This is a genomic window from Fusobacterium sp. SYSU M8D902, from assembly GCF_040199715.1.
Taxonomy (GTDB): Bacteria; Fusobacteriota; Fusobacteriia; order Fusobacteriales; family Fusobacteriaceae; genus Fusobacterium_A.
Window position 1 is genome coordinate 149,927 of sequence record NZ_JBEFNA010000002.1, and the last position, 57,671, is coordinate 207,597.

The following is a 57,671-nucleotide window of genomic DNA, read 5'->3' on the forward strand; positions in this document are numbered from 1 at the left end:
TGTTCACAACAGATCTCCCTATACTGCTCTGATCCAATGAAGTTCCATATTTATCTTTTGCTCTTTTAAAATTTTGGTTATTTGGATTTGGCACATATGAACTTGTACTTGCTAGTTCTCTTCCCATACCCTTTTGATCAACTACAAATTTTTCTAACTCATTTATCTTATCCAAAGCTTTCTGGAATCTAAAAACTCTCTTTCTTACAAGATTTGCTGAGATATACCCTGTTTTTCCTTTAGAATCTTCTACAAAAAACCAGTAGTTTCCATAGTACAATACTTTTTTTAGAGCTTTTAATTTAGTATCATAACCATATTTTCCAATTACCTTTCCTTTAGTTGAAGGTAGATCTCTTAAATTAGCTACTCTTCCTCTTACGAATACATAGTCTAATACTTCAGGATGACCACCTTTGTACTTTTCATTGACCTTTATATTCTCTGGAATACTGTTGTCATAAGTAGCTACTGTGGACCACTCCTCCTGCCCCGAAAAAGCAAACAAAGCTGTTCCTAAAATAAATTGACAGATAAAAAACTTTAAATATTTCATACACTCACCCATTGTTTTATAATTTTTCACAGTATAATTGTAACATCTTAATGACTACTATTCAAGTAAAATAAAATAAAAAAGGATTTTTCTTGTTTTATACGAATAATATTAAAAGAAAGGGGAGAAAATGATAGAAAAAATTAATTTAGCAACAAATAATATTGCCATCTTAGGAGCTTTAACTCAGAATGAAATTGAGTATTTACTTAAATTTCTTAATAGAAAGGATTATTCAAAGGGAGAGATTGTTTACTGTCAAAACTCATCTCCTGAAAATATCTATATAGTTGAAGTTGGTACTGTTCAAATGAGAATTAATACAGATTTTAAAAATAATTTCTCAAAAACATATAATATTGGAGATTGTTTTGGGCAGACTGCTCTTTTAGGAATTATCCCTAATATAGGGGAGTGTATAGCTTTAAGTGATGTTACTCTTTTAGAACTCTCTAAATTTTCATTTCATAAACTATCAAAAGAAAATAATCAAATTTTTGTTAAATTACTACTCAATTTAACAAGAGAGATCTGTAGATATAATCATTACATTATAAATAAATCATTGGAAAATAGATAGTATTAGTGTATAATAGATATAGGAATTAAAGTATTAGGAGGTCTATTGATGAAAAAATACGTATGTGAAGTTTGTGGATATGTTTATGATCCTGCTATTGGAGATGTAGAGCATGGTATCCCTGCTGGTACACCTTTTGAAAGTTTACCAGAAGATTGGTCTTGCCCACCTTGTGGAGTTTCAAAAGATCATTTTTCAGCTGTAATTGAGCATAACACTTCAGATAAAGATCTATATATGTGTGAAGTTTGTGGATATGTTTATGATCCTGCTGTTGGAGATGTGGAGCACGGTATCCCTGCTGGTACACCTTTTGCTGAAGTATCTGAAGATTGGGTATGTCCACCTTGTGGAGCTGGAAAAAACCATTTTTCTAAAATGAAATTCTAGAACTAAAGCAACAAAGGAGAAAATCTTACTTCACAAGTAAAATTTTCTCCTTTTTTCTATATTAATATCTTATTTTATAATAGGTATTTCCCACTGTTTCCCATAACCAAAGTTGAAATTTTAAAAAATTATAGTATTTTGGTATATAATAAAAATTATTCTCTTTTTCTTGTGAAGCTAAGAAATTACATGGTGCTGGATAGATATTAACCCCGTCTAACTTCTTTTGAAAAATAAACATACTTCTTTTCATATGAGTTGCTGAAGTTATCAATACTACATTTTTTACTCCATCTTGTTCTAATTTTTCCTTTATTAATAGAGCATTTTCATTTGTATTCTTACTACTTTCTTCTATTATAATATCCTCTTCTTTAACTCCAAGTTCCTTAAGCTCTCTAGCATACACTGAACTCTCACTCTCTTGATTTTGTAGAGGTGTTCCTCCTGAAATATATATTTTTTTAGGATATTTTCTATAATACTCTGCTGTCTTTAAAATTCTTGTTGTTGCCAGTACTCCAGGAATATTCCCCTCTACAGTTGTAGTTATTATTCCACCACCGAGTAATATATATGCCTCCCCTTTTGATAGTTCCTCTTCTGATACAACTGGATAACTACTTTCTAATTTATATATCTTTTTATCTATTATCCAATCTGTAGAAGCACAATATAGTATCACACTTATAATTATTAGCACTAATCCAGATTTTTTTCTTCTATTGAAGATGTTTCCCACCCCAATAATTAACAATAGTATAATTATTAATAGTGGTGATATTAATGTCATTGATATTATTTTCTCTATTAAAAACATATAACCTCCTCTAATAGTATTTAGAAAAAAAGCTACCTCTGTAAGGTAGCCTATGATCTTTATACTTCGATTATATATTAACAAATATTAAAAGTCAAGTTTTATACTATATTTCGTCCCAACCTTCAATAGAAGAGCTCATATTATAACTTGTAACAGTTCCTTCAAAAAAATTAGCCTTTACATTTCCATCTCCCTCTGTATCAGCAAATCTCTCTAAATGTTTGTATGGATTTTTACTGTATCCTTCATATATTGGTGCTAATCCAATCCCCTTAAGTCTTTCATTAGCCAACCATTTAGTATAATCCTCTGTACTCTTTTCTGTTATTCCCAAAATATTTGCTCCAATTATGTGATTTGTCCAGATGATCTCCTGTTCAACAGCTTTTTTAAACATCTCATAAATGCTATCCTCTTGGAAAAAATTAGGATTTTCATTTTTTATCTCTTTTATCATCTGTTGAAATATAACTACATGAGAAAGTTCATCTCTATTTATCAGTCTTATTATGTCAGATGTTCCCATCATCTTATTTCTACTTGCTAGTAGGTAGAAAAAATTAAATCCATTATAGAAGTACAGTGATTCCAATAGGTAATCTGCTATCATAACCTTTGCAAAATTCTCATCACTTGGACTCTCTATAAATTTTTGGTATATTTCAGCTATATAGCTATTTCTCTCAAATAATACCTTATCATCTCTCCATTTATCATATATATAGTTTCTTGTTTCTTTAGGTAGAATAGATTCTATTATATACTGATATGACTGTGAATGTATAGCCTCTTGGAATGTTTGAATTGATAAAATCAAATTTATCTCAGGAGCTGTAATATAATCTGAAACATTTGGTATATTATTTGTTTGTATACTATCTAAAAAGATTAAAAAAGATAGTATTCCATCATATGCCTCTTTTTCATATGATGTCAAGTTATTATAATCAACTCTATCCTGTGTTAAATCTATCTTCTCTGGTATCCAAAAGTTTCCCATCATCGTTCTATAAAGATGATTAGCCCAACCATATTTTACATTATTTAAATTAAATATGTTTGTACTATTTCCCTTTATAATCTTTCTTTCAGTTAGTGTGTCCACTCCCATAGGATTAAATAGTTTTTTCCTATCCACTACAACTTTCACACTCCTCTTTCTCATTAACTATATTGGTATTTTTTTGAATCGTTCTAATATAATAAACTGATTTGCACCCCTCTTTCCAAGCTGTCAAAAAAGTTTCAAATATATCTTTAGCTCTTATATTTTTATTCAAGTCAAAAAGAAGTTCCATAGATACACCTTGAGTTGTCCATTTTCCTATTCTGCTCATCATTTTTACATAGATTTTTGGATCTACATTTTTAAATTCTGGATAGAACCAAGCTCTCTCCTTTAGATATTTTACAACTCTTGGTACAGCTCCCTTTTGATTTTTCTCTATAAAAAATCTTGAAAAAGTTGGATTTACAGATGCTGTTGCTCCCATCAATAAAGAAGTTGATGTATTTGGAGCCACTGCTGATAACTCTCCATTACGAATACCATATCTCTTAACCAACTCAAATACTTCCTGCCACTCTTTAGAGTATTGAGAATTATTTTCATACCATTTTTGATCTTTTTGAAAAAATACTCCTCTGTTCCACATAGATCCTTCAAAGTATCTGTATGCACCTCTCTCCTTAGCTAAAAGTGCTGAAGCTTTTACTGTATAAAGAGCTATCTTCTCATATAGAGCATCTATATCTTCCAAAGATTCTTCATATATCATAAACTCTTTAGCCATATAGTCAGCAAGTCCCATTGTTCCTACACCGATTGTTCTATAGTGAGAATTGTGTCTATCTGACTCTAAAATCGGAGTCTCTGTTAGATCTATTGTATTGTCTAAGATTCTAACTGCTATTTTTGTAATCTCCTCTAACTCCTCTTTCTCTATTTCAGCCAAATTCATAGAAACTAAGTTGCAAGTATGTACCATTCCTAGATCTACACTTCTCACTCCTTGCTCCTCTTTCTCTGATCTCTCTCTATAATTTTTGCTTGGAGAAAAATTAGAAAAGCTCTCCATACATAGATTTCCATTTCCAATCATACCCATATGTTGGTTATGATTCATTCTGTTTGCACTATCTTTAAAGAAAATATATGGCATTCCTGTCTCTATCTGTACCTTCATAATCTCTTTAAAGAGCTCTCTTGCTTTTATACTCTTCTTTAATTGAAGAGTAGTATCTCCTTCTATCTCAGTGTAGACTCTCTCAAATTCCTCTCCATATAGTTCACACAATTCAATACCAAACTTCATTCTTATCTCATATGGATCAATCAATGTCCAGCTCTCATTATTTTCTACTCTTTTCATAAATAGATCTGAAACAACAACTTGTGGATATATATCATAAGCTTTCGTTCTTTGATCTCCATTTTCTGTCTGTAGTTCTAAAAACTTTTCAATATCCAAATGCCAAGTATCTAAGGCTACTGTAACAGCTCCAGCACGTCTCCCTTGCTGATTCACTGCAACTGCTGTATCATTTACTATTCTTATCCAAGGAACTACTCCACCACTAGCATTATAGTAACCATTTACCATTGAGTTTTTTGCTCTTATTCTAGAGATATTTACTCCTACCCCTCCACCATTTTTACTGATCTTAGCAATTGTATCTATGTTATAAAAAATAGACTCTATATTGTCATCAATGGCTGTTATAAAGCATGAAGATAAATTTCCTTGAGGTATTCTCAAGTTAGCTAAAATCGGAGTAGCTAATGATATCTTTTTCAAAGATAGAGCATTATAAAATTGTTTTGCTACTTCAACTCTATTCTCCTCGTTTAAAGCTAGCAACATTGCTATACACATAAATACTTCTTGAGGTAACTCACAAATATCTCCTCTATATTTCATCAAGTATCTATTTACCAACATATTAGCACCAGCATAATCATACAACATATCCCTCTCTGGAGCTATATAGTTTCCTAATATATCTATCTCTTCTTTAGAAAATTCCATCAATCTACTATCATAAACACCTTTTTTTGTAAGTATCTCTATAGTTTGATAAAACTTTCCATATGAAAATCCTCTTTTATGAAAGACCTCTCTTTCTGTTTCCATCATCAAAAGTCTTCCAGCTACATATGTCCAATCTGGCTCTTCAAAACTGACCATACTAACAGCTTGATTTATTAATGTCTCCTGTATCTTTTTTGTCTTTATTCCCTCTTGATATATAGCATCTATATGGCTCTCTAACTCCACCATATTGATCTCTAATCCATCACAGGCTTTTATTAACTTCTCTCTTATTTTTTTTATATCTAATTCCTCTTTTATCCCTGCTCTATTCACAACCCATTTCATTACATTGCCTCTAAAAACTGTTCCATTGTGTAATACTGGCCATCTTTTTCTACAACAGGTGCTGACATTATTCTAGCTTTACTAGCTACAGTCATAAGAGTTTTTAAATCATCACTATATTCATAAGCTACTTTTTTCTCATCTAATATCCCTTTTATTGTTTGACATCTGCTACAATTCTCTTTTCCATATATTTTTATCATTTTTTCCTCCTAATACAATATATATTGTTTTTCTTTTTAAGTTTTTACTATATGTAGTATTATGACATAAAAGATATACTTTTTCAAGTAGTTTTTAAATTATTTTTTTATCTCTACAACTCCCCATAAAAAAAGAGCTACCATAACAATGGTAACTCTAAAAATATTTTTTTATCTCATGTTCTCTTTATTGAATTTTTTTACAACTTCTAAAACTTCATCTGGTGTTTTTTGTGACATTACTTCTTCTACTAAAGCCTCACATTTAGCTTTATCTAAAGACATTATATTCTTCTTAATTCTAGGTATTGAAATAGCTGACATTGAGAATGCATCTAGCCCCATTCCAAATAGGATAGCTGTTGCATTTTCATCTCCAGCAAACTCTCCACACATAGATATTGTTATTCCAGCCTCATGTGCTCCTTTTATTGCCATTCTTATTGCTTCTAAAACAGCTGGATTATATGTGTTGTATAGGTGAGAAATATTTTCATTTCCTCTATCTACTGCTAATGTATATTGTGTTAAGTCATTTGTTCCTATTGAGAAGAAATCTACCTCTTCAGCAAAACTTCTAGCTCTGAAAGCAACTGCTGGAGTTTCTACCATTATTCCTAAAGCTATATTTTCATCAAACTTAGCTCCCTCTTCTCTTAATTCAGCTTTACACTCTTCTAGTATAGCTCTAGCTCTTCTTATCTCTGTAATATCCATAATCATAGGAAGCATTATTTTAATATATCCGAAAGCTGAAGCTCTTAATAAAGCTCTAAATTGAGTTTTTAAGATCTCTGTTCTATCTAGACATACTCTGATTGCTCTCCATCCAAGGAATGGGTTCTCCTCTTTTGGTAATTGCATATATGGAAGAGACTTATCTCCACCTATATCCATAGTTCTTATAGTTACTGGCTTTCCTTCCATCTTTTCAGCAACTATCTTATAAGCTTCAAATTGCTCATCTTCAGTTGGGAATCTATCATTATTCATGAAAAGGAATTCAGTTCTATATAATCCTATTCCCTTTGCTCCATTTCTTAATAATCCCTCTATATCTTTTGGAGAACCTATATTTCCCCAAGCTCCAACTTTTATTCCATCTTTTGATACAGCTTCTTTATCTTTTAATTGCTTTAAAAGCTCTTTTTCAGCAAAGAAGTTTTCTCTCTTCTCTTGATATTTTGCAATCTCTTCCTCAGTTGGATTTATTACTATATCACCTTTTAAAGCATCTACTATAACAGTATCTCCACTGTTAACTAATGAACAAATATTTCCAGTTCCTACTACTGCAGGTAACTCTAATGATCTAGCCATAATTGAAGAGTGGGCAGTTTTTCCTCCAATTTCAGTTATGAAAGCTACTACATTTTGTAGATCAATTTGAGCAGTATCTGAAGGTGTTAAATCTTTTGCTGCTATTACTGTATTAGGTGGTAGTGATCCTAAATCTAATATCTCTACACCTGCTACGTTGTATATCCATCTCTTACCGATATCTCTTAAGTCTGCAGCTCTCTCTCTTAGGTACTCATCTTCTAAGTTAGCAAGCATTTCACAATACTCATCTATTCCTCTTTGTAATGCTGCTTCAGCACTTATCTCTTCATCATCTATGATCTCTACTACTTCATCAAATAGATCCTCATCTTCTAATAAAGTTATATGTCCATCAAATATTGCAGCTTTATCCTCACCTAATTTTTGAGCTGTTTTTTCTCTGATTTTTAGTAATTGCTCTTTTGATTTTTCTCTACCGTTTAATAATCTCTCTTTTTCACAATCAGAATCGCATTTTCTCTTATCATCAATAGTTACTTCTGCTTCTTTATATAGAAATATCTTTCCAATTGCTATTCCAGGAGATGCTTCAATACCCTTAACTATTTTACTCATATTTTTTCCCTCACAATCATTGTCAATTATTTTTTCATAAAAAAGAAGGTACTTATAAAAAGTACCTTCTGTAGTGAAATTAGTCTTTTAAGTTTGCTAGAAGGTCTCCTAATTTTTCAACTGCCTCAGCTTCGTCGGCTCCTTCAGCATATACAGTCACTTTAGTTCCTTTTTTAATTCCTAATGAAAGTAATTTTAAAAGAGAAGTCCCTTTTACTTTCTTTCCAGCTTCATTTTCAACTTCTATTTGAGAAGAAAAAGTTTTTGCTAAGCTTACAAACTCGTTTCCTGGTCTAGTATGTAATCCAGTTTCATTTGTGATTTCAACAGTTTTACTTGTCATGTTTCTTCCACCCTCTCTTAATTTGTATTAAAAAAAATTCTCTTATTATCCATAGATTACTTTATTTTACATTTTTTGTCAATATTTTTTAAATTTCTATATCAACTTTTTATTAATTTGTTCTATTTCAATTGACATTGTAATTATAATGATATATCATAAATTTAGAGAATTAATAACAAAATGGTGGTGAATTCAATTGGAATTAAATACTTTAAAAGAAAACGCTAAAGAGAAAATGAAAGGATTTTGTAACTTGTGTAAGGTATGTGATGGGGTATGGTGTGCTGGAAAAGTTCCTGGAATGGGTGGAACAGGAAGTGCATCATCTTTCAAAAGAAACTACACTAAACTAAAAGAGATCAACTTAATTCTAAAGACAATTCATAATGCTAAGGATCCTATTTTAAAAACTACCCTTTGGGGAAAAGAGATTGATTTCCCAGTATTAGGTGCTCCAATTACAGGTACTAAATTTAATATGGGTGGTGGAGTTACTGAAGAAGAATACTGTGAAGATGTAATTCTTGGATGTTTAGAAGCTGGTACTATCGGTATGATTGGAGATACTGGAGATCCAACTTGCTTTGAATTTGGATTAAAAGCTATAAAAAAAGCTAATGGTTATGGAGTAGCAATTATCAAACCTAGAAGTAATGAGGAGATAATAAAGAGAATAAGAATGGCTGAGGAAGCTGGTGCTATTGCTGTAGGAGTTGACTTGGATGGTGCTGGTTTAGTTACAATGAAACTATTTGGACAACCTGTTGGTCCTAAATCTATCTCTGAACTAAAAGAGCTAGTAAACTCTACAAAACTTCCATTTATTGCTAAAGGTATTATGTGTGTAGAGGATGCACTTGCTTGTGCTGAAGCTGGAGTTGACACTATTGTTGTCTCTAATCATGGTGGAAGAGTTTTAGACTATTGTCAAAGTAGTTGTGAAGTTTTAGAAGATATTGTTAAAGCAGTTGGGGATAAACTAACTATTTTAGCTGATGGTTCAGTTAGAGAGGGAGTTGACATTCTAAAATACCTTGCCTTAGGTGCTAAAGGTGTTCTAGTGGGAAGACCTCTTATCTGGGGATCTATTGGGGGAAGAAAAGAGGGAGTTACAACAATAGTAAACACTTTAAAAAATCAACTTGTTCAAGCTATGATACTAACAGGTTGTGAAGATGTTAACTCTGTCTCAAATAAAATAATAATAAGATAATGGAGGAGTTATGTTAGATAAAATAATGATAATTAACACTGGAGGAACTATAGGAATGGTCCATAGTGATGAAAATGATAGTAGTAGTCCTCTTCGTCCTGCCAATGATTGGAATGAGATTACTAAAGAGCATCCTATTTTGAATAGATATTCTACTGATTACTATCAATTTGATCCTCTTATAGATTCTTCAGATATGTCTCCTGATATCTGGGTGGATCTAGCTAAATTCATAGGTAAACACTATGATGAATATCGTGGATTCGTTATTTTACACGGTACTGATACTATGGCTTTTACTGCATCAGCCCTGTCTTTCATGCTAAAAAATCTAAATAAACCTGTTGTCTTAACAGGATCTCAAGTACCACTTCAATTCTCTAGGAGTGATGCTTTACAAAATCTGATAACTGCTATACATATTGCTGGAAATGAGATCTATGGAGTAAAACTTGTTCCAGAAGTTTGTATATTTTTTAGGGATACACTCTTGAGAGGAAATAGATCTAGAAAGATTGATGCTACTAATTACTTTGGTTTTGCCTCTCCTAACTATCCTGCTATTGCAGAGGTAGGGGCAGATATTAGAGTTATAAAAGATAGAATCTTACCTCTATCTTCTGAAAAATTTTATATAGATCCTGTCATAAATAATGAAGTAGTCATTCTTGAATTATTTCCAGGGTTAAATCCAAGCTATTTAAAAAGTATATTTGAAACAATCAATATAAAGGGAGTTATATTAAAAACTTTTGGAAATGGAAATGCACCTACAAACAAAGAGTTTTTAGATGTTTTAAAATATATCTCCTCAAAAGGAATAGTCATTGTAGATATTACACAATGTAGTAGAGGTTTTGTTAAAATGGGACTCTATGAAGCTAGTGCTAAACTTACTGATGCTGGTGTAATAAGTGGTGTAGATCTAACACCTGAGGCTGCTGTTACAAAACTGATGTATCTTTTAGGAAAAAAACTTCCTGTAGAAGAGATTAAAAAACTTATGCAAATAGATATTTGTGGAGAGCAAACTATCAATCAATACAATTTTATATGTGATAAATTTAGAACTAATGACTATAGAACTTATGAAACAGAGGTTACTATTCCAAACTCCTTAAAAAAAGAGGATTTGATAGAAGTTGTTATAAGAGTTAAAAACATCACTAGAAAAGATCCTAATAGAGAAGGAAATATATCTGTCACTATTACTGGAGATAACTGTGTGGCTATTGAGCAACTTAAGATAGATAACTATGTCAATAAGATTTTACCAGTTGGTAAAAGAAACTTCCACGCTATATTCAATCACACTATTAAATCTCTAATTGATAAGAACGATATCTTGAAAATTAAAATTACAAGTAATATTGATATTTCAATTGAAGCAATTAAATTTTCTATATTTTCAGAATATCTAAACTAAATTTAAAACATAATTTTGGTAATTTTTATCCAAAATTATGTTTTTTTTATCTTCTCACATAAAATTTTGGTTATTATTTGATCTTTATTTTCGTTGAAATTATATTTGAAAATATTTTTTCACTATTTATAATTTTTATAATTCAATACTATTTTCTTTGAAAAAAGTTTTTTATTTTTCCCTTATTTGAAACAATATAAGCTATTTTTCAAACATTTTTTAAAAAATTTTTTTGATAATTTATTTTTATTTTATTGAAATTTTTCATTTTTATTTTTAAAATTATTAATTTTATATATTATTATTTAATGAATATATCCAACAATAATATTTTAATATATTTTTTGAAACTAAAATCATATTTTTCGGTTGAAAAAAGATCAAAATGAAAGTATGATAATAATATATAGGAAATTTTCTAAAAGTTGGAGGAGATTAGAATGGAAAAATATAGATTAGAAAGCGACTCAATTGGTACACTACAAGTTCCTGTTGATGCTTACTACGGAGTACAATCACTAAGAGGAAAAAATAATTTTCATATTACAGGGTATGGATTAAATGATACATTTATCACTGCACTTGCTTATGTTAAAAAAGCTACATCAAGAGCAAACTTTGAAGCTGGAGTTATCTCTGAAGATGTAGAAAGAGCAATGATACAAGCTGCTGAAGAGATTATTAGTGGAAAATTTAGAGATCAATTTATTACTGATGTTATCCAAGGTGGAGCTGGAACATCAATGAATATGAATATGAACGAAGTTATAGCTAATAGAGCTAATGAAATTTTAGGTGGAGAGTTAGGAAAATATGATAAATGTCACCCTAATGATCATGTTAACTATGGACAATCTACTAATGACGTTGTTCCTACTGCTGGTAAATTAACTGTTCAGCTTTTAATAAAAGATCTACTTGTTGATTTACAATATCTATATGATACTTTACAAGCTAAGGGAGATGAGTTTGATCATGTTATAAAAATGGGAAGAACACACCTTCAAGATGCTGTACCTATAAGACTAGGACAAGAGTTTAGAGCTTTCTCTCAACCTGTTCTTAGAGATATTAAAAGAATATCTGCTGCAGTTGAGGAGCTTACTTATGTTAATATGGGAGCTACTGCTGTTGGTACTGGTATCAATGCTGATGTGGAGTATGTTAAAAATGTTGTTAGAATACTTTCAGAAGTTACTGGATTTGATTTCAAACAATCTGCTGATCTTGTAGACGGAACTAGAAACCTTGATAGTTTTGTTTGGTTATCATCAGCACTAAAAACTTGTGCTGTTAACCTATCTAAAACAGCTAACGACATAAGACTTATGGCATCTGGACCAAAAGCTGGTCTTGCTGAGATACTACTTCCACAACAACAACCTGGTTCATCTATTATGCCTGGTAAGGTAAACCCTGTTATTCCAGAAGTTTTAAACCAAGTTTGTTTCCAAATTTTTGGTAATGACATCACTATTACAAAAGCTGCTGAAGCTGGACAATTAGAATTAAACGTTTTTGAACCTGTTTTATTCTTCAATATATTCCAATCAATAGAGATCCTAAAAAATGGTATAGTTACATTTATAGAAAACTGTTTAAAAGGTATATCAGCACAAGAAACTAACTGTAAATATTGGGTAGATAGAAGTGTTGGTATAATTACAGCATTAAACCCACATATTGGTTATAAAAATGCTGCTGAAATAGCTAAAGAATCTATAAAAACTGGTGTACCTGTTGCTGAGATTGTTTTACAGAGAGGATTATTATCAAAAGAGGATTTGGATATTATCTTAAATCCATTTGAGATGACAAAACCTGGAATACCTGGTAAATCTTTATTAAAGAAAAGATAATTTATAAAATAGTTAAGATATAGAAATAAGCTGTTGCAACTGGTGCAACAGCTTATTTTGAGTTATACACTCCCCTGCCAAGGAACTATATTATATTCCTTTTCTATTAAATAGTAAAGGCAAAATTTCCATCTTTCATTATTGTGATCTCATTTCCTTGAGAATCTACACCTATTATCTCCATATCCTCTGTTCCTATCATAAAGTCTTCGTGAACTAAAGAGATATTCATTCCTCTCTCTTTTAACTCCTCCTCAGAAAGATTTTCACTTCCCTCTATACACACTGGGTATGCACCACCTAAAGCTAAGTGACTTGAAGCATTTTCATCATATAAAGTATTATAGAAAATTTTTCTTGAATTAGATATTGGTGAGTTATACTCTACTAAGGCTACCTCTCCTAGATAACTCGAACTTTCATCTGTGTTTAATAATTTTCCTAAGATCTCCTCTCCCACTTCAGCTGAATACTCCACTACTTTTCCGTTTACAAATTTTAATCTAAATTGATTAATTGTATTGCCACCATAGATTAGAGGTTTACTACTAACCACTATACCATTTACTTTATCTCTATGTGGCATTGTAAATATCTCCTCAGTTGGAATATTCGCTACAAAATAAACTCCAGATTTCGACTCCTCTCCTCCACTTATCCATCTATGGTTCTCTGGCAATTCTATCTCTAAGTTTGTTCCCTTTGAATTTTTATAGATTAACTTTTTAAATTTTTTATCATTTAAAAATGCTGTTCTCTCTTTCAAGTTATTGAGATGTTTTTCCCACTCTAGTATTGGATTTTCTTTATCAGCTCTAACTATATTCAATATTAATTTCCATAGTTCTGACATTGCATACTCATCTTTTAACTCTGGGAAAACTCTATTTGCCCAAGCTTGTGTTGGTACAGAAACAACTGACCATTGATTACTATTTCCCATAACATTTTCATAATACTCTTTAAGAGCTATACTCTTAGCTTTTTGCTGTCTTGCTACTCTATCAGCATCAACATCTTTTAAAATATCTGGATCATTTGCATAGATACTTAGAAAGGCAGCCCCTTTTTTTCTATAGTACTCCAATGACTCCTTTTGCCAATCTGGAAAAATATCAAAAATTTCATCATCTCCATATAGATATCTATACTTTCCACATACCTCATCATTCCAATGCACAACAACTTCACCAGCACCCTGTTTATAGGCTTCATTTACAACCTGTCTAGTAAAATCATAAGTCTCAACTGGAGAGTTAACTACTAAAATCTGTCCTTTTTGTATATTTATCCCTTTTCTTATAATCAGTTCAACATAATTTTTAATCTCTTTTTCCATAATTAATCCCTCCTATTCAGTTCTAAAAACACCTTTTGAAATAAAATTATTTACATATCTTGCTGTTCCCATTTTTTTATGTATCTCTTTATGAATCAATGGGATTTTTAAAACTTCTTTGGCTTTTCCATACAGACACTCTTTATAATTTACTACTCCATCACTATACTCTCCTAACCATCTAGAGAATATTCCATATGGCTCTGTCCCAATTATTACTCCTACTTGTATTGACTCATCTAATTCAATACTATTCTTTTTATTTAAAAGTGCCAAGGGTTTAAATATTTTATCTAATAGTGGAAAAACTCTCTTCATTCTTCTGTGTATCACAGAATCCCTCAAAGGTGCTGCTATAAGTATTATCTTATCCACTATTCCTTTAACCTTCTCATCTTTTAAAGTACTAGCTATTAGTTTTCCCCCAAGATCATATCCCACTAAAACAATCTCCTCTTTTTCACTAAGCCCACTATATTTTAAATCTAATAAAAAGTTTTTTAACATCTCTTGAGAAAACTTTATATCTGGAAATGTCAATGGAAAATTTAGATTTTCAACTCTATATCCCAATAATTCAAGGTGTTCTTGAAGAGGTATCATATCTCTATAACTTTGATTAAATCCGTGTATTAAAACAACTCTAAAATTCATCTTCTCTCCCTTCAAAATATATATTCTTCATTCTAATTATATCATTTTTATAAAAATATCTCTAGAAATTTTATTCTATAATCTGCATATAGTTTACTTTGGAATATCTTAATAGCTTTCTATTTTAAAATATGTTAAAATATTTTAGAAATAAATACTACAACAAATTAGGAGGAAGCTATGAAATTTTTAAGAAATTTTATAATTTTTATTTTATTTTTAAGTTTTTCTTTACTCAGTTTTGCTATACAATTAGAAGATAGTAAAAACTTAGTTTCAGGAAAATTAGAAAATGGTATACACTACTATATCTATAAAAATAGCAAACCAGAGAACAAAGCACTATTAAATTTAGTTGTTAAAACAGGTTCATTAATGGAAGAGGACAACGAACAGGGAATAGCACACTTCATGGAGCATATGGCATTTAATGGTACTAATAAATTTGAAAAAAATGAATTGATTAAATATCTACAATCTATTGGTTTGAGCTTTGGTGGAGATTTGAATGCCTATACATCTTTTGATAGAACAGTCTATAAACTTCTTGTTCCCACTACTCCTAAAGAGTTGGAAAATGGTTTTGAAGTACTAAGAGAGTGGGCAAGTGAAGCTACTTTAGACTCTCAAGAGGTAGAAAATGAGAAAAAAATTGTAATTGAGGAATGGAGATTGAGTCAAGGCTTGGAGCAACGTCTTGGAGATGTCCAAAAAAAAGCTATTTTTGAAGGCTCAAGATACTATGACAGATTCCCAATTGGTCTACCTAAAATAATCAATGGAGCTAACAGAGAGCTACTTAAAGGTTTTTATCAAAAATGGTATCAGCCTGAGAATATATCTGTTGTAGCAGTTGGTGATTTTGATGTAAAAAAGGTAGAAGAGTACATAAAAAAATATTTTAACTACAATAGTATGGTTAAAGGTTCTATTCCTAAAGAGTATGAGATTAAAGATTTAAAAAATAAATTCATAACTTTCTCTGATGATGAGATAAGATATAATTCATTCTCTATTACAAAAATTTTAGATAGAGATGTCATCAATAGTGAAGAATCAATGAAAAAATTTATTGTTGATCAACTTCTTTTTAATATTATTAACACAAGATTATCCAATCTTCAAAAAAATAGTAATACTCCACTTTTGGAATCTATAGTCTACAAATATGATATTAGTAACTCTAGAGATATTTTTACCTCTGCCACTGTGATAAAAAATGATAGACTTGAAGAGGGAATTACACTATTTAATCAGTTTTTCAAATCTATCTCTAAAAATGGTGTCACTGAATATGAGCTTCAGTTAGAAAAAGAAAATCTTTTAAATAACTATAAAAATATCTTAGCCAATAAAGATAGTATCACTCATGATAACTACGCTGACTCTTTAGTTGAGCATATTATGTCTGATGAAAGTTTTTTAGATATTGATCAAGAGTTTGCTATCTACTCTAAATTACTTGACTCAATTAATATCTCTGAATTAAATAGTAGAGCAAGTGAGATTTTTCAAAAAGATTCTCTTTACTTTTTAACAACTAGTACTGAGCAGGGAAAAATTGATGATATAGCCCTAAAAAATATTATAAATAGTAGTAAGTCATCTAAAGAAAACTTTGATTTTTCCATACAACCAGTTAAACTTCTACCAATAGAAACAACTGCTGGAACAATAACTAAACAAAATAGTGGGGAGTATACTCTTTCAAATGGTATCAAAGTCTATAGTAAAAAAACTGACTTTGATAAGGACAAAATTTTAATTAAACTATTTAAAAAAGAGGGGAGCTCTAATGAGGATTACTCTGGATTTATAAACTCTCTTATTGCACCTATGGTAATTGAAAGATCTGGAGTAGGAAATCTTAATCCTAAAGATATTGAGACTTTTATGAAAGGAAAAAATTTCTCTATCTCCTCTTATATCAACGACTATGAACAAGGATTTTTAATTACAACAGATAGAGCTAATCTTGAAACAGCACTTGAATATATGAACTACTTAATATACCAACCTAAGGTTGATGACACAATCTATAGTAACTCTCTTGAAGAGCTAAAAGAGAGTATTTTAAGTAGAAATAACTCGCCAAGAGCTGTATATAGAGATGAGATTAATAAACTTTACAGTGGTAATAACCCTAGAAGAGCACCTTTAACTCTTAAAGATCTCAATTATCTAAGCAAGGATAATCTTTTAAAAGAGTACAAGAAAAAATTTAGTAATTTTTCTGATTATAATCTAATTGTGGTAGGTTCATTTGATACATTAACTTTAGAAGATAATCTGAAAAAATTTGTTGCCTCTCTTCCTAGTAAAAAGGAGTCTAACACTGTAAAACCATTGGATTTAAATATTCCTAAGGACATTGTAAAAAAAGATATTATTAAAGGTGTAGATAAAAAAGCAACTGTCACTCTGATCTTTCCATATAACTCTCAATATGGTTATTTTGAAAAGACTCTTTACAATGGATTTTCACAGATCTTGGATATAGCTCTTATTGAGGAGATCAGAGAAAAAATTGGTGGTGTTTACTCTATCTCATCAAAAACTCTACTATCACCTAATTACTATGGAGAAAACAAGATGATTATTGCATATAGTTGTGACACCTCAAGAGTTGATGAGATAAAAGATGCTGTTTTTAAAACTTTAAATAATCTACTATACAAAGATATTGATAATAAAAAGATTAATAGTGTTGTAAAAAACTATGAATTATCGTATAATACAGAGGTAAAAGAGAATTATTTCTGGTTTAACTATCTATATCAAGATATAACTGTTCCAAATTATAAGATTGCTACTCCAACTGAGTATAAAACTCTTATGAATAGAGAGAATCTATGGAAAGTCAATAGAGAAGCAATCAATTTAAACAACTATATTGATGTAACTTTAATTCCTGAAAAGGAAAATTTATAAATATTATTAGGAGGATATATGCCACATTTAAAAATTAGAGGTATGGCTAAAGAGCCAATTATTGAAAACAGCAAGGAGCTTATAGATGGACTTACTGACATAGTAAAATGCGATAGAACTTGGTTCACTATTGAGCATATTGACACTGAATATATTTTTGATGGAAAGATTGTTGAAGGATATACTTTTGTTGAACTTTTCTGGTTTGAAAGAACACCAGAAGTTAAAAAACAGGTTGCTGATTTTATAACTAAATTCATCAAAAAAATCAATGGAAATAAGGATTGTTGTGTAATTTTCTTCCCATTACAAGGAGAAAACTACTGTGACAATGGAGAGTTCTTCTAAGAGCAATACAAAATTATTTACACTCTCTAGATTATAAAAAGAAGTTGATTAGCTTTTCTGTTAATCAACTTCTTAATTTTATACACTCTTTTGATATCTCACCTATATATCTCTATCTCTTCTCATAAGTTAATTTACCATCTAAAGAGTAAGCTCTAGCCTCAATCTCTTTTCCGTTTTTATACAGATACTCTTCACTAACTTTTCCATTTGTATAGTAATATCTCTGTAATCCATCTCTTTTTCCATCTAGATAGTTCTCCTCTGAAACTATCATTCCATCAACATAATTTACCCATTTTCCATCTTTTTCATTATTTTTATAGAAACCTTTTTCAGAAACCCTATTCTTTGTATCATACATTATATAATTTCCATCTAAAATACCATTTTTAAACTCTGTTTCCTTTTTAAAATATGATTTTCTTGAAAAATCTGTTGGAATATAGTTGATTATTTTTCCGTCTAACTCTCCATTTTCATTATAGCTATAGATATCTACATTTTTTCCAACTTCATCATATCTCCTCCACTCACCACTTCTAAATCCATTTACATAGATACCCAGTGTCACTATCTTACCATCTCTACTGTACTCTTTATACTCACCATTAAGTAGATTGTTTCTATAATTTTCCTCACTTAAAATTTTTCCATCTGAATAGTAATTTTCAACTTTTCCCTCTTTTTGACCTCTGATATAATTAATTTTTCTTAAAAGTTCTCCATTCTCATTATAAATATTGACATATCCATCTAGATATCCATCTCTATAATTTCCATTTTCTTTTATATTTCCATTCTCATAGTAATTTGAGTAGACTCCATTCAAAACTCCCTCTTGGTAGTTTTCCTCTGAAATCAACTTTCTAGCTCTATTGTATCTTTTCCATACCCCTGCTTTCTTATTATTTACAAAGTTTCCCTCTAGCTCCAAACCACCATTATAGTTGTTTAAATAGTAATATCCCTCTCTCATATCATTTTTATACTCCACCTCGGATAATACTCTTCCACCTATATACTCTATACTTTTCCCCTCTTTTTTCCCTAAATTATAGTTTATTTCAACCTCTTTTTGTCCACTACTATTATATCTTATAAATTTTTTATCCAACTTATCTGAATTATACTCTCCAGCTATCTTTACATTTCCGTTCTCATAGTTTTCATAAAACTTTCCATTCTTTATTCCACTGTCATAATTTATCTCTTTAGCTATAATTCCATTTGGATAATATTGAGCTTCCTTTCCATTTTTTAATCCATTTATATAGTTTATCTCTCTCTTTATCTTTCCATTACTATAGTACTCTATCTCTCGCCCATCTTTTAATCCATCTATATAATTTTTTTCACTTTTTACAGTTCCATCACTATAGTATTCATACTCCACTCCATTTTTTTTATATGCCTTCACTACTTTCTTTGGCTTAGTAACATTATTCTCTCTTTGAGCCTCTTTTTTCATCTCCAGTATTTTTTTATGTTTTTCTGGAATAACATCACCATTACTTATCTTATCTAACTTTTTATTAAGTTCGGCTACAACTCCACCTACTTCTTTCCTTATTTTTAAAATTTCACTACTTTTTTCCTCAACTTTTATCTTCCCACCCATTGATTTTATTCCAAAGTATACGATTCCTGATACAAATACCACTATTAACACTATTATTATAATTGCTAACCCAAAATCTTTTTTTCTATCTCTCATACTGCTTCTCCCTTAATATGTTATATTTAATTATACAACACTATATTTAAATAAGAAAAGAAAATTTTTATATAATTTATATAAAAAAAGAGATACTATTTTCTAAAATTTAGAAAAATAGTATCTCTCAATTCAACCTTTTATAACTATTTTGCTTCTGCTATTTCACAAGCTTCACAAGTAGCTCCATTTAATTCTCTTTCAGCTAATATATCTTCAATATGCTCTTTTGTTTCTGTTAAAGCTTCTACAGACATATCCTCATAGTTTACAGTATCACAAGTTTTGATATTGATTCCTTGAGTTCTTAAGAAAGCATCTACCTTTGCTTTATTTTTTTTGTATAGGTAGTATCCTGCTACTGTTACTCCTATTCCTACTGCTGCTCCCACTACATGAGCTTTTGTTACATTTCCATTTCCACCAAATCCAAATCCGAACATGGCTATACCTCCTATTATTTATTTATTGTTATATACTTTTCTGTACTTTTTGATGTATTTTTATGTTTTCTAAAAAATATGTGATAAATTAAATCTCCTATATTATCTATACTATTGTCTTCAGATACATTGGCTATATAGTAGTCTTTATCTTCCTGTTTATTTTTTATTCTAAAAAATTTAACCTCTTTAGCTTCATTATTTGTCGAGATTAGGTGTCTACCAAATGTTGTTAACCAAATCATAGCTACTATTGAAAGTTTTGGAGTATTTAAAAATGATTTTATCAAATACATAGCTGGTAAAATCTCTAAATCAAATACACCTTTTCTATTTGTCTCAATACAAGCATGTTCTAATATTGCTGCTGAAGTTAAAGATATAGAAAACCAGTTCATTATATTCTGTAATCTATTATCTCCCTTATTCCATAACATATTGATTCCTGACATTACAATAGATGCTCCTGAATAGATTGCAAAACTCTCTATGGCTTTTTGCTCCACTCCATCTAATAGTTTTATTGGCATCATTCCATTTTCAATGGAAAAAGCTGTCAATATCTTATAGATAATCTCCTGCAAATTTATTTTTTCAGGATTAAAAGTTGCTACTACACTCTTAGTAACTGGACTGTATCTTAATTCTATACATTCGTTATCCTTAGTAACATTATATTTAAATGTCTCAAAACATTTAATTGGTTCAGATAATTTTAATCTGACTCTGTTAGGTAACTTATGTATCAATGTTACATTGAGTTTTTTCATCAATCTCTCCTTAATTTTTTAATTTATATTTTAAAAGTTTTAAAGAATTTCCTACAACTAATATTGTTGTCATATTGTGCATAACAGAACTATATATTGCTGGTAATATTCCTGTAGCACCTAATACTAATGCAAATGAGTTAATACCAATTGCCATTGCAAAGTTTTCTTTTATTGTTTTTACAGTTTTTTTAGATAGTCCAATTACCTCTGGTACCAATAGTGGATCATCTTTTGTAATTGTTATATCTGCTGCCTCCATAGCCACATCAGTTCTAGTACTTCCCAATGCCACTCCTATATTTGCATATGAAAGAGCTGGTGCATCATTTATTCCATCTCCTATCATTATTACATTGCTTCCTCTAGATTGAAGTGCCAATATGTTCTTAGCCTTATCCTCTGGTAATAACTCTGACTCATAACTATCTATTGACATTCTTGATGCTATTGTTTGAGCTTGTTGTTCCAAGTCTCCAGTCAATAATACTATCTCGTCAATTCCCTGTCCTCTAAGTCTATTAATTGTCTTCTTAATATTCTCTCTAGGTGGGTCAGTAACACCTATAAGTCCTATTAATTTGCTATCTTTTGCTATATAGATAAGAATTTCTCCTCTACCTAAAATTACCTTTACCTCATCGTTAAACTCTTCAGTAGAGATTCCATTCTCCTCCATAAATTTCTTACTACCAACTCTAACTATACTCTCTTCAATTGTAGTCTCTATTCCTCTAGCAACAATAACTTTATTCTCACTATGAGTAGGTATCTCAAGTCCTCTATCCTTTATCTCATTTAAAATTGCTACTGCCAATGGATGTGTTGAAGTCTCTTCTGCTGCTGCTGCATAAGTTAACATTCTATTTTCAGTTAACTCTTTATCTAAAACTTTTATTGTCTGTACACTAGGTCTACCCTCTGTTATTGTTCCAGTCTTATCAAAAATTATTGTATCTGCTTTAGATATCTCTTCAATATAGTTACTTCCCTTGATTAAGATTCCATTTTTTGCCGCTGTATTTATTGCTGCAGAAAAAGCTGCTGCTGTTGATAATCTTATTCCACAAGAGTAATCTATCACAAGCATACTCATTGCTTTTTGAATATTTTTAGTTGTTCCATAAACTATTGCAGCCAACAAGAAGTTTAATGGTATTAGTTGTGCCGAAAAATTATCAGCATAGTTTTGTATCTGTGCCTTATTAAAATTAGCATCTTCAACTAATTTTATAATTCTCGAAACTGTTCTTTCATCTCCTACTTTTTCAGCTTCTATTGTTATATTTCCATTTTTTATAATAGTTCCAGCAAATACATTTTCTCCAACCTTTTTAGTTATAGGCATATATTCACCTGTTATAGAAGACTGATCTATATAAGCTTCACCTTTTATAATAGTTCCATCAACACTTATCTTTTCTCCTGTTTGAACTACTATCTTATCTCCCTTATCAATCTCTTCTATTGCTACTTTTTGGATACTACCATTTTCCATTACCTTCCATACATAGTTTTCTCCAACACTTAGCATATCTTTTATAGCCCCTCTTGTTTTCTTCATTGTATAAACAGTCAGAAGCTCTGCAAACTCTTCCATTATCATAATTGTTAAAGCTGTTTTCTCTTTTCCTAAAAGTAAGCTACTTATTATAGCACTTGAACTCAGTGTATCTGCATTTGGTCTCTTATTTTTTATTAAGCTTCCCAATCCATTAGATATTACTGGAGCTGCTAGTGACATCACTCCAAGAGTATTAGGATTTAAAAATCTTCTTATTCCAGCTACTGGTGTTAGAGGTGCTTTCTTAAAAAAGTTATAAACTAACATTACACTGGCAGCACCTATTTTTTTGATAATCTCCTCTGGCGACTCCTCTTGTAATTTTCTCTCAATTACAATATTTTTACTGCTCTCTGTTCTCTCATTTCTATAAATCTCAACAAGATATACATTCAAAGTATTTTGGATAAGAGATATTAAGTTGTCATCAGTGACACTTATGTCATCAAAATATATTACTACTGTTCCTGTCACTGCACTTATTTTTGCACTCTCTATATATCTTACCTGCTCTAGCTGTTTCTCTATTTCATTTTTTAATCTTCCCAAGAATTTTAAAGCTCTAGATTTTATACGAACCCTTCCTCTTATCTTATGTATTACTTCACAATATAAAAGATGACTATTAGTTCTTCCTTTCATACTATCTTCCTTTCTTTAATTCTTTATAAAGAATCTCATAAAATTTATCTAGATTTTCCTCTATCTCTTTCACAGACATATTTTTGTACACATCTTCATTATCAACTATTTTCTTCCATACAAAATTTAACCACTCAACTATCTTCTTTTCATTAGTCAGTTGTGGATTATATTTTACAAGAATCTTACTTGTAACATATGAGTAAGTTATCTCCTCAATTCCATTTTCTAACTTTATTATACTAGTTGTATAGTGTTCATATTTTTTCATATCCTCAGGTACCTTATCCAATCCTGGAATCTGTAGTCTCAGTCTTCCTGGTATGCTATGTACAACCTTTATCTTATTAAAATATAGAAATGCTGTTTTTAAAAGACCGTTCACTATTTTCCTCCTCCTTTAGATACTATATTAAATCCCCACCATAGTAGATTAACTCCATTAGGCATTATTGGATTTTGTCTTACTTTTTTTATTCCATTAATTATAAATAAAAGAGCGATTACACTTTTTAGATCCAATATTCCTTTTGTTTTATTGTAGATTGCAAAATCTACACTTTCAACAATCTCCTTCATTCCAGAAAATATTTTTCCCTCTCTTTTAGTGAATACTTCCTCTTCTAAATCTAAAATATTTAAGATTGCTCCAATCAAAGTTAATGGTTCAACTAGATTCTCGTCAAACTTTACAAGAATACTCCCCACCAAAGGATTTACAGATAGACTTTCAATCCCATTCAGTCCTACTAATCTGTTTTTTAACTCTTGACTCTTCTCTTCATCTCCTATCAGAGAGTTTACTTTAAGTCTTATCCTTCCCTTGATATAGTGCTGTATTTCCAGTATTCCATAGAAATCTGGGAGCATTTTTTTATTCATTTAATCACCCTCTATTTATAATTTATACCCATTTGATTTATTTTTTTAGTATACACCTTTTTTTATAATAATTCAAGATTTTTCAAAAAAATTATTTTGAATAATATTTAATTGTTTTGTAATCTTTATATATATTTTGACTATCAAAAAAATAAAGCAGTGTTCAACTGCTTTATTTTTTAACTCACTTTTTTTCTATTAATATATCTTTTACACTGCTGTTGTACATTATATCCTAACAAAACCCCAAGTATAAAGTCTTCCTCTGGTGAAAAATCTCTTAAAGAGTTCTTCTTAAATCTCTTTAAAACATCTATACACTCCTTTGTTCCGAAAAAGACATTCACATATCCAGATTTTAAATTCTCAAGGATATATTCATAGTTGCACTTACTTAACCTATCTTTTATCAATTCAAAATTTTCTGTAGTAGTTGTTAAAAGAGCTAAACTTCTAAGTCCTTTATTCAGTTCATACATCATATGAAAAAATACCCCAAGTTCATTTCTCTTTTGTTCACTCATTTTATTTTACCTTCTCAACCCAAGCATTTATTCTCTCATCTGTTAGATCGCTCTGATTGTTATCATCTATTACAAGACCTACAAACTCATCATCTACTACTGCTTTTGAACCACCAAAAGAATATCCATCAGTTGATGTTTTTCCTACTAAATTAATTCCCATATCTTTTATCTCTTCATAAATAGTTCCTATTCCATCTACGAATGTATCTCCAAATCCCTCTTGGTCTCCTACTCCGATAAGTGCTACTTTTTTACCTGTTAAATTTTTAGTTTTTAATTTATCTAAAGCATCAAACCACTCATCTTGTAGATCTCCCATTCCCCAAGTAGATGTTGCAAAAATAACAAATTCAAATTCTTCAACTTTATCAATCTCACTAGCTGGAAAAACCTCTGCTCCTAATAATTCTCCTACTTTTCCTGCTACCATTTCAGTTGTTCCTGTTGTACTTCCAAAGAAAATTGCTGTTTTCATCCTATTCCTCCTTGTATTATCTTGTTGAATTAATTATACTCTCTTTTATTTTGTTTGTCAAATTATTTTTATAAAAAATATTAATTAAATCTTATAAACTAGGATTTATAAATAAAAAAGCTATACCTCCATTGAAGGTATAGCTCATAACCTACTCTATCACTTAGTTACTCTCTTTTATTAATTTTATAGCTTGTGATAAAACTTTTTTACCATCCATTGTTCCATAATCTTTAGTATCAATTACAGCTATTTTCTTTCCATATTGATCTGCTATTTTTTGAAAGTCATTTAATTTGAACTTAACTTGTGGTCCTAATAAAACTACATCATAATTTTGTATCTCAACTTCAAATCTATCTATTCCTGTAGCATTTATCTCCACTGGAACATTATGCTCTTCAGCCACTTTTCTCATCTTATTTACCATTAAACTTGTTGACATCCCTGCAGAACAACACAATAAAATTCTTTTCATCTCTGTACTCCTCCATTAACTTTAAATTATAATTCTAAATCTAAATCTTCCTCTTGTGGTTTTGCTTCCATCTCTAAAGCTTTTCTATCTAATACCTTTAAGAATGGTAACCAGATAATAAATACTATAAAACAGTTTACAATTTGTAACACTCCACCCATAACTGAGTTTGTTGCTAATACTCCACTAAAGAATACTGGTACTGTCCAAGGAACTATTACTCCTGTTGGTATTGGTGCTAATCCAACTGCCATCATTATATATGTGAATATCACAACAACTATTGGAGCTAATAACCAAGGTACAAATACTAGTGGATTCATTACTATAGGTAATCCAAATGTAATTGGTTCATTTACGTTAAATATTGCTGAAGGTCCTGCTAATTTACCTAATTCCTTCAATTGTCTACTCTTTACAACAAATAATAGTGCAAATACAACTGCGATTGTCATTCCTGTTCCACCTAATCCAACTGTATATGTCTCTATAAATTGCTTAGTTATAATGTTTGGTAACTCTTTTCCTGCTTGATATGCCTCAAGGTTTTGTAGTGATAATGTATTCCAAACAGGGTCTAGTACTGAGTTAACTATTGTCTGTCCATGTAATCCAAAGAACCAAAGTAATTGTATTAAAATTATTGCAATTACTGTTGCTATTAATCCTCCACCTAACTTAACCATTGGAGTTTGAATTACTACAAATATAAAGTCATGTATATTTTCAAATGGTGTTAATGAGAATATTATTCTAACTATTAAGAATACTGCCAATGTCACAAATCCTGGAACTAAAGCTGAGAATGATTTTGCTACTGCTGGTGGAACACTATCTGGCATCTTTATTGTCCAACCTTTTTGTACAGCTCTTCTATATATCTCTGCTGAAGCAAATCCTACTAACATACCTACGAACATCCCTTTAGCTCCCAATCTATCTAATGAGATTCCTCCATTTTGTAGTGGAGTAACTAAAAAGAAAGCTGAAACTCCAATTGCTGATCCAAATATTCCCTCTATATTGTAAGATGATGTCAAATAATATCCAATACCCATTACTACAAAGACTGTCATCATTAACATACTACTCTCTGCTGCTGGTGCTAATGCTCCCTTTAAAATTGCAAGTTTATCATCACTCATTAATAAGTTTAAAAATGGTAAGTTCGCAATTACTATAAATATTGATCCAAATATTGTCAAAGGAAATGATAACATAAATGAATCTCTTAACACATTTAAATATTTACTCTGTCCTAACTTTTCTGCTATTGGTAGCAAGTATTTCTCTAAAAAATACATAACTTTATCCATATAAACTTCCTCCTAAAAATATTATTTGTTTCTTCACAACCTATTATTACATTTTTTTGTAAATGTGTCAAATTTTAATATTTTTAGTTTTGTTTTCGTTGATTTTAACTTTTTTACTTGCTTTTACACTGTAAATATAGTATTATTAATTAGATATTGAAAATATTTTTTTCTAATTTTCGTCTAATTTAATAAAAAATATATAAAAAAAATTTAATTTTTTTGGAGAGAGCTATGAATATTAATTTTGAAATTATACCTAAATATATAAAGTCTGAATATTTTATTATAAATTTAATTATTGATGATCTTTTAAAAAATAAAAATCTACTCTATACTTTTGATGAACTTAATATTCCTGAACTAAAAGGTAGCCATTTCCTATTTTTAGAGAGATTTATAAAGAAGGGATTTTCATACTCATTCAAAGAGGAAGCTGGAGTATTTATGCCTATCGAATCCTTCTCTTTAAAAGATAACCATATTGAGTTTAATCTAACTAAAATATTTAAAGAAGCTATTCTTGAACAAAACAGTTTAAGAGTATTGGACTTAAAATATATTTTAAAATTTGAAGAGAGTTTCTCCAAATACTTTTACTATAATTTTGTAATCAATACTGAAAATGAAAAAAATATTGTTATACCATTGGAGGAGTTAAAAAAAATATTGGGTTTGAAGGAGTATGAACGTTTTTATGATTTTGAATTAAATATCCTTAAAAAATTAAAGAAAGAGATTGATCTAAAAACAAACTATCTATTGGAGTACAATAAGATAAAGAGTGGAGAGTTTAAAAATAATAAGGTAATTGCTATTGAATTTTTTATAAATACTAAAAGATCTAAAGCTAAACTTGAAGAGACTAATGAACTGATGTCTATATTGGCTACTCATATTAAAGATTTTAAGATGTGCTATGATCTTCTCTATAACTCTCTTAATTATATTGATTTTAAAGAGTTAAAGTCTTCAATACAATATATTTTAAAAAATCATAATAAAGAGAGTAGTATTGAAGATGAGTTAAAAATCTTTATTGAGAATAAATCTAAGTTAAGTCAGTATGAAAAAATTGATAGTTTCTATGCTTCCTGCCTCAATCCTCTAAAGTTTCAAAATTTTCTATATAAAAAACTCACACAGATGGTCAATCTAGAAGTTTTAAATACCAATGTTTCCTCTACAAAATTTCTAAAGGTACTATACTTTGCTAAAGAGGGAGAACAACTATTCTTTGAAGATGGTCCTATTACAATTGCCATTAAATACTCTAAAAAAGCTGAAAGTTTTTTTGAAATATATAAAAAAATCTAAAAACTATTATAAATTCTCACTAAAAAAGGAAAAAAGTCTCTCCAACTTTTTTCCTTTAATTTTATTGATCTATAACCATTTTTTCTTTTTAAAGTATGCTAACATTGCTAAAACTAATATTAACATTACAGCTAAAACTATAAAATATCCATATCTACTCTGTAATTCTGGCATATATTCAAAGTTCATTCCATATAGACTTGCCAAGAAACTCAAAGGCATAAATATTGTAGATATAATTGCTAGAATTTGCATAATCTCATTCATTCCATTACTAATAGTTGAATGATATAATTGAATTAGCTCCGTTACTCTACTGTTTAAAATATCCAATGTGTCGTGAACTATTATACCATGGTCAGATAGGTCAGTCAGATATATCTTCATATCCTCATTTAAATATTCAGCTACACTGTTTGTTTGCAATCTTGTAATCAACTCTCTTATCGGTCCAATCGTTCTCTTCAATGTAGTTACCTTCTGTTTCAATGTTATGATTGCTTGTAAATCCTCTCTTTCAGAGTCATTAATTACTTTTGATTCCAATCTATCTATCTCTATCTCAACTTCATCAAGTATCATAAAATAGTTGTCAACTATTGTATCTAATATAGCATATGTCAGATAACCAACACTTCTCTTTCTCATTCTTGAGTTTGGAGCTTCTATCCTTGCTCTAATAGAGTCAAATACATCTCCAGGTGTTTCTTGGAAAGTGATAAGATAATCTTCACCAACTATGAAAGAAACCTGTTCATAACTTATATCTTTAGATATTAGATTAAGCTTTAACATCTTCATAACTATGAAAAGATACTCATCTCTCTCCTCTACTTTTGCCCTCTGTGTACTATTAACTAGGTCTTCCATTACCAAGTTATCCAACTCAAATAGTTTTCCAATCTTTTTTATAAGAGGTATATCGTGAATTCCATCTATATTTATCCAAGTTATTCCCTTAAAATCTACTTTTAAATTACTCAAATCACTTCTTTCATCAAAAAGTTCTCTCTTAATGACACTGTCGTTATATGCCATTACATCTATATTTATTCTATGTTGTGGATTTTCTCCTGTATAAATTATACTTCCTGGTGGCAATCCTACTTTTTTCTTTCTGTTTGATGAATCATTCATCTTCTAATTCACCTCTCTTATTATTCAAATATCTTTATAAAATAATTATCTATCTCCTCTTGTATCTCACTCTTGTAACTCTTTATCTGCTCTTTTACAAGTTTTTCTATATACTCTATCTCAGCACTCTCCTGTGGATAATATATAGGTGTCTCCTTCAGTGGTGTTGAATAAAACTCATAGTTTTTTCCTTTGGTCTTTCCATTGTATTTAAACCACTTTAAAAAAGAGCTTGAATTCATATATCCCAAGATATAAAACAAGTTTATACTCTCATCTTTAGCTGTTATAAAGTAGATATCAGCACTTCCATAAAACTCACCTTCATCATATGAAAATTGATTAGTTTTACATCTTTGTCTCACTAGAATCTTAGGTTTTAAAAATATCTCTTCATCTCTAGCCCATTGAAGTTGCCACCACTTTATTTGATTTTCCTGTACCTCTCTTCTCTGAGAAAGTTTATCATAATATATTTTCAAATAATTTTCCAATTTGTTATCTAGATTACTTTTTCTATCTAGATAAAGAATCCAAAAACTATTTTTATTATTTTTGTACATTCCAACATCTTTATTTTTATAAAATGGTTTTAAATTCTCTTTAAACTCATCATTGAACTCATCAAAAACAAAGGCTTTATCAAATCCAGATACTATCCCTTGGTTTATATTTACTATATCCCCCAATGTAAAATTGGATACTCTTTTTACTCTTTCATTGTACTCTCTACTCTCTCTATCTGCCAAGATTATTTTTGAATTTTCATCATAAATATCTCTACTCTCTATGGAAAATCTCTTTTCTGGTAGTATTATATCAACTTTACCCTGTTCTAAATTCTCTCTTCTCCAAGTAAAAATAATATTGTGTTGTCCTTTAGCCTTTGAAAAAAGAGAGTTATCATAAAAAACTATATCTTTAAAATTTCCATTTATTTTTAGAGCTTCTCTCAATTTTTTTCCACTATCTGCCTTAAGCCAGTAGTTAGTTGTTAGATATATTAAAACACCATTCTCTTCAAGATTTTCTACTGCTCTCTCTATAAAAAAGTAGAAAAAATCCATTTTGCCTTCATAATATTTTTTTCCAAATTCTGTATTTTTTATATTCTGAAAAACCTCTTTATTATTCTTTTCTCCTAAGTAGGGAGGATTTCCCAAAATTACATTAAATTTTTCCTCTACAAATAATCCATTTTGAACTTTTAGTTTGACCTCACCGTCTAATGAATAATCTTTTAATAGTTCTTTTATCTTGAGGTTAGCAACTTTTATAGCTTCTTCATTGATATCATAACCTGTTATCCAATTTTCATTATAAATATATCTACCTGTCATCTCTTTAGATATGAGTATCAACTCTTCTAAAGCAGGAATAATTAAATTCCCACTTCCACAAGAGAGATCACATATTTTAATTTCCATCAATTTTTCTAAAGTTTTTCCATTTTCAAAATATAGGTTTAACCCCTTTTTTACCATTTCTTTAGCTATCTCGTTAGGAGTATACACTTTATAATTATACTGTTTTTCCATTAAAACACTTCCAATTTATTTTTTAATAAACTTTTTGCCCAAAATAGCATATATACACCTGAGAAAACTAGTAGTTTCAAGATTGTATTATCTATTTTGTAACTACATAATAATGAAATTGCAGTTACTACCAAAGTTTTTAAGAAAAATACATAGGATTTTTTTAAACTAAAATTGATATATTTTTTTCTAAATACAGTGACAAGAAGTAGAAAGTTAACAGCTGAAGCTATTGAAGTTGATAGTGCTAGTCCTCTGTATTCCATTATATCTATCAACAAGAAATTTAAAACTATATTTATAACTATGGAAATTATTGAAAACTTTACTGGATAGGTACTATTTTTCACACTATAAAAAGCTCTTGTCATCAGATAAATAGCTGTATAGAAATACAATCCTATAGAGTAATAGATCAATGCTTGAGATGTTACTCTCACAGCCTCTTCTCCAAATTTTCCATATGAAAGAGTTAACCTAATCACCTCTGGAGCGTAGAAAGTAAGTACAGCTGTTGAAGGAATAATCAAAAATAACAGTATATTCAATCCCTTAACTATATTGTCTGTAGCCTCTTTCAAATTATTCTTTGACATAGCCTTAGATAGTGCTGGAAATATTACTGTTGAAATTGAAACACCGAAGACACCAACAGGTAATAGGTATAATCTAGTAGCATTTTCTAAAGCAGATACTCCCCCCTCTGCTAAGTATGAGGCAAACATCTGGTCCACTATTGTATTTACCTGTCTAGCTACAATCCCAACCAACATTGGACAGATCATTATAAAAATTTTCTTTAAATATGGATCTTTCCAATCTATCTTTAATGAGTAACCTCTAACAATCTTAAAAAAAGATGGCAATACAACTAAAAACTGCAATAGTCCACCTACTACAACTCCATATGCTAGAGCATCTATTCCATAGGTTTTTCCAAAATACATAGATGCTAAAATAATTGCTAAATTGAAAAAGATAGATGTGGATGCTGGAATAGCAAACTGTTTAAAGTTATTCAATATTGCACATATCATTCCTGACAAACTTATAAAAATAAAGTAAATTGACATTATTTTCAGAAGTTTGGAAGCTATTATCTTAGTTTCATCTGGAAAACCACTCACTATTCCCAAAATTATCTGATCTGAAAATACTATCATCAATATAGTTATTATTGTACTGAACACAAATAAAAGATTTATTACTGAGAAGATAAACTGTTTGCTTCTCTCCTCTCCTTCACTTTCAACTTTCTCATTATACAGTGGAATAAAGGAACTTCCCAAAGCTCCCTCTCCCAAAAGTTGTCTAAAAAAATTACTAATTTTGAACGCACTAAAAAAAGCATCTGTCATTGCTGATGCTCCAAAATAGTAAGCTATTATTCCAGCTCTTACCAAGCCTAAAACTCTACTTACCATTGTGATTATCATAACTAGAAGTCCACTTCTAAACATAAAACTCCTTTCTACCCTTTTATTCTTATTACCATTTCTCCCTCAATCAAAACTTTTCCCTCTTTGTACAGTTCTAAGAGTGATAAAAATATATATACTAAATGCATCTTTCCCTCTGCTTCAGAAAAAATCGAATCAAAGGTTCTATTCTGTGAGTAAAGTTTCAAGTATAATTTATCCATCTCATCTTTTAGAGTGTATTTTTTCTCCAACTCCAACTCTAAATACTCACTCTCTTGTTTTTCAAAATACCTCTTATAGGCAGAGTACAGATCACTTGCCTGTAGTTTTGAGATATCATACTCTTTAGGAGCTTTTTTTATTATCTTTCTACTTTCACCTCTAGTATACGATATGTTGTACTCATTTTCCATCTCTCCCATTTTGACAGCTATCTCTTTAAATAGTTTATAGTCTTCTAATCTTCTTTTTAACTCTTTCTCTTTATTTTCCTCTTCATTTATAGATAATAGAGTTGAAGCCTTTATCTCTAACAACTCCGAAGCTGTTACTAAGAATTCAACTTTTATATGTAAATTCTCCTCTTGGGCATTTTTTAATATTCCTAAATATTCATCTATAATTTGTGAAATTTTTATCTCTGAGATTTTTAGTTTTTTCTTATCTATTAAATGTAAAAGTAAATCTAATGGTCCCTCAAAATTATCTATTTTTAATACTATATCCATTTTCTCTCTCTTATCTTTTCAGTCCAAACTTTTACATCATTACCAATGACTCTTTTTAACTCTTCAATTGAATCAAACTTCTTCTCTTCTCTCAAGTACTCTAAAAGTTCCACAGCTATTATTTTTCCATATATAAACTCATCAAAATCTAAAATATTCACTTCAACACTTTTCTCTCCAGGTTTTAATGTAGGATTTACACCGATATTTACAACACCATATCTATAAAAATCCTCACCCTCTATCTTAACTCTTGCTCCATATATCCCATTTTTAGGATAAACTCTCTTTGCCATCTTAACATTAGCTGTCGGAAATCCCAACTCTCTAGCTATTTTCTTACCGTGCACTACCTCACCTAATATTAAGAAGCTATGTCCTAAATATCTGTTAACCTCTGATATATCTCTATGTTCCACCTCTTTTCTAAGAAATGTGGAGCTTACAAGCTGTTCATCTAGATATATTGCTGGGATCTCATTGACAACTATACCTCTTTCCTCTCCCAATCTTATCAAATCTTTAGTGTTGGATTTTCCACCCTCACCAAAAGAGAAGTTAAATCCTACAAAGATCTCCTTACTCCCCACTTTTTCCTTTAATATATCCACAAACTCTTCAGCTTTTAAGTCTGCAAACTCCTTTGAAAACTCCTGTAAAACTATACAATTCACTCCCATATCTTCTAATATATACACTTTTTCATCAATAGTATTTATATTTTTAGGAGCTTTTTTGCTATTTATAAGCTCCATTGGGTGGCTAGAAAATGTAAAAACTACTGCTTGTCCTCCATTTTTCTTAGCTCTATCTATTGCCATTTTTATAAGTTGTTGATGTCCATAGTGTACACCATCAAAAGTTCCTATTGCCACATAGCTATTTTCCAATTTTTCCTTTAATTCTAGTATATTTTTTACTATTTTTATTTTGCTCATACTTATTCCTCAATCTCTTCATTTTTTAGATTATTGTAAATTTCCTCTATTCTCCTAAATCTATTTCTAACTCCAGATTTTGAAATCCCTATCATTTCAGCTATCTCTTGAAGAGAGCTCTCTGGATTTTTTAATCTCACATATGCAATCTCTTCCAAAACAGGGCTAAGAGAGTTTAGCCCCATCTCCTTATCTATAAGTTTTATCATTTTTATCTGGTTATTCCCAGTATTTAAAGTCTTAGTTTCATTGGCTACTTCCCAGTTCATCTCTCTTATAGTCTTATTTTTTAAGTCTTTTATCATTGTAGTCTCTTCATATTTAAAGAAAGATTGAATAGAACCTATCATAACCATTATATCCATAATATCCTCTGAGTTTCTTATATAGACTAAAGGTTTGTTTCTTTTTAAAGTTTTAAATACCTTTTTCTTTTTAGAAAAAAGTATATTATAAAACTTATCTGCAGTCTCCTCATCATCCATAAAAAAATCTAGAGCATACTCCTTCTGTGGATCTTTTATATAACCGCAAGAGAGAAATATCCCCCTTATAAACCCCTTAAGTATCTCCTCACTTGCCAAAATCAATTTTTCACTAAAACTTCTCATTGTTTCAGTAAAATCTCTATATCCTCTCTGCTTAGGAATAAGTATTATATATACATTATGCTCTCCTAATCTCTTTGAAATAGAGTATTTAATCTCTATTCTTAAATCTGTTACCTCTTTTATGAATTTATAAACTCTTTTTGCAAGTGACAAATTTTCTAATCTCAACTCTATCTTATCTTTATGAAAGGCATTTTTACTAAAAAATATAGCAGAAAGTTCAGCCTTTTTCTCAATCTCTGTCACTAATTCATTCTCTAGTATCTCTTGTTTTACATTATAGGTGTAAGACATCTCTCCTCCTATCTTACTACTTTGTTTCAGCCCAATTTACTCCAATATTAGTATTTATCTCCAATGGAACACTATCAAATTTTACTGTTGTTCTCATTATTCTCTCGATCTCTTCTCTATAAGTCTCAACCTTATCTTTTTCAATTTCAAATATCAATTCGTCATGAACTTGTAAAAGTAGTGATATTCCCTCTTTATCTTTTAAGTATCTATATAATTCAATCATAACTTTTTTTATTATCTCAGCAGCAGTTCCTTGAATTACACTATTAACTGCCATTCTTTCAGCTTGGTTTCTTATATTTTTATTTTTAGAGTTAATTCCTTCGATTATTCTTCTTCTTCCAAAATATGTTTCAGTATAGCCATTTTTCTCTGTAAACTCTATTATCCCTCTTTCAAACTCCTTTACCTTAGGATATTGATTAAAGTATCTATCTATATACTCCCCAGCTTCCTTTTGATTTATTCCCAATTCTTTGGCCAATCCAAAAGCTGTCTTTCCATATATTATGCTAAAGTTTATAGTCTTAGCTATGGTTCTCTGCTCTCTTGAAACTTCCTCATCATCACCCAATTCAAATATTCTTCTAGCTGTTAAACTGTGTAAGTCCATATTATTTTGATAAGCAGATCTCAAATTCTCATCTTTACACATCTGTGCCAATACTCTTAACTCTATCTGTGAATAATCTATTCCCATTAAAACACTATCTTTTCCAGCTACAAACCCCTGTCTAATCTTTATTCCCTCATCACTTTTTACAGGAATATTTTGTAAATTTGGATCTGAAGATGAAAGTCTACCTGTTGTTGTTCCAATTTGATTGAAAGTAGTGTGTATTCTATCATCTTTATCTCTCAATTTTGGAATTGCATCTACATAGGTATTTTTTAATTTTGTTAGCTTTCTATATTCCAATATATATTTGGCTATACTTGCCCCATCAGCTTTTAACTTTTCCAAAACCTCTTCATCTGTAGAAAGTCCTGTTTTTGTTTTCTTTACAGGTGGAAGATTCAATTTGAAGAAAAGTATCTCTCCTAACTGCTTTGGTGAATTGATATTAAACTCCTCATCAGCCTCTCTATAGATCTCTTTTTGTAATTTTTCTATAGCTAAGGCTAACTCCTCACCATATTTTGAGAAATAATCTGGATCTATTTTTATCCCCTTTATTTCCATAGCTGAAAGTATTGAAATCAATGGCATCTCTACCTCTTTTAATATTCCCATTAAATTTTTTGATTCCAATTCCTCTTTTAAAGAGTCATAACACTCTAATAACCCCATAGTTCTTTGACATAGATATTTTCCAAGCTCTTCCTTAGCTAGATTTTCTGGCTTTTCTTTTCCAAACTTTTCCACATAGTTATCCAATTGTACACCTGTTAACTGCTCTATAGGTATATCTATGCTCTCTTTTGTTTGTGAGCTAATCAAGTGGTAAGCTAGCATTAAATCCATCTCACACTTATCAATCTTAATCCCATTATTTAAAAGATTTTTTAAGTTATAAGTTATAACTTCTCCATTGAAACTATTAAAAAACTCATTGATATCCTCTATTTTAAGAGAGTTATCACTCTTCGGTACAAACTCTGTAAATAAAGATATATTCTCACCTAAAACACTGTCATTTTTTAAAGGGTAGTAATAATCTCCATCATATGAACTCATTGCTACTCCATTCTCTGTGTAGTAGATAGAGATAAGATTTTTCTCTTTCATCTCTGATTTAAAACTCTTAAAATCTTCTTTATTTTCCAATAGTTTGAAATTTCTCTCTTGAGATACTCTCTGAATCTTTTCACTACTCTCTTCTACACTATCCTCTGTACTTTCAAGTCCCATCTTTTTGATCAGAGCTTTAAACTCTAAAACTTTAAAAAGTTCATATAACTTTTCATTATCTATTCCATAAGTTAAACTCTCTAAGTTAAACTCCAAAGGAACATCTTGGCATATTATTGCCAACTCTCTACTCATAAAAGCTATATCTCTATCCTCTTTTAAATTAGCTATCAATGCTTTCCCTATTCCTGGAATTTCAGTAAGAGAATCTATATTTTCATATATTCCCTCTAAATCTCCATACTTTTCCAACATTGGTATAGCTTTTTTAGGTCCAATTTTTCTAACTCCAGGAATACCATCACTGGAATCTCCTATCAATCCAAAAAGATCTGGAATCTTATGAGAAGGTACACCTAAATAATTGATGACATCTTCATCATCTCTTATTATTTTAAATCTCTCTCCTCCCTCTCCTTTACCAAGTAATGCTACATTTATATTTGAATCTATTATCTGTGACAGGTCCTTATCTCCAGTCACCACATAAACCTCTACCCCTTGAGCTGAAAGATTCTTTGCAAGAGTTCCTAAAACATCATCAGCTTCATACCCATCAATTTTGAATCTTGAGATATTGTAACAATCTAGTAACTCCTCTATTCTTGGTATTTGAAGTATTAAATCTTCAGGGGCAGCTTCTCTTTGTGCTTTATAATCACTATATAACTCACTTCTTTTTAGAGAGGCTCTTTTCACGTCAAAAGCAGCTCCTATATAATCAGGGGCAAACTCTTTTATTATACTCATTAAAGTATTTATAAATCCATATATAGCTCCTGTAGGTTCTGTCTTAGTTCGAAAATTCATATTGGCAAAATATGCTCTATACATTATTGCACTTACATCTAAAAGTACAGCTTTTTTCTTCATTTTTCCCTCCCTATTCTCTTCATTTTACTGTATTATTATATCATAAATACCATTTTTTTGCTTTAATATTTTTCTGGAAAATAAAAAATAAATAATGTGACTTAATATTATTTTTGTGTTATAATTAATTAGAGATAGAAATTAACAGGAGGTAACAATATGAATGTTGTTGTTCTAGTTGGAAGATTAACAAGAGACCCAGAGTTAAAATTTGGACAGAGTGGTAAAGCATACTCAAGATTTTCTTTAGCAGTAGATAGACCTTTCTCTAAAGGAGAAGCTGATTTTATCAACTGTGTTGCTTTTGGAAAAACTGCTGAACTTATTGGTGAATATCTTAGAAAAGGTAGAAAAGTTGGTGTCAATGGAAGACTTCAAATGAATAGATTTGAGATGAATGGAGAAAAGAGAACATCTTATGATGTTTTAGTTGAAACTGTTGAATTTTTAGAGTCTAAAGGTTCAAATGATTCTATGGGAGGATATGAGCCTGAGTACTCTTCAGCTCCAGCAAAACCAGCTGTAAAAGAGGTAGAAGAGATACCTTACGAAGATGATGACGAGTTCCCATTCTAATTGAAAAAAATGATCCTATTAACATAGGATCATTTTTCTTTTATTTTGTGTAAAAATCTAAATTAGGTGATATTCCAAAACCAGTAGTAACTGATTTTGTTTTACTTTTCGATCTTGTATGTGTAGTTGTTCTACTCTCACTTGTTGTAACACTTCCTGTTCCAAAGTTTGATACATTAGTATTTGATACTGTATTTGACATGCTGTTTATATCTGTTTTTGTTCTACTATGTGTCTTACTCTTTCCAAAGCTTGGAATGATCTCTGGATGATTATATAGTGTTGTTGCTATAAATGTATCTAATATTAAAGATCTATTTTCAGTATTGTTTTTTCTGTTGTATGCCTCATTCATTCTTGCGTAAGTTCCACCCTCTGTATTCGTACATCCTATCATAATTACTCCCAACACCAGAATAATTACTAATTTTAAAACTCCTTTTAACATTTCTCCTCCTATAATAATTTATTAATCCCTTCTTAATTTCATCACAATATTTTCTGATTTAATCATTTTTAATATAATAATATATTTTGTGAATATTGTCAATGATTTTATCCTTTTTTAACTGTTAATGTCAATTTAAATTGTTAATAACAACTATAAATTTTATATATTACAAGTGTATTTTTACTATAAATAGCAAACTTTATTTTTTTATAAAATTGTGTTATCATATCTATAATCAATCAGGATTTTAATTTTGGAGGAATTTATGTTAATAAAAAATAAACGTTTTTTACCATTATTCATATCCCAATTACTTGGGGCATTTGATGATAATCTTTTAAAAACATCTATTCTAGCTTTTATCACATACAATCTTTCATTTAATAATAAGCAGGAGGGATTGTTTTTAAACTTTATCTCTATTCTCTTTATTCTGCCTTTCTTTCTTGTCTCTGCTACTGCTGGACAAGTTGCAGATAAATATGATAGAAGTAAAATTGCTAAGTATCTTAAAATTATAGAGTTTATTTTAATGTCTATTGCCACAGTTTTAATATATTTTAAACTCTATTACTTTTTAATTTTAATTCTTTTTTTAATGAGTATTCAGTCATCTTTTTTTGGACCAGTTAAATATTCATTGATCCCTCAACATCTAGAGGAGAATGAACTGATCACAGGAAATGCCATTATTGATGGAGCAACTTATTTTTCCATACTCATTGGTACTATACTTGGTACAAAATTAGACTCACCTCTACTTATTGCCAGTATACTTTTACTATCTTCATTTATTGGAGCAGTTGCTAGTTGGTACATCCCCTTAGCTCCAGCCCCACGACCAGATCTAAAATTAAACTTTAATATATTTAAAGATTTAAAAGTTACATTTAAAAAGATTTCAGAGATTAGAAGTATATATATCACTATTTTAGGTATATCTTGGTTTTTTGCATTGGGAGGTGTTATTCTAACACAACTTTATCCTTTGGCAAGTAATATTTTAGGACTTTCTAGAAATACAGTGGCTGTTTTTATGCTGATTTTCTCTCTGGGAATGGCTGTGGGAACCTTTACCTGCAACAAAATAATGAGAGGAGCTGTACATCCTACATTTGTACCTATTAGTGCCTTTGGAATGAGTATTACAACATATTTTTTATATTTATTCTCTAAGAATTTTATTCCCAATGAAAATATAACTCATACAGTGCCATTTTTTAAATCAGCATCTGGTATTGAGATTGCTATTATCCTATTTTTTATGGCTTTCTTTGGAGGTATGTATATAGTACCTCTAAATGCATTTTTACAGAATAAAGCTCCTAAAAAATATTTAGCTACTATAATAGCTGGAAATAATATTTTAAATGCTTTTGGTATTGTACTTTTATCTGGAATAGTTGGTGGATTATTTAAATTCGGTCTACAACTTGACTCTATATTTTTGATTCTTTCAATCATTAGTATCTGTGTAGCTATATATATTCTGACTATTATTCCTGATGCTCTACCACGTTCTCTAGCTCAAAGTTTACTATCTATAATCTTTAAAATAGAGGTAACTGGGCTAGAAAATTATGAAAAAGCTGGAAAGAGGGTATTGTTAATAGCCAATCACACATCATTACTAGATGGATTATTGGTAGCTGCTTTTATGCCTGAAAAAATAATTTTTGCAATCAATACCAATATTGCTAAAAAATGGTGGGTAAGGATATTTAACTCTGTAGTCAAACTATATCCTATTGATCCCACTAATCCTATGGCTCTAAAACAACTTATTACTGAACTTAAAAGGAATCAAAAGTGTATTATCTTCCCAGAGGGACGTATCACTGTTACAGGGTCTTTGATGAAAGTTTATGAAGGAGCTGGAGTTGTTGCTGTCAATGCACATGCCAATATTTTGCCTGTGAGAATAGATGGAGCACAGTACTCTAAATTCTCATACCTAAAAAATAAATTTAAAACTAGAATGTTCCCAAGAATAAAAATATCTATTCTTGAGCCAACAAAAATCACCTTATCTCAAGATGAAAAGGGAGCTATTAAAAGAAAAAAAATTAGCAATCAACTATATAGTATAATGACAAATATGCTGTATAAATCTTCACCTTTAGAGAATAATCTCTTTAAATCTCTTTTAAAAGCTGCTAAATTACATGGATATGATCATATAATTGGAGAGGATATAGCAAGACAACCTATTAATTATAAAAAATTCCTCTTAAAATCCTATGTTTTAGGAGAAGCTATCTCTAAAAACTTCCCAGAAAAAAATATAGGAGTTATTTTGCCCAATTCCATTGCAAATGCTGTTGTATTTTTCAGCTTACAGGGTATAGAAAAGATTCCAGCGATGATAAATTTCACTCAAGGAAAAAATCAGATTTTATCCTGTATAAAAACTGCTAATATATCCACTGTATTGACATCTAAAAAGATGGTTGAATTACTACAGATGGGAGATTTAATCAATGGAATTGAGAAGAATGGAACCAATGTTATCTATCTTGAAGATTTTCAAAATAGGATAACTCTCACTACAAAGCTCAATGGATTTTTTAAATATATTTTGAAAAAATATCCAAAAACCTCTGCAACTGATCCTTGTACTATACTTTTTACATCAGGTTCAGAGGGAATGCCTAAGGCTGTACTTTTGAGTCATGAAAACTTACAAGCAAATCGTTTTCAGCTATCGTCACTTTTTTCATTTACAGGTCAGGATATTATCTTTAATGCACTACCTATGTTCCATTCATTTGGTTTAGGAGTTGGAACTGTACTACCTATTCTTTCAGGACTTAAGGTTTTCTTCTATCCTTCACCTGTGCACTACAAGATTATCCCAGAATTAGTCTATGACTCCAATGCCACAATTCTCTGTGGAACTGATACTTTCTTCAATGGTTATGCTAAAAAAGCTAATCCTTATGACTTTTATAATATAAAATATGCCATTGTAGGAGCTGAAAAACTAAAGGATTCAACTTATTATTTATGGATGGAAAAATTTGGTGTTAGACTTTTAGAAGGTTATGGTGTAACTGAAGCCAGTCCAGTTATCTCTGTTAACACTCCTATGCACCAGAAAAAAGGAAGTGTAGGTAGACTTCTTCCAGATATTCAATATAAGCTTGAAAAAGTGGAAGGTATTGATAATGGTGGTAAACTTTGGATAAAAGGAAAAAATATAATGCTCGGTTATCTTAAAGATGGTGAGATTCTAGCCCCTGAAGATGGTTGGTATGACACTGGAGATATTGTGGAGATAGATGAAAATGGATTTATCTCCATTCTTGGAAGAGCTAAAAGATTTGCTAAAATTGCTGGTGAAATGATCTCATTAACTGCTATAGAGGAGATTTTAAATACCTATGTTAAGGATTTTCCAACAGCAATTGTCTCAATTCCAGATATTAAAAAAGGGGAACAGTTAATTCTTTTCACCGAGAAAAAAGATCTTGAAGTGAAAGCTCTATTTGAATATTTTAAACAAAATGATTATAGCGAATTATGGATTCCTAAAAAAATTGTTTACTTAGATAAACTTCCTCTCCTTGGTACTGGAAAAGTGGATTATGTAAAATTAAAAGAGTTAGCCTTAAATGATACCAATAATTAATCTCACTTAAAACTATAAAAATAGAATAATTAAAGAAAGGGAAAAGCTTCTCATAACAGCTAATGCTATTATAGTAGTTCTTCCCTTTTCTTAATTTAATTTTTTATTATATATCTCTTACATATGAATGTGTACATTTGGACCTATTGGTAATCCCAACCAGAACCAAATTACCATTAATATTATCCAACCTATCATAAAACAAATTGAGTATGGTAGCATTAAAGAGATAAGTGTTCCCATTCCACCATCTTTTTTATACTTTTGCATAAATGCAACTGCCATTGCAAAATAAGACATCAATGGAGATATAATATTAGTTGTTGAATCTCCTATTCTATATGCTAACTGTGTAAATTCAGGTGTATAACCTAATTGCATTAACATAGGTACGAATATAGGTGCCATAATAGCCCATTTAGCTGAAGCTGATCCCATAAATAGATTTATAAATCCTGTTAAAATTATAAAGCAGACAATTAGTGGTAACCCTGTAAATCCTATCACTTTTAAAGTTGCAGCTCCTTTTACAGCTATTACAGTCCCTAAGTTAGTATATCCAAAATAAGCTATAAATTGTGAAGCTGTAAATACTATTGCCATATATCCACCCATACTTGCTAGTGAATCTGATATTAATTTTGCTACATCTTTATCATTTTTTATTGTTTTTGCTATATAACCATAAACTATTCCAGGAAGTAGGAAAAATAGCATCATTGATGTTATTAGTCCTGTTGATGTCCAAGCCTTTAGAGATCCATTCTCTCTAAACACTCCATTTTCTGGAACTATACAGAAAGCCATCACTACAACAAAGATTATCATTGTTATTAGAGCACCTTTTAATCCTTTTTTCTCACTTTCTGAAATACTTGTCATATCTATCTCAGCTTCTCCATGATACTCACCTAATCTTGGCTCTATTATTTTTTCAGTAACAAATGTTCCTAAAATTGTAATTAAGAAAGTCGAAACAAACATAAAGTAGTAGTTTGCTGTTGCATCAACAAAATATCCATGTTGTAATAATCTTGCTGCCTCTGTTGTTATTCCTCCCAATAGTGGATCTGTTGTTCCCAGTAGTAAATTGGCTGAAAATCCTCCCGATACTCCAGCAAAAGCTGCTGCAAGTCCTGCTAATGGATGTCTTCCAAATGATAAAAATATTACTGCCCCCAGTGGAACAAGTACAACATATCCAGCATCAGAAGCGATATTTGACATTACACCAGCAAAAACAACTACAGCTGTTATAGCTTTATGATGTGTTGACATTACTATCTTTTTAATAAGAGCTGACATAAGCCCACTACCTTCACACACACCTATTCCTATAATTCCAACTAAAACAGTTCCTAATGGTGCAAATCCTGTAAAGTTACTAATCATAGAATTAAATATGTAACGAACTCCATCTTCTGTCATAAGTGATCTCACTTCTACAGTTGTTTCTTCAAAAGTTTTTGTAGCCTTATTCAAAACCTCATAAGTTACTGAAACTCCCATTTTTTGAGCAATTCCAGAAATTAATATAATTGCTACACAAAATAGAAAAAATAGTGTAACTGGGTGTGGTAGCTTGTTTCCGCCCACCTCAATAAAATCAAGAAATCTATTTACAAATCCTTTATTTTCTTTTTTTTCTCTCAGCATTTCTCCTCCTAAAAATTGTATTTTACATTAAAAAAGAACTTTTTAAGTATACAAACAAAACAAGTTCCTTTAAATTATACTTTATTTTTCAAATAAAATCAATATAAAAATTTCTTTTTATTAATTTCTTACTTTTATTTGATAAATATACATGTTATAATAATTTCAAGGAGGAATAAATGAAGGAAAATATTGCATTAATAGGTTTTATGGGAAGTGGTAAGACTACTATTGGAAAGATACTTGCTAAATATATGGATATGAAATTTATTGATATTGATAAGATGATTGCTGCTCGTGAGAAAAAAAGTATTCCTGAGATTTTTGCTGAGAAAGGTGAGCAATACTTTAGAAAATTAGAGCGTGATATTGTTTTTGAAGAATCATTGAATAACAATATTGTAATTGCAACTGGTGGAGGAGTTATCATTGACAATGAAAATATCAAAAATCTTAAAGAAACTTCATTTATTGTCTATCTTAATTGTACTATTGAATGTATTTATGAAAGAGTTAAAAACAATAAATCTCGTCCTCTTCTCAATGTTGAGAATATGTTTGAAAAAATTCAAGAGCTTCATCAAAAAAGAGAACTACTTTATGAAATATCTAGTGATTTTAGCATAAAAATTGATTTAGATAGCAATATGTATGATACTGCTGAAAAAATAAAAAAAGCTTATATTGAAAGCTAAAGGGGAGTTTAAAATGTTTAATGAAAGTAGATTAATTGGAAAGATAGCATTAATTACAGGAGCAACTAGTGGAATTGGAAGATCTTGTGCTATTGCTCTAGCAAAACTGGGAATGAATATCATAGTTGTAGGGAGAAGAGAAAATCTTTTAGAAGAGTTAAAAAATGAGATTGAATCTCAATACTCAACAAAAGTTTTTTCACTAAAATTAGATGTTAGAGATTCTAGTGAAGTTTTCACTAGTTTGTCCTCTCTTCCTGAATCTTGGAAAAATATTGATGTTCTTATTAATAATGCTGGTCTAGCTTTAGGATTGGAAAAATTATATCTAAATACTCCAGAAGATTTTTCTACTGTCTTTAATACCAATGTAATCGGTCTTCTAAATGTTACTAATGCTCTTGTTCCAAATATGATAAAAAGAGGAACCACTGCTACAATTGTCAATATAGGCTCTGTTGCTGGAGATGCTGCCTATGCTGGTGGAGCTGTTTATTGTGCATCTAAAGCAGCTGTCAAAACTCTATCTGATGGACTTAGAATTGACTTAGTTGACACAAAAATAAAAGTTACTGATGTTAAGCCTGGTTTAGTTGAAACAGATTTTAGCTTAGTTAGATTTAAAGGGGATAAAGCTAGAGCTGAAAGTGTTTATAAAGGAATAGAGGCACTTACTGCAGATAATATTGCTGAAACTGTTGCATATATAGTTAATCTTCCTGAGAATGTCCATATTGCAGAGATCACTATACTTTGCAACAATCAAGCTGATGGAAGAACTATTTTTAAAAAATAATATAAGGAGTTAAAATTGGAAAAGTATTTAATTAGTAAAACTGAAAAAGAGAGTTATTTAAAGGAGTATCCTGTACTAAACTGTGAAGATTCTATTGGAATAGATTATGATGGTTATGTATCTATAAAGTGTAAAAAAATTACTGGTACTTGTACTTACAAAAATGCTGTAAAAAATGAGTATGAAAATTGTAAATTTTTTAATAAAAAATAGATTGTTTCAACAATTAAGGAGAGAAGGGTTATTTGCCATTCTCTCCTTTTTCACTTTAAAAACTTATATTATCTCTCTTTCCAATCTCGGGCTTAATAGAGTCAACATCTCATATATATTCATTCCATTATGAGCAACACTTTTACTTATATCGTGATACAGTACTACCCTATCTCCCTCTTTTACACTTGTGTCTACCTCTATAAATGTATTGTCCATTGAAACTATTACAACAGGAAACTCCTTATTATTAATAAGACAATTGCTCTTTTCATTGATCTTTAAAAATCCATCTGCATAACCTATCTTTATCTTAGCTATATATTTAGTATTTAAAAATCCCAACTCCTCTTTCGTTCCATAAGCTATATACTTATTTTCTGAAACATCTCTAACACCTGCTACTCTTCCCTCAAGTGAAAAGACCTGTTTCAAATTCTCATCATAGAAACCTACCTCTTGTAATCCATAGATCAACATTCCAACTCTTAGGTGAGTTACATCTTCACAATCAAAATTTAAAACTCCAGCACTATTTTGAAGATGTATCATTTGAAATCTATCTTTTCCAAGATATCTTAATATCTCATGAAATTTACCAATATACTCCAAACCCTCTTCATAATTTACTGCAAAAAGATGAGAGTATATTCCTCTAAAATTAAGTTGCTTTTCCTCAATATATTCTTTTAACTTCTGTAGATCTCTCAATAAGACTCCATTTCTTCCAAAACCAAAATCAATCTTAACTTGAACTCTCTTACTGTCAATTCCAAAATCTATTATCTTTTCTAATTCCTCGTATGTATTGGCACTTATCTCTAACTCCTCTTTATCTTTTACTAAAGATAGATCTCCTACACTTTCAAAAATTAGAATCTTTAGACCTTTTAGTCCCATCTTCAAAATTCTTTCTGCTTCTACATATCTTGCCACTGCAAACTCTCTCTGTCCATTATCATAGAGAATCTGTACTATCTCCTCCACTCCATGTCCATATGCATTGGCTTTTACTACTGGCAAAACCTCTTTTCCCTTGCTCCTTCTCAAATACTCCATATTGTGAATCAAATTCTCTCTTTTTAAATACAATTTCATAGAGTTTATTACCATTATATTTCCCCTCCTGTTTCCTAAATATCCCACTGATATGAGTATACTATATTTTTTCTAAAAAACAAGAGAGTTTCTATTTATTTAAGGTTATTTATCAAAAAATCTAGCTTCATACTCTTTTAAGCTTTCAATAGCTTTTGATGTCAATGGAAAAACTCCAATCATATTTACAATTGTCATAAGTCCCAATCCTAAGTCAGCTAAATTCCACACTAGGTAGTTTTGTCTAATTCCACCCCAGTATAACATTATCAAAGTAAAAACTTTAAATAGCTCCTGTGGCCACTCCTTCTCACATAAAAAGTATAAATTTGGTTTAGCATAGAAACTAATTCCTAAAATTGTACTAAACGAGAAAAGAAATAGAATTACTGCTGTAAATATTACTCCCCACTCTCCAACTTGGTATCTAAAAGCTTCTTGAAGTAGAGTCATTCCACCACTTCCTTCAGCTATATGTCCTTTTGATAAAAGTATAACAAAAGCTGTAGCACTACAGATTAAAACTGTATCTACCAAAACTCCCAAAGCTTGTATCAATCCCTGCTTTGCTGGGTGTTCAACCTCTGCTGCTGCTGCTGCACAAGGAGCTGATCCAGATCCAGCCTCATTAGAGAACAACCCTCTTTTTACTCCTTCCATAACAACACTTCCTAAACTTCCACCTAAGAACTGTTTTATTCCAAAGGCGTGTTTAAATATATCACTCATTGTATCTGCCATTAAACCTAGATTTTTTATGATGATATAAGTTACAATCCCTAAGTATAACACTGCCATAAATGGAACTAATTTATCTAATACTTTTACTATCTTATTTCTATTTCCAAATAATACTCCTGCTGATAGAACTACTAAAACCAAAGCTGTGTTATTAGTTTCAAATCCAAAAGCTGTATTAAATGACTCTGTAACTGAGTTAGAGATAACTTGGAAAACTCCCCCCCAACATATAATAGCAAAGATTACAAATAATACCCCTAACCACTTTATATTTAACCCTTTTTGAATAAAGTATGGAGCTCCACCTCTATAACCACCTTTAGGATCCTTCTCTCTATGTAATATAGCTATTGTAGATTCTATAAAAGCTGTTGAAGCATTTAGTAATGCTACAACCCACATCCAAAATACAGCCCCTGGTCCTCCTACTGAAACAGCAGCCACAACACCCACTAAGTTTCCTACTCCCACTCTAGAAGCAGTACTTATACAAAATGCCTGAAATGATGAAACTTCATTTTTTCCCACCTTTGTTTTTTCCATTAAAAGTTGACACATATGTGCTAACAATCTAAATTGTACCCCTCTTGTTTTCACTGTAAAAATTATTCCACTAACCACTAACAATACAACTATTAGATTATAGTTCCACATCACCGTGTTAATTGAATTAACTAAATTTTCAAAAGTATTCATCCTACTCTCCTCCTTAATATTTTTAAATTTTATAAAAAAAACGACTGGCTTAGATAATTTAAGGAATGTTATACAAAAATAAACACCTAAATTAAACTAATTCAGTCGCTCTAATTTAACATATTTAACTACAATCCTACTATCCTACTATTTGATATTTTTTCATAAACTGTTCTACTTTTTCTACATCTACTACTGGCACCTTAGAGATCTCTCCATCTATTCTAACTTCGATCTCCTCTTTACCCTTACATTTAGAGTATCTTGAAAATAACTCTTTTACCAACTCTAGCTCTTCCTGTGTAAACTCTCCAAACCCTAACATATGAGGTCCTGGAACTCTATGTCCACATAGGTAAAAACTTCCTAACTCTTTATATCCTGCTATTCTCTCATTTCCCTCTTGATCTCTACCTACAAACAAATACTTACCTTTATCTAATCTATAAAATCTACTCTTCTTGATCAAGTGGAAAAGGAATGAGTAATCCTCTTCTAAATACCCATCTTTTTCTAATACAGATAGTCTATCAGAAAAAGCTGGATCTGTCAATAGGCAACCTCCACCTGGACTAGGATACTCTTTTAATCCATATTTTTCCATTAACTCCATCTGAATCTGTCTACTTCTTCCTTGAATATCTAGAAGCTTTTCTCTATCTATCCATCCCTCTAATTCTGGTTTACTAGGTGGTAATAGTTTTGCTGATAATGGTCTAACTATTAACTCATCCATACCTGATAATTTTTTTACTTTTTCTAAAGCAGCAGAGTTTTGTGACATAGGTCTTTGACCTAATACCTCTCCAGATATTACAAAATCCGCATCATACTTTTCTAAAAGCTCTCCTGCTACTTTAAACATAAGAGAGTGGCAATCTATACAAGGATTCATATTTTTCCCTCTTCCATAGACAGGATTTTTCACCACTTCAGTATGTCTTTTTTCAAAATGTACATACTCCACCTTTATCCCTAATTGTTCTGCCATTTTCTCAGCTTTTTCATTTTTCCCACCAAAAAAATGCGATACAAAATTTAATGCAATAACATCAATCCCTTGATCTTTTACAACTTTTATTGCTAAAGCACTATCCAATCCTCCTGAAAATAGTGCCAATGCTCTCCTTCTTTTTTCCACTTCTACCTCTCTTCTTTTCCAAAATCCTTGAATATTCTTGGGTTCATAGTCTTTTTATCCTCATAATAAACCTTCATACTCTTAGGAACTATTGTATAAACTTTTTTGCTAATTACTAGATAGTTAGATTCCTTTACAGTCATAGCTCCTGACAAGAAATTCATAAGTCTAATTGCTGTATCCTCATCTAAATACTCTAGATTTAATGTTACCATCTTATCTGCTCTTATATAATCTACTATTTTTCTACAATCAGAAAATGCTTTTGGATCTAAAAATATTGTTTGGCAATTGCTTCCACTACTGATCTCATTTTCTAAACTTGAAGTCTGTTTCTGCTTAAACCCTGTATGAGGAATATGTGGAGCTGGAGTAGATTCAACTTCATTTTGAACTGTACTTCCCTTATTTATCTCAACTTCTGTTATTCCACTATCTTCGAATCTTAACTCTTCATCCTCTTCGACTCCATCTGGAAATCCAAAAAACTCCTTAACATTATCAAAAAGCTTTTTCTTGCTCATCTCTACTCTCCTCCTATTTCTCATATATTTTTCTACCTACTCTTATGAGAGTAGCACCCTCTTTTAGGGCTAATTTATAATCATTTGTCATACCCATAGATAACTCTGTAAGTTGACCCTTAAAGTATCTTTCATTCAGCTCATCCTTTATCTCTCTAAGCCTTCTAAATACTCTTGTCACCAACTCTTTATCATCTGTAAATGGAGCCATTGTCATAAGACCTATGATATTTATGTTATTTAGTGCCATAAGTTCTGGCAACTCACCATATAGATCCTCCAAATCATACCCCTCTTTACTCTCTTCTCCAGCTATATTTATCTCCAACAGAACATCTATCTTTCTGTTATTTTGAAGAGCTCTCTTATCAATCTCCTGAGCTAGAGAAAGTTTATTTACAGAGTGTATCAACTTAATAAATGAGGCTATATACTTAACCTTATTTTTTTGAAGATTACCTATAAAGTGCCACTCAATATCATCTTTATTTTCTGAGTTGTATTTTTCATACTTCTCTTTGATAACCTGTGCTTTATTTTCACCAAACACTCTTACATTACAGTTTAATATTTCATCCATAACATCTGATTGTACATACTTAGTAACTGCAATAAATTTTACTTTTTCAGGATATATTGAATAATTTTTTATATCCTCTTGAATATCTTCAATATTCTTTTCTATACTACTCATCTTTCAACTCCATTTAAATAAACTCATCTAGAACATCATTAGCAAGCATTATTCCCTTTCTTGTGAGAAGAAAATGCTCCCCTACTCTATATAAAAAACCTTTTTCTTCCAATTCTAGACATTTTTTTAAATATTTCTCACTTGGAACTACTCCCTTTTTTAGAAGTCTGAATCCCAACATATATTTATATTGCTCCTTTGAGTCTAAATCTACAAATTCACTTTCCAATATTGGTATTTCTCTTTTATCTATAGTATCATAATATTTAGAAATTTGCACCTGATTTTTGTATCTCTTTTTATCTATATATCCTGAAGCTCCCAATCCTATCCCCAAATACTCTCTATTTTCCCAGTATTTAGAGTTGTGTCGAGCCTCTCTATTAGGTAAACAAAAATTGGAGATCTCATAGTGAATATATCCCATCTCTTGAGATTTATCTATTATATATTCAAACATTTGAGCTTCCAATTCATTCTCAGTTTCACTGTACACTCCCTCTTCTAATTTCTTAAAAAACGGTGTCCCCTCTTCCCAAATCAATGAGTAAATTGAAAAATGGTCAGGTCTTAATTCTAACAATCTATGCAGATCAGATTTCACTGCTTGTAAACTTTGGTTTGGAAGTGAAAACATAAGATCTAAACTTATATTCTCAAAGCCAGCTTCCCTAGCTTGTAAATAAGTCTCTATTCCCTCTTTAGAGCTATGCATTCTTCCTAATACTTTTAACATCTCATCATCAAAAGTTTGAATTCCAATACTCACTCTATTTATTCCAGCCTTTTTAAATCCTCTTAACTTTTCTAAATCTACAGTCTTAGGATTTACCTCCAAAGTTACCTCTGCTCCATCTTTTATCTTTAATCTTTTTATTATCCTCTCCACATCTTCACAATCTAAAAGAGAGGGAGTCCCCCCTCCCAAGTAGACTGTGTCATACTCATATTCAGGATATAAGTCTATCTCTTTTAAAATATAATCCACATATTTTTTCCTATCATCTTCATTTGATTTGAAAGATAGGAAATCACAGTAGTTACATTTATTCATACAGAAAGGAATATGGATGTAAACTCCATCTAACATTATCTCCTCCTAACTATAATGTATCTATATATTTTATAAACTCCTCTTTTACATATTGAAGTTTTTCATCAGCTTTTTTATTGTCTGAATCTACAACACACAAGTAGTATTTTATTTTTGGCTCTGTTCCAGAAGGTCTAACTGTAATATATGTCTTATCTTCTAAGATAATTTGAATAACATCAGATTTTGGTAATTCAATTCTCTTCTCTTGACCTGTTAAACAATCCTTTTCCACTTGTAATTTATAATCTTTAATTATAGATACTTTCTTACCACATATTACTGTATGAGCTTTATTTCTCATATTCTCCATTATTTTTCCAATTGCCTCTAGTCCTGATTTTCCTGTTTTTGTTACAGAAACAGTTTCCTCTTTATACCAACCATATTTCTCATATAATTTATTTAACTCTCTATATAGAGTTGATCCTATACTGTCATAGTAAGTAGCCATTTCAGCTATCATAAGAGAAGCTACAACTGCATCTTTATCTCTTACATGAGTTCCAACTAAGTAACCTATCGACTCTTCAAATCCAAATAGGAATGTTCCATCTAACTCTTTATTTTCAAACTGTCTAATCTTTTCTCCTATATATTTAAATCCTGTCAATGTTCTAAATAGTTGTACTCCCTTATCTTTTGCTATGACATCTAACATTGGTGTTGAAACAATAGTTGAGATTACAGCTCCATTAGCTGGAATATCTTTTTTCATCTCTAAAAGATAGTTCATCAATAAGATTCCCAATTGATTTCCATTAGGGTAGTACCACTCATTATTGTCATCTTTTATCGCTATTCCTGTTCTATCTGCATCTGGGTCATTAGCTAAACATAGAGTTGCTCCCACTCTATCTGCTAACTCTGTACTCAATTTAAAAACAGCTTTATCCTCTGGATTAGCATATGAACAAGTTGGGAACATTCCATCTGGCATCTCTTGTTCTGGAACTGTGTATACAGATTCATACCCCATCTCTTTCAATACTCTCTGTACTGCTACTCTTCCTGTTCCATGCAATGGTGAGTACACTATTTTAAACTCTTTTTTATTTGGTAAATCTCTATTTATAGCCTGTTTTTCAACTTCCTCTATAAATCTATCATCTACTTTTTTCCCTATATATTCTAGTAATCCTTGAGCTATAGCTTCCTCTTCACTTATAATCTTTATATCTTTGAATAGATCAACAGAGTTTACAGCATTTACCACTCCACTTGCTTGTGGCTCTACTATCTGAGCTCCATCTTCCCAATATACTTTGTATCCATTGTACTCCTGTGGATTGTGTGATGCTGTTACCATCACTCCAGCTTGAGCTTTTAACTCTCTAGTTGCAAAAGAAAGCTCTGGAGTAGATCTTAAAGATTCAAATAGATAAGCTTTTATTCCATTTCCTGCCAAAACAAGAGCTGTATTCAAAGCATATTCAGTAGATCCTATTCTACAATCATAAGCTATTGCTACCCCTTTTTTAGCTCCCAACTCTCCAGTAGATTTTAAGATATAATCAGCTAATCCTTGAGTTGCCTTTCTTATATTGTAATTATTGATTCTATTTCTTCCAACTCCTCTTATACCTCTCATTCCAGCAGTTCCAAAGCTTAAATCAGTATAAAATCTGTTTTCTATCTCTTTTTCATCATCTTTTATATTTAAAAGCTCCTCTCTGTCTTCTTTAGTTATAACATCAGAGTTTAACCACATTTTATAATAATCTAAATAATTCATAAGTTGCCTCCTCAATACTCTTTTATTACTATGTTTATATTATACCCTATTCTTCAGAAATATTTAACATTTTATTAAAAAATTTACAGACTTTTTTTATTTATTTTATTAACCAAAAAATAAGAGAGGTTTGTCACCTCTCTGTTATATTAAGCTAAATGTAAATAGTGAGTTGATACCAAGAAAAATACTATCAAGGCACAGGCATCAATTATAGTTGTAATTAAAGGACTAGCCATAATTGCTGGATCTAATTTAAATCCTTTTGCCACTATTGGAAGAGTACTTCCCACTCCTTTAGCTATTATTATTGTAATAAATAAACTTAAAGATATTGCAAAAGATACTGTATAGTCTATGTCACTTAAGTAATAGATTATTAAAAAGTTTACTACTGATAAAACTAAACCAATAACTATACTTACTCTTAACTCCTTCCAGAATATCTCTTTAATATCTGATAGTTCAATCTCTTCTAAGGCGATACCTCTTGTAATAAGAGTAGAAGCCTGAGCTCCTGCATTTCCACCTGTTGACATTAGCATAGGTATGAATGAGATCAATACCATAGCTGATTGTAAAACTCCCTCATATGTCCTAATTATTATCCCTGTAAAAGTTGCAAGTATCATTAAAATTAAAAGCCACCCTATTCTCTGTTTTACCAAAGAAAAAACTGACTCTTTCAAATACTCTTCATCTGATGGAGCCATTGCTGCCATCTTTTGTAAATCCTCTGTGTACTCCTGATCAATAACGTCAACTACGTCATCTATCGTGATAATTCCAACTAGTCTATCTTCATTATCCACAACTGGCATAGATGTCAAGTCGTACTTTCTAAAGTCTGAAGCAATATTTTCCTGATCATCAGTTGTACGACAACTTATTACATTTGTCTCCATTGCCTCTATAAGTGGTATATCATCATCTAAGAAAATCAATTTCTTTAATGATATATACCCCACAAGTTTTCTCTGATTATCTATTATATAACAGATATCAATTGTCTCATTATCAATTCCAAATCTTTTGATAGAGTGTAATGCTTGTCCAATATTCATATCATTTTTTAGTGAAACATACTCAACTGTCATAACACTACCAGCACTATTTTCTGGATATCTTAAAAACTGATTTATAAGATTTCTCATATCAGATGTAGTATTTTGTAAAATCTTGTCTACTACATTAGCTGGCATCTCCTCAATAAAATCCACAGTGTCATCAATAAACATATCATTTATGATATTACGTACCTCTTCATCAGTTATATTTTCAATGATCTCCTGCTGTTTATCAGAAGAAAGATAGCTAAAGATATCAGAAGATAAACTCTTAGGTAAAATTCTAAAAAGTTTCAACCCCTGTTCTCTACTCATATCCTCGAAGTATTCAGCTATATCAACTGGTTGCATATCAGCTAATACCTCTCTAACTTTGTTTAGTTGATTCGTCTCTAATAAATGAAAAATATCTTCCAACGGAACCTCCATGTATAAAACCTCCATATATAAAAATCTCTCTTATTATAGATTACCATTTTAATTTAAAAAAGGCAAATAAAAATTCTATATTACTACAAATTAATCCTTAAATATTGTATAATATAAGTGAATGAAAAAATTAGGAGGCTAATAATGAATATAAAAGCTAGAGTTATCAGCTTAATTAAAGAGGTTGAAAATGGAAAATATTCCAATATAGCTCTCAATGAGTATTTTAAAGATAATGCTCTATCAAAAAAAGAGAGAGGATTTATCACTGAACTTTTTTACGGAGTGATTAGAAATAAAATTTTCCTTGATTATGAGATTGAAAAGAGGACTACATCTGTAAAAAAAGATTGGTTAAAAAATATGTTAAGAATCTCTATGTATCAGATGAGTTTTATGAATAGTGATGATAAGGGTGTCATTTGGGAAGCCACAGAACTATCTAAGAAAAAGTTTGGTGTCCCTGTAGGAAAATTTGTAAATGGAGTTTTAAGAAGTTATCAAAGAGAGTGGAAAGATGATGTAAAAGATTTAAAAGAGAGTGGAAAAGCTCATATCTATCTATCATATCCACAGTGGTTTTATGAAAAACTTATTGGTGAATATGGTGTTGAAGAGGGAGAGTTATTTCTAAAATCTCTAAAAAAAATACCCTATATCAGCTTTAGAGTTAACACTTTAAAATATACAACTGATGAGTTTGAAAAATTATTACAAGAGAAGAAGATTGATATTATCAAAAAAGTCGATACTGTTTACTATGTTGACTCTGGAATATTACTATACAGTGACGAGTTTAAATCTGGAAAGATAATTGTTCAAGATGGCTCTTCATATCTTTCAGCTAGAAACTTAGCTCCTAAAAGCGGGGAGTCAGTCCTAGATACTTGTAGTGCACCTGGTGGAAAAACAGCAGTTTTAGGGGAACTTATGAAAAATGAAGGAGAGCTTTTAGCTCTAGATATCTATCCACATAAATTAAAACTTATAGAGGAAAACTGTAAAAAGTGTGGTATTACCATAGTTCAACCTGTAAAGATGGACGCTAGAAAACTTAATCAACAGGGAAAAAAGTTTGATAAAATTTTAGTAGATGCACCTTGTAGTGGATATGGTGTACTTAGAAAAAAACCTGAAGCTATATATAATAAAGACTCTGAAAACGTAGAAGAACTTGCTAAGTTACAGTTTGAAATCTTAGAATCAGCCTCTCAAATTTTAAAAGAGAGTGGTGAGTTAGTATATAGTACTTGTACTATTTTAACTGAAGAAAATGGTAAAAATATTAAAAAATTTTTAGAAAAATACCCTGAATTTACTACAACTGATCTCTATATTCCTGAAAATGTAAATGGAACTTTTGATGAGGTAGGTGGATTCACTGTAGATTATAAAGAGGAGATCCTAGATGGATTCTATATCGTAAAATTAAAAAAGAGAGGAAAAGAATGTTAGAAGAGTTAAAAGAAGCAAATAGATATATAATTGATAAGATTAAAGAGAAGGACACACTTATTCTTGAGATGGAAAAATATGCTGAAGAGTTTAATGTTCCTATTGTGACAAAAGAGGTAGCTGAATACTTAAAATTTATAGTTAAAAGTCACCAATTTAAAAATGTTTTAGAGGTGGGGACTGCTATTGGTTACTCTGGAATCCTTATGGCTAGAGAGATTCAGAAAAATGGTGGAAAGCTATATACCATTGAGATTGATGAGGAAAGATTCAATCTAGCTCAAGAAAATTTTAAAAAATCTAATTTAGATAATATAATCTCTATTAAGGGAGATGCTGTAGAGGAGATTAAAAAAATTAATGATAAGTTTGACTTTGTTTTTATAGATGCCTCAAAAGGACACTATATGGAATTTTTTGAAGATTCTTATAAACTTCTTAATGAAAATGGAATCATATTTATCGACAATATTATGTTTAGAGGTTATCTGTACAAAGAGTTTCCAAAAAGATTCAAGACAATAGTTAGAAGATTGAATGAATTTATTGACTATCTCTATGAGAGAGAGGGAGGGGAGTTTGTACTTCTTCCTTTTGGAGATGGAATAGGGCTATACAGAAAAAAATAGTTGTATCTTACTGAGGAGAAGAGTGGATTACAAGCACTCTTCTCCTTTAATATTTCTAAAATATTTACATAGTAGATAGGTTAAAAATATGGTATAATTTTTTAACAGAAGATTTTATTGTAAGGAGATTATATGAGTAAAAATTTAAATGATATAGATATTAAAGTTATAAAATTTCTCTTATCTGCTGGTGTCTATAGTGAATTAGCAATAGTTAAAAACTTAGGAATCAGCTATGAAGAGTTATCTCAATCCTTTGAAAGACTTACAAAAGAAGGATACTTAGAAACATATGAAGAGTTTCAAAAGAGAGAGAATGAGGAGTGTTCTACTTCATCTGGTTGTGGTGGTTGCTCTAAAGATAAAAAAAGTTGTGGTTCATGTTGCTCTAACGCTCCAAAAGATTACTCAGATGTAAAGGTAATTACTTGGAAAGCAATAGATGAATTTCAAGAATAAATTACTATATTACAGGGGGCATAAATGTTTTTAAAAGCAGTAGAAATTTTTGGTTTTAAATCCTTTGGAGAAAAGGTTTATATAGAATTTAATAGAGGGCTTACCTCAATTGTTGGTCCTAACGGAAGTGGTAAATCAAATATACTTGATGCAGTACTTTGGGTATTGGGAGAACAATCATATAAAAATATAAGAGCGAAAGAGAGTGCAGATGTTATATTTTCTGGTGGAAAAGATAAAAAACCTATGAATTTTGCAGAAGTTTCTCTTTATATTGACAATAACGATCGTTTTTTACCTGTGGAAAATGACGAGATTAAAATCACTAGAAAACTACATTCAACAGGTGAAAATGAGTACTTTATAAATGATACAAAAACTAGATTAAAAGATATTGGAAATCTATTTTTAGATACCGG

Annotated in this window: 52 protein-coding genes and 1 pseudogene (2 of these 53 running past the window's edge); 17 read left to right on the forward strand and 36 right to left on the reverse strand. The window is 30.4% G+C overall.

The window, feature by feature from the left end; genetic code table 11:
• On the reverse strand, positions 1-556 hold the beginning of the coding sequence (locus ABNK64_RS02045) for a L,D-transpeptidase family protein (RefSeq protein ID WP_291256119.1). 611 nt of this gene lie to the left of the window's left edge; 556 of the gene's 1,167 nt are visible here — the first part of the coding sequence; its start codon is at positions 554-556; the stop codon falls past the left edge of the window.
• Positions 557-686: 130 nt separating this feature from the next.
• Between ABNK64_RS02045 and ABNK64_RS02050 the strand changes: the two genes are divergently transcribed.
• On the forward strand, positions 687-1,136 hold the full coding sequence (locus tag ABNK64_RS02050; protein ID WP_349763321.1) for a cyclic nucleotide-binding domain-containing protein: 450 nt from the start codon (positions 687-689) through the stop codon (positions 1,134-1,136).
• A gap of 48 nt (positions 1,137-1,184) precedes the next feature.
• Positions 1,185-1,526 carry a rubredoxin gene (locus ABNK64_RS11210; RefSeq protein ID WP_456878790.1) on the forward strand — a complete coding sequence of 114 codons (342 nt, stop codon included), beginning with the start codon at positions 1,185-1,187 and terminating at the stop codon, positions 1,524-1,526.
• A gap of 61 nt (positions 1,527-1,587) precedes the next feature.
• On the opposite strand, the gene ABNK64_RS02065 is transcribed toward ABNK64_RS11210, so the two are convergent.
• The 6 genes from ABNK64_RS02065 to ABNK64_RS02090 form a co-directional block, all read right to left on the reverse strand.
• Positions 1,588-2,346, reverse strand: a complete 759-nt coding sequence (locus ABNK64_RS02065) for a YdcF family protein (protein WP_349763322.1) — start codon at positions 2,344-2,346, stop codon at positions 1,588-1,590.
• A 106-nt stretch (positions 2,347-2,452) separates the two neighbouring features.
• Positions 2,453-3,487 (reverse strand): ribonucleotide-diphosphate reductase subunit beta, encoded by a 1,035-nt coding sequence (locus ABNK64_RS02070; protein ID WP_291259658.1) that lies wholly within the window; start codon positions 3,485-3,487, stop codon positions 2,453-2,455.
• Positions 3,480-5,729, reverse strand: a complete 2,250-nt coding sequence (locus tag ABNK64_RS02075; RefSeq protein ID WP_349763323.1) for a ribonucleoside-diphosphate reductase subunit alpha — start codon at positions 5,727-5,729, stop codon at positions 3,480-3,482. The genes ABNK64_RS02070 and ABNK64_RS02075 overlap by 8 nt, the downstream gene beginning before the upstream one ends.
• On the reverse strand, positions 5,729-5,932 hold the full coding sequence (locus tag ABNK64_RS02080) for a glutaredoxin family protein (RefSeq protein WP_291255938.1): 204 nt from the start codon (positions 5,930-5,932) through the stop codon (positions 5,729-5,731). Before ABNK64_RS02080 ends, ABNK64_RS02075 begins: the two co-directional genes overlap by 1 nt.
• A 171-nt stretch (positions 5,933-6,103) precedes the next feature.
• Positions 6,104-7,831 carry a phosphoenolpyruvate--protein phosphotransferase gene (gene ptsP, locus ABNK64_RS02085; protein ID WP_291255937.1) on the reverse strand — a complete coding sequence of 576 codons (1,728 nt, stop codon included), beginning with the start codon at positions 7,829-7,831 and terminating at the stop codon, positions 6,104-6,106.
• Positions 7,832-7,910: 79 nt separating this feature from the next.
• Positions 7,911-8,174 carry an HPr family phosphocarrier protein gene (locus tag ABNK64_RS02090; protein WP_176846374.1) on the reverse strand — a complete coding sequence of 88 codons (264 nt, stop codon included), beginning with the start codon at positions 8,172-8,174 and terminating at the stop codon, positions 7,911-7,913.
• Positions 8,175-8,373: 199 nt separating this feature from the next.
• On the opposite strand from ABNK64_RS02090, the gene ABNK64_RS02095 reads away from it, so the two are divergent.
• The 3 genes and pseudogenes from ABNK64_RS02095 (at position 8,374) to ABNK64_RS02105 (ending at position 12,675) form a co-directional block, all read left to right on the forward strand.
• Positions 8,374-9,390 (forward strand): alpha-hydroxy-acid oxidizing protein, encoded by a 1,017-nt coding sequence (locus ABNK64_RS02095; protein ID WP_349763324.1) that lies wholly within the window; start codon positions 8,374-8,376, stop codon positions 9,388-9,390.
• A 10-nt stretch (positions 9,391-9,400) separates the two neighbouring features.
• Positions 9,401-10,426, forward strand: a pseudogene (locus ABNK64_RS02100) (asparaginase); the annotation flags it as partial.
• Positions 10,427-11,256: 830 nt separating this feature from the next.
• Positions 11,257-12,675 carry an aspartate ammonia-lyase gene (locus ABNK64_RS02105; RefSeq protein ID WP_291255934.1) on the forward strand — a complete coding sequence of 473 codons (1,419 nt, stop codon included), beginning with the start codon at positions 11,257-11,259 and terminating at the stop codon, positions 12,673-12,675.
• A 106-nt stretch (positions 12,676-12,781) separates the two neighbouring features.
• Here ABNK64_RS02105 and ABNK64_RS02110 read toward each other — a convergent pair whose 3' ends face one another.
• On the reverse strand, positions 12,782-14,014 hold the full coding sequence (locus ABNK64_RS02110; RefSeq protein ID WP_349763325.1) for an aminopeptidase: 1,233 nt from the start codon (positions 14,012-14,014) through the stop codon (positions 12,782-12,784).
• 12 nt (positions 14,015-14,026) lie between these two features.
• Positions 14,027-14,668 (reverse strand): esterase/lipase family protein, encoded by a 642-nt coding sequence (locus tag ABNK64_RS02115; RefSeq protein ID WP_291256083.1) that lies wholly within the window; start codon positions 14,666-14,668, stop codon positions 14,027-14,029.
• Between the two features lie 180 nt (positions 14,669-14,848).
• Here ABNK64_RS02115 and ABNK64_RS02120 point away from each other — a divergent pair, with 180 nt between their 5' ends.
• Together ABNK64_RS02120 and ABNK64_RS02125 are read left to right on the forward strand one after the other, a co-directional pair.
• Positions 14,849-17,599, forward strand: a complete 2,751-nt coding sequence (locus ABNK64_RS02120) for a M16 family metallopeptidase (protein WP_349763326.1) — start codon at positions 14,849-14,851, stop codon at positions 17,597-17,599.
• A gap of 18 nt (positions 17,600-17,617) precedes the next feature.
• Complete coding sequence (locus ABNK64_RS02125; RefSeq protein WP_291256081.1) at positions 17,618-17,947, forward strand: DUF1904 domain-containing protein; 330 nt, start codon at positions 17,618-17,620, stop codon at positions 17,945-17,947.
• 112 nt (positions 17,948-18,059) lie between these two features.
• Here ABNK64_RS02125 and ABNK64_RS02130 read toward each other — a convergent pair whose 3' ends face one another.
• From ABNK64_RS02130 to celB, 10 genes are all read right to left on the reverse strand, one after another.
• Positions 18,060-19,664, reverse strand: coding sequence for a toxin-antitoxin system YwqK family antitoxin (locus ABNK64_RS02130; RefSeq protein WP_349763327.1), 1,605 nt, complete (start codon positions 19,662-19,664; stop codon positions 18,060-18,062).
• Between the two features lie 146 nt (positions 19,665-19,810).
• Positions 19,811-20,107 (reverse strand): hypothetical protein, encoded by a 297-nt coding sequence (locus ABNK64_RS02135; protein ID WP_291256078.1) that lies wholly within the window; start codon positions 20,105-20,107, stop codon positions 19,811-19,813.
• A gap of 14 nt (positions 20,108-20,121) precedes the next feature.
• Positions 20,122-20,877 (reverse strand): hypothetical protein, encoded by a 756-nt coding sequence (locus tag ABNK64_RS02140; RefSeq protein WP_291256077.1) that lies wholly within the window; start codon positions 20,875-20,877, stop codon positions 20,122-20,124.
• Between the two features lie 10 nt (positions 20,878-20,887).
• Positions 20,888-23,083, reverse strand: coding sequence for a heavy metal translocating P-type ATPase (locus tag ABNK64_RS02145; protein ID WP_349763328.1), 2,196 nt, complete (start codon positions 23,081-23,083; stop codon positions 20,888-20,890).
• Position 23,084: 1 nt separating this feature from the next.
• Positions 23,085-23,471 carry an HMA2 domain-containing protein gene (locus tag ABNK64_RS02150; RefSeq protein ID WP_291256088.1) on the reverse strand — a complete coding sequence of 129 codons (387 nt, stop codon included), beginning with the start codon at positions 23,469-23,471 and terminating at the stop codon, positions 23,085-23,087.
• Entirely contained in the window at positions 23,468-23,965 is a 498-nt protein-coding gene (locus ABNK64_RS02155; RefSeq protein WP_349763329.1) for an HMA2 domain-containing protein, read from the reverse strand. Before ABNK64_RS02155 ends, ABNK64_RS02150 begins: the two co-directional genes overlap by 4 nt.
• A gap of 179 nt (positions 23,966-24,144) precedes the next feature.
• A complete protein-coding gene (locus ABNK64_RS02160; RefSeq protein WP_291256074.1) occupies positions 24,145-24,489 on the reverse strand; it encodes a DUF2023 family protein in 345 nt (114 codons plus the stop codon).
• Between the two features lies 1 nt (position 24,490).
• Positions 24,491-24,967: a flavodoxin gene (locus ABNK64_RS02165; protein WP_291256073.1), complete on the reverse strand. Its 477-nt coding sequence runs from the start codon at positions 24,965-24,967 to the stop codon at positions 24,491-24,493.
• Positions 24,968-25,130: 163 nt separating this feature from the next.
• Positions 25,131-25,445: a PTS sugar transporter subunit IIB gene (locus ABNK64_RS02170; protein WP_349763330.1), complete on the reverse strand. Its 315-nt coding sequence runs from the start codon at positions 25,443-25,445 to the stop codon at positions 25,131-25,133.
• Between the two features lie 26 nt (positions 25,446-25,471).
• Entirely contained in the window at positions 25,472-26,761 is a 1,290-nt protein-coding gene (celB, locus tag ABNK64_RS02175) for a PTS cellobiose transporter subunit IIC (RefSeq protein WP_300390115.1), read from the reverse strand.
• A gap of 234 nt (positions 26,762-26,995) precedes the next feature.
• Between celB and ABNK64_RS02180 the strand changes: the two genes are divergently transcribed.
• Positions 26,996-28,078, forward strand: coding sequence for a replication initiation protein (locus ABNK64_RS02180; RefSeq protein WP_349763331.1), 1,083 nt, complete (start codon positions 26,996-26,998; stop codon positions 28,076-28,078).
• A gap of 69 nt (positions 28,079-28,147) precedes the next feature.
• On the opposite strand, the gene corA is transcribed toward ABNK64_RS02180, so the two are convergent.
• Genes corA through polA form a run of 7 tightly spaced genes read right to left on the reverse strand, consistent with a single transcriptional unit; the run spans position 28,148 to position 37,473 of the window.
• Positions 28,148-29,215 carry a magnesium/cobalt transporter CorA gene (gene corA / locus ABNK64_RS02185; RefSeq protein WP_291256069.1) on the reverse strand — a complete coding sequence of 356 codons (1,068 nt, stop codon included), beginning with the start codon at positions 29,213-29,215 and terminating at the stop codon, positions 28,148-28,150.
• Positions 29,216-29,235: 20 nt separating this feature from the next.
• Positions 29,236-30,753, reverse strand: coding sequence for an Eco57I restriction-modification methylase domain-containing protein (locus ABNK64_RS02190; protein WP_349763332.1), 1,518 nt, complete (start codon positions 30,751-30,753; stop codon positions 29,236-29,238).
• Positions 30,753-32,213, reverse strand: coding sequence for a murein biosynthesis integral membrane protein MurJ (gene murJ, locus ABNK64_RS02195; protein WP_291256067.1), 1,461 nt, complete (start codon positions 32,211-32,213; stop codon positions 30,753-30,755). Before murJ ends, ABNK64_RS02190 begins: the two co-directional genes overlap by 1 nt.
• Positions 32,214-32,224: 11 nt before the next feature.
• Positions 32,225-32,902 carry a segregation and condensation protein A gene (locus tag ABNK64_RS02200; RefSeq protein WP_291256066.1) on the reverse strand — a complete coding sequence of 226 codons (678 nt, stop codon included), beginning with the start codon at positions 32,900-32,902 and terminating at the stop codon, positions 32,225-32,227.
• Complete coding sequence (locus ABNK64_RS02205) at positions 32,893-33,840, reverse strand: bifunctional riboflavin kinase/FAD synthetase (RefSeq protein ID WP_300341042.1); 948 nt, start codon at positions 33,838-33,840, stop codon at positions 32,893-32,895. The genes ABNK64_RS02200 and ABNK64_RS02205 overlap by 10 nt, the downstream gene beginning before the upstream one ends.
• Positions 33,841-33,842: 2 nt before the next feature.
• Positions 33,843-34,745 carry a DNA-binding protein WhiA gene (gene whiA, locus ABNK64_RS02210; protein ID WP_291256064.1) on the reverse strand — a complete coding sequence of 301 codons (903 nt, stop codon included), beginning with the start codon at positions 34,743-34,745 and terminating at the stop codon, positions 33,843-33,845.
• A 16-nt stretch (positions 34,746-34,761) separates the two neighbouring features.
• A complete protein-coding gene (polA, locus tag ABNK64_RS02215) occupies positions 34,762-37,473 on the reverse strand; it encodes a DNA polymerase I (protein WP_349763333.1) in 2,712 nt (903 codons plus the stop codon).
• Positions 37,474-37,632: 159 nt separating this feature from the next.
• Between polA and ABNK64_RS02220 the strand changes: the two genes are divergently transcribed.
• Complete coding sequence (locus ABNK64_RS02220; RefSeq protein ID WP_291256062.1) at positions 37,633-38,049, forward strand: single-stranded DNA-binding protein; 417 nt, start codon at positions 37,633-37,635, stop codon at positions 38,047-38,049.
• Positions 38,050-38,089: 40 nt separating this feature from the next.
• Here the strand turns inward: ABNK64_RS02220 and ABNK64_RS02225 are convergent, their stop codons facing one another.
• Positions 38,090-38,497: a hypothetical protein gene (locus tag ABNK64_RS02225; protein WP_349763334.1), complete on the reverse strand. Its 408-nt coding sequence runs from the start codon at positions 38,495-38,497 to the stop codon at positions 38,090-38,092.
• A 268-nt stretch (positions 38,498-38,765) separates the two neighbouring features.
• On the opposite strand from ABNK64_RS02225, the gene ABNK64_RS02230 reads away from it, so the two are divergent.
• Positions 38,766-42,131 (forward strand): acyl-[ACP]--phospholipid O-acyltransferase, encoded by a 3,366-nt coding sequence (locus ABNK64_RS02230; protein ID WP_349763335.1) that lies wholly within the window; start codon positions 38,766-38,768, stop codon positions 42,129-42,131.
• 117 nt (positions 42,132-42,248) lie between these two features.
• On the opposite strand, the gene ABNK64_RS02235 is transcribed toward ABNK64_RS02230, so the two are convergent.
• Complete coding sequence (locus tag ABNK64_RS02235; RefSeq protein ID WP_300341053.1) at positions 42,249-43,787, reverse strand: AbgT family transporter; 1,539 nt, start codon at positions 43,785-43,787, stop codon at positions 42,249-42,251.
• Between the two features lie 179 nt (positions 43,788-43,966).
• Between ABNK64_RS02235 and ABNK64_RS02240 the strand changes: the two genes are divergently transcribed.
• Genes ABNK64_RS02240 through ABNK64_RS02250 form a run of 3 tightly spaced genes read left to right on the forward strand, consistent with a single transcriptional unit; the run spans position 43,967 to position 45,491 of the window.
• Entirely contained in the window at positions 43,967-44,482 is a 516-nt protein-coding gene (locus ABNK64_RS02240; RefSeq protein ID WP_291256058.1) for a shikimate kinase, read from the forward strand.
• Positions 44,483-44,495: 13 nt separating this feature from the next.
• Complete coding sequence (locus tag ABNK64_RS02245) at positions 44,496-45,278, forward strand: SDR family NAD(P)-dependent oxidoreductase (protein WP_291256057.1); 783 nt, start codon at positions 44,496-44,498, stop codon at positions 45,276-45,278.
• A 15-nt stretch (positions 45,279-45,293) separates the two neighbouring features.
• On the forward strand, positions 45,294-45,491 hold the full coding sequence (locus tag ABNK64_RS02250) for a hypothetical protein (RefSeq protein WP_349763336.1): 198 nt from the start codon (positions 45,294-45,296) through the stop codon (positions 45,489-45,491).
• A 63-nt stretch (positions 45,492-45,554) separates the two neighbouring features.
• Here the strand turns inward: ABNK64_RS02250 and alr are convergent, their stop codons facing one another.
• The 8 genes from alr to mgtE all read right to left on the reverse strand — a co-directional run bounded on the left by alr (position 45,555) and on the right by mgtE (position 54,697).
• A complete protein-coding gene (gene alr / locus ABNK64_RS02255; RefSeq protein ID WP_349763337.1) occupies positions 45,555-46,604 on the reverse strand; it encodes an alanine racemase in 1,050 nt (349 codons plus the stop codon).
• A gap of 90 nt (positions 46,605-46,694) precedes the next feature.
• Positions 46,695-48,026, reverse strand: coding sequence for an alanine/glycine:cation symporter family protein (locus ABNK64_RS02260; RefSeq protein ID WP_349763338.1), 1,332 nt, complete (start codon positions 48,024-48,026; stop codon positions 46,695-46,697).
• A 139-nt stretch (positions 48,027-48,165) separates the two neighbouring features.
• Positions 48,166-49,167 (reverse strand): 7-cyano-7-deazaguanine synthase, encoded by a 1,002-nt coding sequence (locus ABNK64_RS02265; protein WP_291256053.1) that lies wholly within the window; start codon positions 49,165-49,167, stop codon positions 48,166-48,168.
• 2 nt (positions 49,168-49,169) lie between these two features.
• Positions 49,170-49,691, reverse strand: a complete 522-nt coding sequence (sepF, locus tag ABNK64_RS02270; RefSeq protein WP_349763339.1) for a cell division protein SepF — start codon at positions 49,689-49,691, stop codon at positions 49,170-49,172.
• A gap of 13 nt (positions 49,692-49,704) precedes the next feature.
• Positions 49,705-50,385, reverse strand: coding sequence for a YggS family pyridoxal phosphate-dependent enzyme (locus ABNK64_RS02275; protein ID WP_349763340.1), 681 nt, complete (start codon positions 50,383-50,385; stop codon positions 49,705-49,707).
• 13 nt (positions 50,386-50,398) lie between these two features.
• Positions 50,399-51,475: a radical SAM family heme chaperone HemW gene (gene hemW, locus ABNK64_RS02280; protein ID WP_291256050.1), complete on the reverse strand. Its 1,077-nt coding sequence runs from the start codon at positions 51,473-51,475 to the stop codon at positions 50,399-50,401.
• 13 nt (positions 51,476-51,488) lie between these two features.
• A complete protein-coding gene (locus tag ABNK64_RS02285; protein ID WP_291256049.1) occupies positions 51,489-53,213 on the reverse strand; it encodes a phospho-sugar mutase in 1,725 nt (574 codons plus the stop codon).
• Between the two features lie 149 nt (positions 53,214-53,362).
• The gene (gene mgtE, locus ABNK64_RS02290) at positions 53,363-54,697 is read right to left on the reverse strand and encodes a magnesium transporter (protein ID WP_349763365.1); all 1,335 of its coding nucleotides are present in this window, start codon (positions 54,695-54,697) and stop codon (positions 53,363-53,365) included.
• Positions 54,698-54,853: 156 nt separating this feature from the next.
• Here mgtE and rsmB point away from each other — a divergent pair, with 156 nt between their 5' ends.
• From rsmB to smc, 4 genes are all read left to right on the forward strand, one after another.
• Positions 54,854-56,164 carry a 16S rRNA (cytosine(967)-C(5))-methyltransferase RsmB gene (gene rsmB, locus ABNK64_RS02295; protein ID WP_349763341.1) on the forward strand — a complete coding sequence of 437 codons (1,311 nt, stop codon included), beginning with the start codon at positions 54,854-54,856 and terminating at the stop codon, positions 56,162-56,164.
• Complete coding sequence (locus tag ABNK64_RS02300) at positions 56,158-56,793, forward strand: O-methyltransferase (protein WP_291256048.1); 636 nt, start codon at positions 56,158-56,160, stop codon at positions 56,791-56,793. Before rsmB ends, ABNK64_RS02300 begins: the two co-directional genes overlap by 7 nt.
• A 132-nt stretch (positions 56,794-56,925) precedes the next feature.
• On the forward strand, positions 56,926-57,252 hold the full coding sequence (locus ABNK64_RS02305; RefSeq protein WP_291256047.1) for a hypothetical protein: 327 nt from the start codon (positions 56,926-56,928) through the stop codon (positions 57,250-57,252).
• 24 nt (positions 57,253-57,276) lie between these two features.
• Positions 57,277-57,671, forward strand: partial view of a chromosome segregation protein SMC gene (smc, locus tag ABNK64_RS02310; RefSeq protein WP_349763342.1) — the 5' end (the start) only. 3,124 nt of this gene lie beyond the right edge of the window; 395 of the gene's 3,519 nt are visible here — the first part of the coding sequence; its start codon is at positions 57,277-57,279; its stop codon lies off the right edge, out of view.

Coding starts and splice junctions, on each gene's coding strand:
- ABNK64_RS02050 (WP_349763321.1), top strand. CDS start 687: ATGATAGAAAAAATTAATTTAGCAACAAATAATATTGCCATCTTAGGA.
- ABNK64_RS11210 (WP_456878790.1), top strand. CDS start 1,185: ATGAAAAAATACGTATGTGAAGTTTGTGGATATGTTTATGATCCTGCT.
- ABNK64_RS02065 (WP_349763322.1), bottom strand. CDS start 2,346: ATGTTTTTAATAGAGAAAATAATATCAATGACATTAATATCACCACTA.
- ABNK64_RS02075 (WP_349763323.1), bottom strand. CDS start 5,729: ATGAAATGGGTTGTGAATAGAGCAGGGATAAAAGAGGAATTAGATATA.
- ABNK64_RS02080 (WP_291255938.1), bottom strand. CDS start 5,932: ATGATAAAAATATATGGAAAAGAGAATTGTAGCAGATGTCAAACAATA.
- ptsP (WP_291255937.1), bottom strand. CDS start 7,831: ATGAGTAAAATAGTTAAGGGTATTGAAGCATCTCCTGGAATAGCAATT.
- ABNK64_RS02090 (WP_176846374.1), bottom strand. CDS start 8,174: ATGACAAGTAAAACTGTTGAAATCACAAATGAAACTGGATTACATACT.
- ABNK64_RS02105 (WP_291255934.1), top strand. CDS start 11,257: ATGGAAAAATATAGATTAGAAAGCGACTCAATTGGTACACTACAAGTT.
- ABNK64_RS02110 (WP_349763325.1), bottom strand. CDS start 14,014: ATGGAAAAAGAGATTAAAAATTATGTTGAACTGATTATAAGAAAAGGG.
- ABNK64_RS02115 (WP_291256083.1), bottom strand. CDS start 14,668: ATGAATTTTAGAGTTGTTTTAATACACGGATTTAATCAAAGTTATAGA.
- ABNK64_RS02120 (WP_349763326.1), top strand. CDS start 14,849: ATGAAATTTTTAAGAAATTTTATAATTTTTATTTTATTTTTAAGTTTT.
- ABNK64_RS02125 (WP_291256081.1), top strand. CDS start 17,618: ATGCCACATTTAAAAATTAGAGGTATGGCTAAAGAGCCAATTATTGAA.
- ABNK64_RS02130 (WP_349763327.1), bottom strand. CDS start 19,664: ATGAGAGATAGAAAAAAAGATTTTGGGTTAGCAATTATAATAATAGTG.
- ABNK64_RS02135 (WP_291256078.1), bottom strand. CDS start 20,107: ATGTTCGGATTTGGATTTGGTGGAAATGGAAATGTAACAAAAGCTCAT.
- ABNK64_RS02140 (WP_291256077.1), bottom strand. CDS start 20,877: ATGAAAAAACTCAATGTAACATTGATACATAAGTTACCTAACAGAGTC.
- ABNK64_RS02145 (WP_349763328.1), bottom strand. CDS start 23,083: ATGAAAGGAAGAACTAATAGTCATCTTTTATATTGTGAAGTAATACAT.
- ABNK64_RS02155 (WP_349763329.1), bottom strand. CDS start 23,965: ATGAATAAAAAAATGCTCCCAGATTTCTATGGAATACTGGAAATACAG.
- ABNK64_RS02160 (WP_291256074.1), bottom strand. CDS start 24,489: ATGAGTGAACAAAAGAGAAATGAACTTGGGGTATTTTTTCATATGATG.
- ABNK64_RS02165 (WP_291256073.1), bottom strand. CDS start 24,967: ATGAAAACAGCAATTTTCTTTGGAAGTACAACAGGAACAACTGAAATG.
- ABNK64_RS02170 (WP_349763330.1), bottom strand. CDS start 25,445: ATGAAAAGAATTTTATTGTGTTGTTCTGCAGGGATGTCAACAAGTTTA.
- celB (WP_300390115.1), bottom strand. CDS start 26,761: ATGGATAAAGTTATGTATTTTTTAGAGAAATACTTGCTACCAATAGCA.
- ABNK64_RS02180 (WP_349763331.1), top strand. CDS start 26,996: ATGAATATTAATTTTGAAATTATACCTAAATATATAAAGTCTGAATAT.
- corA (WP_291256069.1), bottom strand. CDS start 29,215: ATGAATGATTCATCAAACAGAAAGAAAAAAGTAGGATTGCCACCAGGA.
- ABNK64_RS02190 (WP_349763332.1), bottom strand. CDS start 30,753: ATGGAAAAACAGTATAATTATAAAGTGTATACTCCTAACGAGATAGCT.
- murJ (WP_291256067.1), bottom strand. CDS start 32,213: ATGTTTAGAAGTGGACTTCTAGTTATGATAATCACAATGGTAAGTAGA.
- ABNK64_RS02200 (WP_291256066.1), bottom strand. CDS start 32,902: ATGGATATAGTATTAAAAATAGATAATTTTGAGGGACCATTAGATTTA.
- ABNK64_RS02205 (WP_300341042.1), bottom strand. CDS start 33,840: ATGAGCAAAATAAAAATAGTAAAAAATATACTAGAATTAAAGGAAAAA.
- whiA (WP_291256064.1), bottom strand. CDS start 34,745: ATGTCTTACACCTATAATGTAAAACAAGAGATACTAGAGAATGAATTA.
- polA (WP_349763333.1), bottom strand. CDS start 37,473: ATGAAGAAAAAAGCTGTACTTTTAGATGTAAGTGCAATAATGTATAGA.
- ABNK64_RS02220 (WP_291256062.1), top strand. CDS start 37,633: ATGAATGTTGTTGTTCTAGTTGGAAGATTAACAAGAGACCCAGAGTTA.
- ABNK64_RS02225 (WP_349763334.1), bottom strand. CDS start 38,497: ATGTTAAAAGGAGTTTTAAAATTAGTAATTATTCTGGTGTTGGGAGTA.
- ABNK64_RS02230 (WP_349763335.1), top strand. CDS start 38,766: ATGTTAATAAAAAATAAACGTTTTTTACCATTATTCATATCCCAATTA.
- ABNK64_RS02235 (WP_300341053.1), bottom strand. CDS start 43,787: ATGCTGAGAGAAAAAAAAGAAAATAAAGGATTTGTAAATAGATTTCTT.
- ABNK64_RS02240 (WP_291256058.1), top strand. CDS start 43,967: ATGAAGGAAAATATTGCATTAATAGGTTTTATGGGAAGTGGTAAGACT.
- ABNK64_RS02245 (WP_291256057.1), top strand. CDS start 44,496: ATGTTTAATGAAAGTAGATTAATTGGAAAGATAGCATTAATTACAGGA.
- alr (WP_349763337.1), bottom strand. CDS start 46,604: ATGGTAATAAACTCTATGAAATTGTATTTAAAAAGAGAGAATTTGATT.
- ABNK64_RS02260 (WP_349763338.1), bottom strand. CDS start 48,026: ATGAATACTTTTGAAAATTTAGTTAATTCAATTAACACGGTGATGTGG.
- sepF (WP_349763339.1), bottom strand. CDS start 49,691: ATGAGCAAGAAAAAGCTTTTTGATAATGTTAAGGAGTTTTTTGGATTT.
- ABNK64_RS02275 (WP_349763340.1), bottom strand. CDS start 50,385: ATGAGTAGTATAGAAAAGAATATTGAAGATATTCAAGAGGATATAAAA.
- hemW (WP_291256050.1), bottom strand. CDS start 51,475: ATGTTAGATGGAGTTTACATCCATATTCCTTTCTGTATGAATAAATGT.
- ABNK64_RS02285 (WP_291256049.1), bottom strand. CDS start 53,213: ATGAATTATTTAGATTATTATAAAATGTGGTTAAACTCTGATGTTATA.
- rsmB (WP_349763341.1), top strand. CDS start 54,854: ATGAATATAAAAGCTAGAGTTATCAGCTTAATTAAAGAGGTTGAAAAT.
- ABNK64_RS02300 (WP_291256048.1), top strand. CDS start 56,158: ATGTTAGAAGAGTTAAAAGAAGCAAATAGATATATAATTGATAAGATT.
- ABNK64_RS02305 (WP_291256047.1), top strand. CDS start 56,926: ATGAGTAAAAATTTAAATGATATAGATATTAAAGTTATAAAATTTCTC.